This is a genomic window from Streptomyces sp. SM18, assembly GCF_002910775.2.
GTDB lineage: Bacteria > Actinomycetota > Actinomycetes > Streptomycetales > Streptomycetaceae > Streptomyces > Streptomyces halstedii.
On sequence record NZ_CP029342.1, the window covers coordinates 7438770 to 7496440 of the forward strand.

Annotated in this window: 49 protein-coding genes and 1 pseudogene (2 of these 50 cut by a window edge); 23 read left to right on the forward strand and 27 right to left on the reverse strand. The window is 72.7% G+C overall.

Going from position 1 to position 57671, the window contains the following annotated elements:
- A protein-coding gene (locus tag B9S64_RS32890; protein WP_103493351.1) for an NAD(P)/FAD-dependent oxidoreductase crosses the window boundary here: on the reverse strand, positions 1-283 show its 5' end (the start). The gene continues 878 nt to the left of window position 1, outside the view; 283 of the gene's 1161 nt are visible here — the first part of the coding sequence; its start codon is at positions 281-283; its stop codon lies off the left edge, out of view.
- Positions 284-508: 225 nt separating this feature from the next.
- Between B9S64_RS32890 and B9S64_RS32895 the strand changes: the two genes are divergently transcribed.
- Positions 509-943 carry a hypothetical protein gene (locus B9S64_RS32895; protein ID WP_103493350.1) on the forward strand — a complete coding sequence of 145 codons (435 nt, stop codon included), beginning with the start codon at positions 509-511 and terminating at the stop codon, positions 941-943.
- Between the two features lie 352 nt (positions 944-1295).
- On the opposite strand, the gene B9S64_RS32900 is transcribed toward B9S64_RS32895, so the two are convergent.
- Together B9S64_RS32900 and B9S64_RS32905 are read right to left on the reverse strand one after the other, a co-directional pair.
- Complete coding sequence (locus tag B9S64_RS32900; RefSeq protein ID WP_103493349.1) at positions 1296-2393, reverse strand: hypothetical protein; 1098 nt, start codon at positions 2391-2393, stop codon at positions 1296-1298.
- A 305-nt stretch (positions 2394-2698) separates the two neighbouring features.
- A complete protein-coding gene (locus B9S64_RS32905; protein WP_103493348.1) occupies positions 2699-3934 on the reverse strand; it encodes an epoxide hydrolase family protein in 1236 nt (411 codons plus the stop codon).
- 456 nt (positions 3935-4390) lie between these two features.
- Between B9S64_RS32905 and B9S64_RS32910 the strand changes: the two genes are divergently transcribed.
- A complete protein-coding gene (locus tag B9S64_RS32910; RefSeq protein WP_103493347.1) occupies positions 4391-4600 on the forward strand; it encodes a hypothetical protein in 210 nt (69 codons plus the stop codon).
- 121 nt (positions 4601-4721) lie between these two features.
- Here the strand turns inward: B9S64_RS32910 and B9S64_RS32915 are convergent, their stop codons facing one another.
- Positions 4722-5933: a carboxylesterase family protein gene (locus B9S64_RS32915; protein ID WP_103493346.1), complete on the reverse strand. Its 1212-nt coding sequence runs from the start codon at positions 5931-5933 to the stop codon at positions 4722-4724.
- Between the two features lie 163 nt (positions 5934-6096).
- The gene (locus B9S64_RS32920; protein WP_103493345.1) at positions 6097-7440 is read right to left on the reverse strand and encodes an MFS transporter; all 1344 of its coding nucleotides are present in this window, start codon (positions 7438-7440) and stop codon (positions 6097-6099) included.
- Positions 7441-7786: 346 nt separating this feature from the next.
- Between B9S64_RS32920 and B9S64_RS32925 the strand changes: the two genes are divergently transcribed.
- The 8 genes from B9S64_RS32925 (at position 7787) to B9S64_RS32960 (ending at position 14826) form a co-directional block, all read left to right on the forward strand.
- Entirely contained in the window at positions 7787-9262 is a 1476-nt protein-coding gene (locus B9S64_RS32925) for a 2-hydroxymuconic semialdehyde dehydrogenase (RefSeq protein ID WP_103493344.1), read from the forward strand.
- A 62-nt stretch (positions 9263-9324) separates the two neighbouring features.
- Complete coding sequence (locus B9S64_RS32930) at positions 9325-10086, forward strand: 2-keto-4-pentenoate hydratase (protein ID WP_374936098.1); 762 nt, start codon at positions 9325-9327, stop codon at positions 10084-10086.
- Positions 10083-11039 (forward strand): acetaldehyde dehydrogenase (acetylating), encoded by a 957-nt coding sequence (locus B9S64_RS32935; RefSeq protein WP_103493342.1) that lies wholly within the window; start codon positions 10083-10085, stop codon positions 11037-11039. Before B9S64_RS32930 ends, B9S64_RS32935 begins: the two co-directional genes overlap by 4 nt.
- Entirely contained in the window at positions 11036-12067 is a 1032-nt protein-coding gene (gene dmpG / locus B9S64_RS32940; protein WP_103493341.1) for a 4-hydroxy-2-oxovalerate aldolase, read from the forward strand. The genes B9S64_RS32935 and dmpG overlap by 4 nt, the downstream gene beginning before the upstream one ends.
- Entirely contained in the window at positions 12064-12831 is a 768-nt protein-coding gene (locus B9S64_RS32945; RefSeq protein WP_103493340.1) for a 2-keto-4-pentenoate hydratase, read from the forward strand. Before dmpG ends, B9S64_RS32945 begins: the two co-directional genes overlap by 4 nt.
- On the forward strand, positions 12828-13295 hold the full coding sequence (locus B9S64_RS32950; protein ID WP_103493339.1) for a RidA family protein: 468 nt from the start codon (positions 12828-12830) through the stop codon (positions 13293-13295). The genes B9S64_RS32945 and B9S64_RS32950 overlap by 4 nt, the downstream gene beginning before the upstream one ends.
- Positions 13292-13813 (forward strand): 3-hydroxyanthranilate 3,4-dioxygenase, encoded by a 522-nt coding sequence (locus B9S64_RS32955; protein WP_103493338.1) that lies wholly within the window; start codon positions 13292-13294, stop codon positions 13811-13813. Before B9S64_RS32950 ends, B9S64_RS32955 begins: the two co-directional genes overlap by 4 nt.
- 2 nt (positions 13814-13815) lie before the next feature.
- Positions 13816-14826, forward strand: coding sequence for an amidohydrolase family protein (locus B9S64_RS32960; protein WP_103493337.1), 1011 nt, complete (start codon positions 13816-13818; stop codon positions 14824-14826).
- Here B9S64_RS32960 and B9S64_RS32965 read toward each other — a convergent pair.
- On the reverse strand, positions 14820-15833 hold the full coding sequence (locus tag B9S64_RS32965; protein WP_103505273.1) for a LysR substrate-binding domain-containing protein: 1014 nt from the start codon (positions 15831-15833) through the stop codon (positions 14820-14822). The genes B9S64_RS32960 and B9S64_RS32965 overlap by 7 nt on opposite strands.
- A 334-nt stretch (positions 15834-16167) precedes the next feature.
- The gene (locus tag B9S64_RS32970; protein WP_103493335.1) at positions 16168-16419 is read right to left on the reverse strand and encodes a hypothetical protein; all 252 of its coding nucleotides are present in this window, start codon (positions 16417-16419) and stop codon (positions 16168-16170) included.
- A gap of 251 nt (positions 16420-16670) precedes the next feature.
- On the opposite strand from B9S64_RS32970, the gene B9S64_RS32975 reads away from it, so the two are divergent.
- Together B9S64_RS32975 and B9S64_RS32980 are read left to right on the forward strand one after the other, a co-directional pair.
- A complete protein-coding gene (locus B9S64_RS32975) occupies positions 16671-17186 on the forward strand; it encodes a GNAT family N-acetyltransferase (RefSeq protein ID WP_103493334.1) in 516 nt (171 codons plus the stop codon).
- Between the two features lie 106 nt (positions 17187-17292).
- Positions 17293-18189 carry a TIGR03619 family F420-dependent LLM class oxidoreductase gene (locus B9S64_RS32980; RefSeq protein ID WP_103493333.1) on the forward strand — a complete coding sequence of 299 codons (897 nt, stop codon included), beginning with the start codon at positions 17293-17295 and terminating at the stop codon, positions 18187-18189.
- Between the two features lie 59 nt (positions 18190-18248).
- Here the strand turns inward: B9S64_RS32980 and B9S64_RS32985 are convergent, their stop codons facing one another.
- The 9 genes from B9S64_RS32985 to B9S64_RS33025 all read right to left on the reverse strand — a co-directional run bounded on the left by B9S64_RS32985 (position 18249) and on the right by B9S64_RS33025 (position 31710).
- Entirely contained in the window at positions 18249-20090 is a 1842-nt protein-coding gene (locus B9S64_RS32985) for an AfsR/SARP family transcriptional regulator (protein ID WP_228871929.1), read from the reverse strand.
- 415 nt (positions 20091-20505) lie between these two features.
- A complete protein-coding gene (locus B9S64_RS32990) occupies positions 20506-22458 on the reverse strand; it encodes an anthranilate synthase family protein (RefSeq protein ID WP_103493332.1) in 1953 nt (650 codons plus the stop codon).
- The gene (locus tag B9S64_RS32995) at positions 22455-23078 is read right to left on the reverse strand and encodes an isochorismatase family protein (protein WP_103493331.1); all 624 of its coding nucleotides are present in this window, start codon (positions 23076-23078) and stop codon (positions 22455-22457) included. The genes B9S64_RS32990 and B9S64_RS32995 overlap by 4 nt, the downstream gene beginning before the upstream one ends.
- Before the next feature lie 40 nt (positions 23079-23118).
- Positions 23119-23889: a 2,3-dihydro-2,3-dihydroxybenzoate dehydrogenase gene (locus B9S64_RS33000; protein ID WP_103493330.1), complete on the reverse strand. Its 771-nt coding sequence runs from the start codon at positions 23887-23889 to the stop codon at positions 23119-23121.
- 69 nt (positions 23890-23958) lie between these two features.
- Entirely contained in the window at positions 23959-25140 is a 1182-nt protein-coding gene (locus tag B9S64_RS33005) for a 3-deoxy-7-phosphoheptulonate synthase (RefSeq protein WP_103493329.1), read from the reverse strand.
- A gap of 458 nt (positions 25141-25598) precedes the next feature.
- Positions 25599-26771 carry a transposase gene (locus tag B9S64_RS33010; protein ID WP_258038023.1) on the reverse strand — a complete coding sequence of 391 codons (1173 nt, stop codon included), beginning with the start codon at positions 26769-26771 and terminating at the stop codon, positions 25599-25601.
- 441 nt (positions 26772-27212) lie between these two features.
- Positions 27213-28646 carry a 3-carboxy-cis,cis-muconate cycloisomerase gene (pcaB, locus tag B9S64_RS33015; protein ID WP_103505207.1) on the reverse strand — a complete coding sequence of 478 codons (1434 nt, stop codon included), beginning with the start codon at positions 28644-28646 and terminating at the stop codon, positions 27213-27215.
- Positions 28643-30622 (reverse strand): FAD/NAD(P)-binding domain-containing protein, encoded by a 1980-nt coding sequence (locus B9S64_RS33020; protein WP_103492731.1) that lies wholly within the window; start codon positions 30620-30622, stop codon positions 28643-28645. Before B9S64_RS33020 ends, pcaB begins: the two co-directional genes overlap by 4 nt.
- An 83-nt stretch (positions 30623-30705) precedes the next feature.
- A complete protein-coding gene (locus B9S64_RS33025; RefSeq protein WP_103492732.1) occupies positions 30706-31710 on the reverse strand; it encodes an NADPH:quinone reductase in 1005 nt (334 codons plus the stop codon).
- 284 nt (positions 31711-31994) lie between these two features.
- On the opposite strand from B9S64_RS33025, the gene B9S64_RS33030 reads away from it, so the two are divergent.
- The 3 genes and pseudogenes from B9S64_RS33030 to B9S64_RS33040 all read left to right on the forward strand — a co-directional run bounded on the left by B9S64_RS33030 (position 31995) and on the right by B9S64_RS33040 (position 35923).
- A complete protein-coding gene (locus tag B9S64_RS33030) occupies positions 31995-32480 on the forward strand; it encodes an Rrf2 family transcriptional regulator (protein WP_103492733.1) in 486 nt (161 codons plus the stop codon).
- A gap of 94 nt (positions 32481-32574) precedes the next feature.
- Complete coding sequence (locus tag B9S64_RS33035) at positions 32575-33795, forward strand: MFS transporter (protein WP_103492734.1); 1221 nt, start codon at positions 32575-32577, stop codon at positions 33793-33795.
- A 278-nt stretch (positions 33796-34073) separates the two neighbouring features.
- Positions 34074-35923 (forward strand): annotated as a pseudogene (locus B9S64_RS33040) (acetolactate synthase large subunit).
- A 62-nt stretch (positions 35924-35985) separates the two neighbouring features.
- Here the strand turns inward: B9S64_RS33040 and B9S64_RS33045 are convergent.
- The 3 genes from B9S64_RS33045 to B9S64_RS33055 form a co-directional block, all read right to left on the reverse strand.
- Positions 35986-37560 (reverse strand): class I adenylate-forming enzyme family protein, encoded by a 1575-nt coding sequence (locus B9S64_RS33045; RefSeq protein WP_103492736.1) that lies wholly within the window; start codon positions 37558-37560, stop codon positions 35986-35988.
- A 117-nt stretch (positions 37561-37677) separates the two neighbouring features.
- A complete protein-coding gene (locus B9S64_RS33050; protein ID WP_103492737.1) occupies positions 37678-39261 on the reverse strand; it encodes a class I adenylate-forming enzyme family protein in 1584 nt (527 codons plus the stop codon).
- Positions 39262-39369: 108 nt separating this feature from the next.
- Complete coding sequence (locus tag B9S64_RS33055) at positions 39370-39912, reverse strand: SRPBCC family protein (RefSeq protein WP_103492738.1); 543 nt, start codon at positions 39910-39912, stop codon at positions 39370-39372.
- A gap of 345 nt (positions 39913-40257) precedes the next feature.
- Between B9S64_RS33055 and B9S64_RS33060 the strand changes: the two genes are divergently transcribed.
- Together B9S64_RS33060 and thpR are read left to right on the forward strand one after the other, a co-directional pair.
- Positions 40258-40638 carry a VOC family protein gene (locus tag B9S64_RS33060; RefSeq protein WP_103492739.1) on the forward strand — a complete coding sequence of 127 codons (381 nt, stop codon included), beginning with the start codon at positions 40258-40260 and terminating at the stop codon, positions 40636-40638.
- Positions 40639-40774: 136 nt separating this feature from the next.
- Entirely contained in the window at positions 40775-41371 is a 597-nt protein-coding gene (thpR, locus tag B9S64_RS33065) for an RNA 2',3'-cyclic phosphodiesterase (RefSeq protein WP_103492750.1), read from the forward strand.
- Positions 41372-41442: 71 nt separating this feature from the next.
- On the opposite strand, the gene B9S64_RS33070 is transcribed toward thpR, so the two are convergent.
- From B9S64_RS33070 to B9S64_RS33085, 4 genes are all read right to left on the reverse strand, one after another.
- A complete protein-coding gene (locus B9S64_RS33070) occupies positions 41443-41715 on the reverse strand; it encodes an HPr family phosphocarrier protein (RefSeq protein ID WP_103492740.1) in 273 nt (90 codons plus the stop codon).
- A gap of 109 nt (positions 41716-41824) precedes the next feature.
- Positions 41825-43831 (reverse strand): fructose-specific PTS transporter subunit EIIC, encoded by a 2007-nt coding sequence (locus B9S64_RS33075; RefSeq protein WP_103492741.1) that lies wholly within the window; start codon positions 43829-43831, stop codon positions 41825-41827.
- Between the two features lie 91 nt (positions 43832-43922).
- On the reverse strand, positions 43923-44870 hold the full coding sequence (gene pfkB, locus B9S64_RS33080; protein ID WP_103492742.1) for a 1-phosphofructokinase: 948 nt from the start codon (positions 44868-44870) through the stop codon (positions 43923-43925).
- A complete protein-coding gene (locus B9S64_RS33085) occupies positions 44867-45628 on the reverse strand; it encodes a DeoR/GlpR family DNA-binding transcription regulator (RefSeq protein ID WP_103492743.1) in 762 nt (253 codons plus the stop codon). Before B9S64_RS33085 ends, pfkB begins: the two co-directional genes overlap by 4 nt.
- A gap of 349 nt (positions 45629-45977) precedes the next feature.
- Between B9S64_RS33085 and B9S64_RS33090 the strand changes: the two genes are divergently transcribed.
- From B9S64_RS33090 to B9S64_RS33115, 6 genes are all read left to right on the forward strand, one after another.
- Positions 45978-46736 carry a (5-formylfuran-3-yl)methyl phosphate synthase gene (locus tag B9S64_RS33090; RefSeq protein WP_030628317.1) on the forward strand — a complete coding sequence of 253 codons (759 nt, stop codon included), beginning with the start codon at positions 45978-45980 and terminating at the stop codon, positions 46734-46736.
- 14 nt (positions 46737-46750) lie between these two features.
- The gene (locus tag B9S64_RS33095; protein WP_258037976.1) at positions 46751-48148 is read left to right on the forward strand and encodes an aldehyde dehydrogenase family protein; all 1398 of its coding nucleotides are present in this window, start codon (positions 46751-46753) and stop codon (positions 48146-48148) included.
- Between the two features lie 2 nt (positions 48149-48150).
- Positions 48151-49239, forward strand: a complete 1089-nt coding sequence (locus tag B9S64_RS33100; protein WP_103492745.1) for an NAD(P)-dependent alcohol dehydrogenase — start codon at positions 48151-48153, stop codon at positions 49237-49239.
- A gap of 201 nt (positions 49240-49440) precedes the next feature.
- Positions 49441-50340 (forward strand): class I SAM-dependent methyltransferase, encoded by a 900-nt coding sequence (locus B9S64_RS33105; protein ID WP_103492746.1) that lies wholly within the window; start codon positions 49441-49443, stop codon positions 50338-50340.
- A gap of 641 nt (positions 50341-50981) precedes the next feature.
- Entirely contained in the window at positions 50982-51317 is a 336-nt protein-coding gene (locus tag B9S64_RS33110; RefSeq protein WP_028443609.1) for a MerR family transcriptional regulator, read from the forward strand.
- Positions 51318-51520: 203 nt separating this feature from the next.
- Positions 51521-52579 (forward strand): hypothetical protein, encoded by a 1059-nt coding sequence (locus B9S64_RS33115; RefSeq protein WP_103492747.1) that lies wholly within the window; start codon positions 51521-51523, stop codon positions 52577-52579.
- 135 nt (positions 52580-52714) lie between these two features.
- Here the strand turns inward: B9S64_RS33115 and B9S64_RS33120 are convergent, their stop codons facing one another.
- The 4 genes in view from B9S64_RS33120 to B9S64_RS33135 are tightly spaced (each overlapping or abutting the next) and all read right to left on the reverse strand, a layout consistent with a single transcriptional unit that may run on beyond the window.
- Entirely contained in the window at positions 52715-53608 is an 894-nt protein-coding gene (locus tag B9S64_RS33120) for a siderophore-interacting protein (RefSeq protein WP_103492748.1), read from the reverse strand.
- A complete protein-coding gene (locus B9S64_RS33125; RefSeq protein WP_109492191.1) occupies positions 53605-55440 on the reverse strand; it encodes an ABC transporter ATP-binding protein in 1836 nt (611 codons plus the stop codon). Before B9S64_RS33125 ends, B9S64_RS33120 begins: the two co-directional genes overlap by 4 nt.
- Positions 55437-57116 (reverse strand): ABC transporter ATP-binding protein, encoded by a 1680-nt coding sequence (locus B9S64_RS33130; protein WP_103489797.1) that lies wholly within the window; start codon positions 57114-57116, stop codon positions 55437-55439. Before B9S64_RS33130 ends, B9S64_RS33125 begins: the two co-directional genes overlap by 4 nt.
- Positions 57113-57671 carry the 3' portion of an ABC transporter ATP-binding protein gene (locus tag B9S64_RS33135; RefSeq protein ID WP_103489798.1) on the reverse strand. The gene runs 269 nt beyond the window's last position, so only the last 559 of its 828 coding nucleotides appear in the window; its start codon lies off the right edge, out of view — the gene reads right to left on this strand; the stop codon is at positions 57113-57115. Before B9S64_RS33135 ends, B9S64_RS33130 begins: the two co-directional genes overlap by 4 nt.

Sequence of the window (57671 nt, forward strand, 5' to 3'; positions counted from 1 at the left end):
CGGGACGGGGCCGCCAGTCGCGGAGGACGGTCCCGTCCGTGTCGAGGATGCGCATGGCCTGCCCCTCGGGACGGGACAGCGCCTGGAACTCCGCCAGCACCCCCGCCTTCTCCAACGCCCGCTGGCCCAGCCCCTCCTGCAGGTCCAGCGTGCCGCCCGCGGGACGGGCGTCGCGGGCGGAATCGCGTTCGAGGACGGTGACAGGGTGCCCCTGACGGTGCAGGACACGGGCGAAGGTAAGGCCGGCGGGGCCGCTGCCGATCACAGCGATACGGGGTCTCATGCCGCTACAACGTATGGCTTCTCATCAGTGTGCCCCGGGCCGTCACCGAAACGAAACGAGGCGTGAGCGGATGATCCTCGGCGTGCTCACTGGCCGGCGGCCTGATTCGAAACACTCCGGAGCTGCGCGGCGGAATGGAACCGGAGGCCGCCGAGCCGCGTGTCAGGACATGTTCACATGGGTGTGACAGGAGGGGCTTGACTGATGTCCGCACCAGGTCGGCGCATGGCGAATTGGCTCGTGATCCCTCTGGGCGCCGCCGGGTTGGCATTCGGTGCCTGGTATGGACTTCACATGCTGTCCGCCGTCAACGGCACCTTGGGCGCGTCCTGCGACGAGGCTGCGCGGTTCGTCCGGGCTGCGGAACTACCCGCCGGAACACACGAGCGGCGGTGCACCAGAGGCCAATGGATGAGCATCTCGTACGAGTTGGACTTTCACGCGCCCCGGGAAGCGACGGACGCATGGCTGCGGACCTCGTACCCGGATATGGAGCTCACGCACGATTGCGAGGCGGCTGACGCGTGTGCCACCCCCCGGCCGAGCCCCGTGCCGTATACGGACAAGGACGGCCACCGACTCGCAGACGTGGTGGATGTCGAACTCAGCTACGAGGGCGAGGGCGTCACGCGTGTGCGCATCTCCGGAGCGACCATGTGACGGCTCATCCATCCTTCCCGCATGAGGCTCAGGGGATGTGGTTCTCCACAGCGACTTCGAGGCCGACCCCCCTGGACCGGGTCATCGACCCGGCCTCCGACGCACCATGGCCTCGACCCGCACCGACGTACGCGAACAGCACACAGGCCACTCACCGTTCGTGCGGCGGTGCGCCTGATCGACCTTGTCGGGGACAGGCGGCGGATCATGCGACGACGTGGGCAGGCGCGGTTCTTGCGGAAGGTGTACGCCTTGTCCGCGCGGCCTTCAACCGCCGCTCACCGCTCGTCCGTGAGATCTCCGCCCCGTGAACGGTGACCATGTACAGGGCAAGGCCTGCTTCCGGTACACGCTAGGACCGCGTCGCCCTGTCGCACCCGTCCTCGGAGGACCCGCCCTGCCTCACCGGCGCGCTGCGGTCGTACGGGTCGATCTCCGTGCCGGCCTCGACCGCCCCGCGGTCCGTGCCGAAAGGCGGATCGAAGTAGCCCGTGGGGGCGCCGCAGCCACCGTTGGTCATGTCGTATGCGTACGAGACGATCGAGAAGGTGCCCGGCTCGGTGAGCACCTTGTCAGGGTCGTCCCAGCTCAGGACCAACTCGCGCCGGACGATCGTGCGCACGATCTCGTCGTCGCCCGCGTCCGCGCGGGTGACCGGGTAGACGAAGGTGACGTCGGCGGTCACCTGGAGAGCGCCCTGCTCGCCTTCCCGGTAGGTGAGCAGCCCCCGGGTCTTCACGATGTCGCCGACCAGATGGATGCGGGAGGGTTGGAAGCGGCTGAAGAGGAGGAGGGGGTCGTTCTTCTCGCTCGGAGTTCGGAAAGCGGATTTCAGAAGTTCTTGGACGTCCTTCTGGTGCGGGTTGATCAGTGCGATCGCCTTCTCGGGGCGCTCGCCTCGCAGCACCCCGCGGTCCAGGCCGGACGCGACGAGAAAGTCCCGACTGAGAACCAGGGCCCGTTCGACCTCGGCCGCGCTCATCCAGCCGACGGCCGCGGCGTCCGGAACGGTGATCCCCGCCGCTCCGTCGGCCCACTTCTCCGCCGGTGAGCCTCGGAACGGCTTGTTCATGGTGGGGCGTTGGGCCGACTCCGCCGGAGGTGCCGCGGCCGGGCGCGCGGTCTCACCGGCCAGCGGTGGGGAGTCGGTGGCGTCGCCGGTGAACAGGTCCACGATCCGCCCAGGCACGAGCGCCACCACCAACAGCACCAGCGAGGCCAGCAGCCCGACCACGTACCAGCCCGTGCGCCGATTGGGTTGTGCGGGCGTATAGGTGCGCCAGCCCTGCTGGCCGCGGTCCGGCTCCGCGCGCAGCCGCTTCGCCACGTCGCGGGCCCGCGCCGACGGCTCCTTGGGCGCGTCGGCGGCACCTGCCACCGACTCGCGCAGAAACCGCTCCCACTCCTCGTCGGACCTGGACGATCCGTCCGGCTCCGTACCCGCGCCCATCCCCAACCCCCTGGCAATCAGTGAACCGCGGCCCGCTCCCCAGGGCGCGTCCGCATCATGGCACAGAGCGCTGACAGGGAGACCCGCCGGGCAGTGTGGGCGCACTCCTCTTCCCAAGACGTGTCCCATGTGCTCTCCGGACCGCTTCCGGGCGAAGTCGAACGCCTCGGGCACGGAGAGCCCGGACCCGGTCATCCGGAGAGACCGCGCCCGGTATGGGCCCCCGCTGACGACGCCCCGCTCCCGGCCGGCAACCGCCGGGCATCGCTCGCCTGGACGGTCGCCGGACGGGGGCGTGGTGTCGTTCAGGGCCTGCGGTCGCGGAACGTGCGGCGGAGATCGCTCACCCAGGCGTCGGGGTTCTCCCAGGGGATGAAGTGCCCGCCGTGGTCATGGGCGTTGACGTTGACATGGTTGAACCAGTCGGCCTGCGGGCCGCTCTTGAACGCCTGGACCCGCTCGTCGGCGGTGTGGATGCCGGGCGGGTTCTCGTACGTGACGAGCGTGAGGCCGACCGGGGTCTGTACGACCGGGACGCGGTCGTGGGCGGGGAGCCAGGGGTAGCGGTTGGCGTTGGCGTAGTAACGCATCGACGTGGCGATGGAGTTGTTCACCCAGTAGATCGTGGCGTGGGTGAGCAGGTCGTCCTTGCTGAAGACGGACTCGACGTCACCGCCGTTGTCGCTCCAGGCGTTCCAGCGCTCCAGCAGCCAGGCGAGCAGTCCGGCGGGTGAGTCGCTCAGCCCGTGGGCCAGGGTGGCGCCGTCGAGCATGTGTACGGCGAGGTGGGATGCCAGACGGTGGTCCAGCTCGACCACGCGGGCGCGGACGTCGGCGGGCTGGTCGTCGGTGAGGGGCCGGTTCCGGGCGAAGTCCCAGGCGCGCGGGCCGTTGAAGAAGTCGAGCGGCAGTCCGGAGCCGATGTGGATGCCGTACAGCTCGTCGGCGTACCTGTGGCCGAGCTGGCTGGAGACGATTCCGCCGATGTCGCAGCCCCCGGCGGCGTATTTCTCGTATCCCAGGGTCTCGGTCATGAGGGTGTGCCAGAGGTCGGAGACCTTCCAGAAGTTGATGTCCGGGAAACCGGTGAGCGGGCCGGGGAAGCCGAAGCCGGGCAGGGACGGCACGATGACGTCGAACGCGTCGGCGGGGTCCCCGCCGTAGGCGGCCGGGTCGGCGAGCGGGCCGATCACCTTCGACCAGTGCCAGAACGTCCACGGCCAGCCGTGGGTGAGGATCAACGGGACCGGGCGGGGGCCTCGGCCGGGCTTGCGCATGAAGTGCACCGGGACACCGGCGACGTCCACCTGGTAGTGCTCGTGGGCGTTGATGGCAGCTTCGGCCTCGCGCCAGTCGTAGCCGTCCCGCCAGTAGGCGACCAGCTCACGGAGGTAGCTGTCCGGGACGCCGTAGGACCAGTCCTCGTTCCCCTCGTCCAGCGGCGGGCGGGTCGAGGTGAGACGGGCACGCAGGTCGTCGAGGACCTGGTCGGCCACGTGGATCGGGGTGGGCTCCAGGGGAAAGGAGTGAGGGGCGGTCATGGCTGGGTCCTTACCGGGTGGAGGAAGCGGTGTCGTCGGCCGGCGGGGAGACCGGGCGGGCGATGGGCTCCTTTCGCCGCGACTCCCGTATCCGGGCACCGGCGTGGACAGTGAACGGCTCTGACGACAGAACGACTCCATCTTCGCCCGGAGCGGCGCTCCCAGGTGGGCGCTTGTGAAACCCGGGGTCGCCTGTCGCCACCCGCGGCGTCGTCGTGGCCGCCGCGCCGGCCGTCCCAGCGGTTCTCCTGGTCGGCCCCCTTGCCCGTAGGAACCGTCCGGCGTCACGATGCTGCCGGCAGGCTGGTGCGTGGCGAGGGGGAGCCGTGAACTGTCCCAGGTGCGGAGCGGGAGCGTCACAGGGAGCCGGTGGGTCCTGGACGTGCAGTAACCAGTGCGGCTGGTCATCCGGGATTACCGGGGTTGCGCGGCCGCCCGTGGCGGTAGCCTCCGAGCATGGCAACGACCCAGGAACCGGGACCGCAGACCCGGTCCGAGACGCCCCAGTCCTCCCCGCACCCCATGATCACCTACATAGGGTGCGCTCAGTGCGGGACCGAGATCGCGGGGCTTGACGGCCGGTATTCCTGCTCCGGCTGCGGCTGGGTCAACGAATGGTCCGACGGCCACCGACCACTCCCCGAGGCGCCTACCCACTCCGGCTGACCTCCCCGGGCCGCGACGTCTAGGCCCGAGCGTGCCGGTGCCGTCGGCGACGCGGCCGGGCCGGAGGTGAGGGACCGGGCGCTGCCCCAGGGAGCGCCGCGGTGAAGGGGCCTCCGGCTCGTTACGCCTCGGGGCCCCGGGCGCAGTGCAGCGGCGCGAGGACGGTGCCGGGCGCGCCCGTGCGGGCGAAGCCGGTCCAGGCGGTGCGCAGGGTCGCGCCGATCGTCTCGACGTCCTCCCAGGCGGTGTCCCCGAGCATCGGTGAACCGCGCCAGGCGTCCCGGGTGCCCAGGAGCAGCGGCAGTTCGACGCAGTGGGTGGCGCCGAAGGGGGATCCGGCGGGCCGCCAGTCGAGGTGGTACGTGTGGACCCGGGCCCCGGCCCGCGCCAGCCGTGCCCCGAGCCTGCCGAGCGGTTCCTCGTACGTCCGGCGGGTCAGCTCCTGGGTGTCGTCGCCCTCACCGGGGAACGCGGTCATGTCGTCGGCGTTCCAGCCGTACATGACGTCCAGGCCGCGTACGTTCTCCTCGAAGGAGGGGCCGGGGGAGTGGACGGGGCCGCTGTACTCGACCGGGTTGAACGGTGGTTCCATCGTGCTGCCGGTCCGTCGCCGGTGCTCCACCGCCGTCTCCCGCTGGGCTTCCAGGATCGCGGGGAGGGGGGCCGTGCGCGGGTCGTCCGCGAGGAAGCCGGTGAAGGTCCGGCCGAGGGCGAGGGCTTCGGAGCGGGGACGGGCGGTCATCGGGAGAGGGGCACTCTGGAGGATCGCGCGGTGGAAGAGGCCCCGGGCCTCCTCCATCTCCATCAGCAGCCGGATCGACAGGGCGCCGGCGGACTGTCCGAAGACCGTGACGTTGCCGGGGTCGCCCCCGTACGCGGCGATGTGGGTGCTGACCCAGCGGAGCGCTTCGAGCTGGTCGTACAGGCCGAGGTTGCCCTCGCTGACTCCGTCGAGGCAGAGGTACCCGAGCGCCCCGAGGCGGTAGTTGACGGCGACGACCACCACGTCGCCCTGGGCGGCGAGCGCTCCGCCGTCGTACCAGTCCCTGATGCCGGCGCCGCTGCTGAACCCGCCGCCGTGGAACCAGACCATGACCGGCCGGGCCCGGGAGTCCCGGGCCGGTGTGGTGACCGACAGGTTCAGGCAGTCCTCGCCCTGGGGGTGGCCGTCGAGGGGCGGGCCCATCACCGCGTCGAGGCGGGAGGGCAGTTGTGGGCAGATCTCACCGCTCGACGGGCGCGCGTCCTGGGCCGCCACGGGGCGGGGGCGCGCGAAGCGCTCCGCGGTGGCGTAGCGGATGGGTCCGGTCCGGACACTCGCCGGTGCGGTCATGGGTTACCTCCACAATCGGCCGGTCCGGCCCCTGCGGGAAGGGGCGGACCGGCGGGACCTGGGCGCCGCGCGGCGGGCCCGGAACGAACCGTACGCGCGACGGGTACGGGGCGGCGGTGCCGGGGCCCGCGCGGATGCGAACGGTGGGCCCCGGGTGGCCGGATCAGACCTGCGTGAGGGTCCTGGCGGGCGGCTCGTTCCCGGCGGCCGGCCCGCCGGGCACCGTGCGGAACAGGGCGACCGCTCCACCGAGGCTGATGGCGCACATCGTGACGAGGTACCAGGTGACACCGGTCGAGGAACCGCCGTCGCCCAGCAGCGCGGTGGAGATCATCGGGGCGAGGCCGCCGCCGAGGATGGCGCCGGTCTGGAGGATCAGGGAGGACCCCGAATACCGCACGTGGGCGGGGAAGGTGTCGGCGATGATCGCGCCTTGCACACAGTGCGTCACCGGGATGATGAGGCCCATTCCGGCGAGTGCCACGACGGCGAGGACACCGTTGCCCGTGTCGAACAGCGGGAAGAAGACGGCGCACCAGGCCAGGATCGCGGCCGAGCCGCCGACGAACATCGCCCGCCGGCCGTAGCGGTCGGCGATTTTCGTCCACACCGGAATGGTCGCGAACCACAGCACGGCGGCCGCGGTCACGCTCAGAATGAGGAACTGCCGGTCGTACCCGAGGTTCTTGGTGCCGTAGGACAGGGTGAACACCATGAACACGTAGGCGACGGCGGAGTTCGCGACCACCGCGAGCAGAGTCAGGCCGAGGCGGGGGAATCCGACCTTGAAGGATTCCGCGAGCGGGAACCTGACGACGTCGTCCTGTTCGAGGACGCGGTTGAAGGACGGGGACTCGGTGACGCGGAGCCGGATGACCAGACCCACCGCGACGAGGACGAAGCTCAGCAGGAAGGGTATCCGCCAGCCCCATGCGGTGAACGCGTTGTCGCCCATGAGCGAGTTGGTGACGAGGAAGATGATGTTGGCCAGGACCAGTCCCGCGGGGGTGCCCATCTGGGGGAACCCCGCGTAGAGGTTCCGCTTGCCCTTCGGGGCGTGCTCCATCGACATCAGCGTCGCGCCCGCGCCCTCACCACCGAGGCCGATGCCCTGGACGATGCGCAGGAGAACCAGCAGGACCGGCGCCCAGAATCCGATCGAGTCGTAGTTCGGAATGGCACCGATGAGGGTGGAGCCGACTCCCATCATCACGAGGGAGACCACCAGGGTCGCCTTTCGCCCGATGCGGTCCCCGAAATGCCCGAAGACCAGACCGCCGAGCGGCCGGGCGACGAAACCGACGGCAAGCGTGCTGAACGCCGCCAGGGTTCCCGCGGTCGGGCTCAGCGAGGGAAAGAACTGCTTGTCGAAGATGAGGGCGGCGGCCGTGCCGTAGAGGAAGAAGTCGTACCACTCAAGTGTGGTGCCGGCCAGCGTCGCGACCGCCGTTCTTCCCGGAGCGGTTGCGGCACCGCCCGCATGTTCTTCTGGAGAGGGATTACTCATGGGGTGACCTATCGCTTGGGTGACTCGCGGTCTCCTGCCCGGCGGAGCCGCTTCGGCGGCCGGCGGGTGTGACGCGTTATCGGTGGATACTCACCCCGTGAGACATGACGCACAAATGCCGAAGCGGGAGTTTGATATATCGGTTCCGGTATGTCTCGGTCATGCTGTCGTGGTTGCGTCACGCCGGGCCGCCGGTTCGGCGAGCGAGCCGGCGTGGCGGCTCGGTTCGCCCCGGGGGCGTCCCGTCCGCGACGGCGACTACGATGAGGTGACATACCAACTCTGATATGTCAGGTCACGAAAAGTTCATTTGTTTGCTATGGCTGCACCTCCCAGAGTGAGGGGCATGACGGCAGATACTGGGCGGTGGATCCGCAATTTCGTTGACGGACGGTTCGTCGACCCCGACGAGCGCAGCAGCTTCACCAAGGTGGATCCGGCCACCGGGGCGGTCCACGCCCGCGTCCACGAGGCGGACGAACCCCTCGTGGACCGCGCCGTGGCCGCGGCCCGGCGGGCCCTGGACGACGGGTGGGCGAGTACACCGGTACGCGAGAGGGCCGCACTGCTGCGCCGTGCCGCGGACCGGATCGAGGAACGCTTCGAGGAGTTCGTCGCCGCGGAGATCGCCGACACCGGCAAACCGGTCACGCAGGCACGCGAACTGGACGTGGCACGGGCCGTCGCGAACTTCCGCACCTTCGCGGACGTGGTCGCCGCCGCGGGCCAGGAGTCGTTCCTCACCGACCTCGCGGGCGGCAGGCAGGCCCTCAACTACGCGGTCCGCAAGCCGCTCGGCGTCGTCGCGGTCATCGTGCCGTGGAACCTGCCGCTCCTCCTGCTGACCTGGAAGATCGCCCCCGCCCTCGCCTGCGGCAACGCCGTCGTCGTCAAGCCCAGCGAGGAGACGCCCTCCACGGCCACCCTGCTGGCCGAGGTCCTGGCCGAGGCCGGCCTCCCCGCCGGTGTGTACAACGTCGTCCACGGATTCGGCGGCGGATCGGCCGGCGAGTACGTGACGTCCCACCCCGGGATCGACGGCGTGACCTTCACCGGTTCCTCGGCGACCGGCTCGCACGTGATGAAGACGGTCGCGCCCCGGGTCCGCCCGGTGTCCTTCGAACTCGGCGGCAAGAACGCCGCCGTCGTCTTCGACGACGTCGACATCGACGAGGCCCTGGACGGACTCACCAGGTCGGTGTTCACCAACACCGGTCAGGTCTGCCTGTGCACCGAGCGGGTGTACGTACAGCGGTCCGTGTTCGACGAGATCGCGGGCGGGCTCGTGGAGCGGGCCCGGGGCCTGCGGCTGGGGCGTCCGCTGGACGAGGCCACCACCACGGGCCCGTTGATCTCGCAGACCCACCGGGACAAGGTCCTCCACTACTTCGACCTGGCCGAACAGGCCGGCGCCGAGGTGATCACCGGCGGCGGGGTCCCCCGGCTGGGGGAGGACCTGGACGGCGGTTCGTGGATCGAGCCGACGCTGTGGACCGGCCTGACCAACGCCGACCGGGTCGTACGCGAGGAGATCTTCGGCCCGGTGGCCGCGCTCATCCCCTTCGACACCGAGGCCGAGGCGATCGCCCTGGCCAACGACACCGACTACGGCCTCGCCGCGTCGGTGTGGACCAACGACCTGCGCCGCGGACACCGTGTCGCGCGGTCGATGAACGTGGGCATGGCCTGGGTCAACACCTGGTTCCTGCGCGACCTGCGCTCGCCCTTCGGCGGAGTCGGGCTCTCCGGCATCGGCCGCGAGGGCGGCGAATCCTCCCTGCACTTCTACACCGAGCCGACGAATGTGTGCGTACAGCTGTGACTCCACTCCCAGGCACCCACGAAGACACCGCCACCGACGAGCGCATCGCCGCCGCCGCGGCGATGCTCACCACCGCCGCGCTCACCCGCACCCCCTGCGCACCGGTCCGCCGGCACCTGGGCCCGACCGACATCGACGCCGCCTACGAGGTCCAGCGCCGTGTCGCCGCCGCCAGAGCCGCCTCCGGGGCGCGCCGGGTGGGCGCCAAGATCGGGCTCACCGCCCCCGCCGTACAGCAGCAGTTCGGCGTGTACCAGCCGGACTTCGGGGTCCTCTTCGACGACATGACGTACGCCTACGGCGAGCCGCTGCCGCTCGGCGGGTTCCTCCAGCCGCGCGCGGAGGGCGAGATCGCCTTCGTGCTCGGCCGTGACCTCGACCTGCCCGGCGCCGGTGTCGCGGACGTCCTGCGCGCCACCGAGTTCGTGCTCCCCGCCGTCGAGATCGTCGACTCCCGGATCGCGGACTGGGACCTGACCATCACCGACACCGTCGCGGACAACGCCTCCAGCGGTGCGGTCGTCCTCGGGACCACCCCGTACACGCTCGACGCCCGGGACCTCTCCCGGGTCGGGATGACGCTCCACCGCGACGGCGAACCCGTCTCCTTCGGCGCGGGCCACGCCTGTCTCGGTTCGCCGGTCGCCGCCGTGGTCTGGCTGGCGCGCGAGATGGCCCGGCGCGGACAGCCGCTGCGGGCCGGTGACGTCGTGATGTCCGGCGCGCTCGGGCCGATGGTGCCGATCAGCGGGCCGGGGCGGTTCCGGCTGGAACTGGACGGGCTGGGCGAGGTCGAGGCAGTCATCGAGGAGGAGACCAAGTGAGTACACCAGCCACCGGAACCGTTCCGGTCGCCGTCATCGGTTCCGGCAACATCGGGACCGACCTCATGATCAAGGTCATGCGGCTCTCGAAGACGCTCCGCATGGGCGCCATGGTGGGCATCGACCCGGAGTCCGACGGGCTCGCCCGCGCCGGACGGCTGGGGGTCGCCACCACCCACCAGGGCGTCGAAGGCCTGATCGGCATGGACGGGTTCGAGGACATCAAGGTGATCTTCGACGCCACCTCCGCCAAGGCGCACGTGCGCAACGCGGAGACGGCACGCCGGTACGGGAAGCTGATGATCGACCTGACACCTGCGGCCCTCGGGCCGTTCGTGGTGCCGTCGGTCAACCTGGACGAGCACCTGGACGCCCCGGACGTCAACATGGTCACGTGCGGGGGACAGGCCACCATCCCCGTCGTCGCCGCGGTCTCCCGGGTCGCCCCGGTCGTGTACGGGGAGATCGTCGCCTCCATCTCCTCCAGGTCGGCCGGCCCGGGTACCCGGGCCAACATCGACGAGTTCACCGAGACGACCAGCGAGGCCATCCGCGTCGTCGGCGGCGCCTCGGTGGGCAAGGCGATCATCGTGCTCAACCCGGCCGATCCGCCCCTCGTCATGCGCGACACCGTGTACTGCCTCGTCGAGGGCGCCGTGGACGCCGGGGCACGGGAGCGGATCGCCGCCTCCGTACGGGAGATGACCGGGGCCGTCCAGGAGTACGTGCCGGGCTACCGGCTCAAGCAGGACGTGCAGTTCGACCCGGTCGAGGACGCCATGGTCCCGGCGCTCGGCCGACGGGTCACCGGGGTCAGGGTCTCGGTCTTCCTGGAGGTGCTGGGCGCGGGCCACTACCTGCCCGACTACGCCGGGAACCTCGACATCATGACCTCCGCCGCGGTCCGGACCGCCGAGAAGATCGCCGCACTCCGAGGATGGGTGAACGCATGAAGCTCTATGTACAGGACGTCACCCTGAGGGACGGCATGCACGCCATGGGGCACATGTACACCGTCGACCAGGTCCGTACCATCGTGTCCGCCCTGGACAAGGCCGGGGTCGCGGCCGTCGAGGTCGCGCACGGCGACGGCCTCGGCGGATCGAGCGCCACCTACGGTTTCGGCGCCCACACCGACGAGGAGTGGATCGAGGCCGCCGCGGACGTACTCGAACACGCGAAGCTGACGACGCTGCTCCTCCCCGGCATCGGCACCATCGAGCACCTGCGCCGGGCGTACGACCTGGGCGTGCGCAGCGTCCGGGTCGCCACCCACTGCACCGAGGCGGACGTCGCCGCGCAGCACATCAGCTGGGCCCGTGAGCACGGCATGGACGTGTCCGGCTTCCTGATGATGAGCCACCTCAACTCTCCCGAGGGCCTGGCCCGGCAGGCGGCCCTCATGGAGTCCTACGGCGCCCACTGCGTCTACGTCACCGACTCCGGCGGCCGCCTGACCATGCGGGACGTCGCGGAACGGATCGACGCCTACCGCCGGGTGCTGGACGAGAGCACCGAGATCGGCATCCACGCCCACGAGAACCTCTCGCTGTCGGTCGCCAACAGCGTGACCGCCGTCGAGCACGGCGCGTACCGCGTCGACGTGGCACTGGCGGGGCAGGGCGCCGGGGCGGGCAACTGCCCGGCCGAACCCTTCGTCGCCGTCGCGGACCTGATGGGCTGGGAGCACGGCTGCGACCTGTTCGCGCTCCAGGACGCCGCCGACGACATCGTCCGGCCGATGCGGGACCGGCCGGTCCAGGTGGACCGCGAGACGCTGACACTCGGGTACGCCGGGGTCTACTCCAGCTTCCTGCTGCACGCCGAACGGGCCTCGCGGCGTTACGGGGTCGACACCAGGGACATCCTGCTGGAGGCCGGCCGGCGTCAGATGGTCGGCGGCCAGGAGGACATGATCGTGGACATCGCACTGGACCTGGCCGCGCGGCGCGGGGCCCTGACGGACGGGAGCGCCGCATGATTCCGGCGGAGACCATCGACGCCCTGGCCGAACGGCTCGACACCGCGCAGACGTCCCGGACCGACACCCCGAGCCTCGCCGACACCCACGAGTTCGGCACCGACGACGCCTACGCGATCCAGGCGGCGCTGCTGTCCCGGCGCACGGCGCGCGGCGAGCGGTTCACCGGCGTCAAGCTGGGCTTCACCAGCAAGGCGAAGATGGCGCAGATGGGCGTCTCCGACGTGATCGTCGGACGGCTCACCGACGCGATGCGGGTCACCGACGGCGGCGACGTCGATCTCGGCCGCTTCATCCATCCCAAGGTCGAGCCCGAGGTCGCCTACCGGATCGGCCGCGACGTGGACCTGGACGACCCCGCGACGGACATCGAGTCCTGTGTGGACGCGGTCGCCCCGGCCCTGGAAATCATCGACTCGCGGTACCGGGACTTCCGCTTCACCTACGGCGACGTCGTCGCGGACAACACCTCGGCCGCCGCGTACGTGGTCGGCCCCTGGCGCCCGGTCCAAAGCGTCTCCAACCGCGCGGTGCGGCTGTCCGCCGGGACGACGGTGGTGACCGGCTCTACCGCCGCGATCCTCGGCGACCCGGTGCGCGCGCTGCACGCGCTGCTGGACATGTGCCGGCGCCGGAACATCCCGCTGCGGGCCGGTCAGGTGGTGCTCGCCGGTGCGGCGACGGCGGCCGTGCCGCTGACGCCGGGCGTCACCGCCTGTGATGTCGCGGGCCTCGGCGCCGTCTCGGTGAGGGGGGTCCGATGAGCGGGGCACACATCATGCGGGGGAAGGCCACCCCGCGCGGGCGCTTCCCGCACGTGAAGGTCGTCGGCGACCTGGTCTTCGTCTCGGGGACGAGTTCGCGCCGGCCCGACAACACCTTCGTGGGCGTCGAGGCCGACGCGATGGGCACCACGAACCTCGACATCCGGGCGCAGACGCGGGCGGTGATCGAGAACATCCGCGACATGCTCGCCGAGCTGGGCGCGGAGCTCTCCGACGTCGCCCAGGTCACCACGTACCTGGTGTCCATGAACGACTTCGGCGGATACAACGAGGTCTACGGCGAGTTCTTCGACGAGCGGGGCCCGACGCGGACGACCGTGGCGGTCCACCAGCTGCCGCACCCGCACCTGCTGATCGAGATCCAGGCCATCGCCCATCTGCCGCGGAACAGCCAGAGCACCCAGTCACCTTTCACATCGCACAGCACGGAGGCGGTCTCATGACCGAGATCCCGCAGGTCATCGATTTCCAGGGATGGATCACCGAGCACGAGCACCTGCTCAAGCCGCCGGTGAACAACCGGACCATGTCCCTGGGCCAGGACTTCATCGTCCAGGTCGTCGGCGGCCCCAACCAACGGACGGACTACCACCTCGACCCGTACGAGGAGTGGTTCTACCAGGTCAGGGGTGACATGCACGTCAACGTCATGACCGAGGACGGGCCGCGGACCGTGCACATCAAGGAGGGGCAGGCGTGGTTGCTCCCCGGCAACCTCCCGCACTCCCCGCAGCGGCCCGACCCCGACTCGATCGGTCTGGTCATCGAGCGCGTCCGTGAGGAGGGCACCCTGGAGCGGTTCCAGTGGTACTGCCTCGACTGCTCCCAGCTGATCCATGAGACCGAACTCCAGGTGCGGGACATCGTCGAGGACCTGCCGCCGGTCTTCAGCGAGTTCTACGCGGACGAGAAGGCACGGGTCTGCCCCAGGTGCGGGGCACTGCATCCCGGGAAGGGCTGACCGTGGACCGGATGATCGACGTCCACACCCATTACGTCCCCCGGGGCTGGCCGGACCTGACGTCCGAGATCGGACCGGACGCGCCGTGGCTGCGGATCGAGTCCGAGTCGGACGCGATGATCATGATGGGCACGAAGGAGTTCCGCCGGATCCAGGCCGACTGCTGGGACGCGGAGACCCGTCTGCGCGACATGGACGCGGACGGCGTCCAGACGCAGGTCGTCTCCCCGACCCCGGCCTTCTTCAGCTACGGGAGCGACGGCAGGGAAGCGGCCAAGGTCGCCCGTGTCTTCAACGACCTGGCGCTGGAGATCGTCGCCCCGGCGCCGGACCGGCTCATCCCCTTCTGCCAGGTGCCGTTGCAGGATCCGGACGCCGCCTGCCGTGAGCTGGAACGCAGTGTCGCCAACGGCCACCGGGGGGTGGAGATAGGCAACCACGTCGGCGACCTGGACCTCGACAGCGAGGGCGTCGTCACCTTCCTCCAGCACTGCGCGTCGCTGGACGTCCCGGTGTTCGTCCACCCGTGGGACATGGCCAGCTCCCCCCGGCTCGACCGGTGGATGGCCCAGTGGCTCACCGCGATGCCCGCGGAGACGCATCTGTCGATCCTCGCCCTCATCCTGGGCGGCGTGTTCGACCGTATCGACGACCGCCTGAAGATCTGCTTCGCCCACGGCGGCGGCTCGTTCGCCTTCTGGCTCGGCCGGATGGAGAACGCGTGGCACGGACGCAACGACGTCATCGGTACGTCGCGGTTCCCGCCCTCGCACTACCTCGGCCGCTTCTACGTCGACTCGGTCGTCTTCGACGACCGCGCGCTGCGGCTGCTGGTCGACACGGTGGGCGCGGACCGGGTGATGGTGGGCAGCGACTACCCGTATCCGCTGGGAGAACGCCCGGTCGGTGAGGTCGTCCGCAGGAGCGCGTTCCTCGACGAGACGAGCCGCCGGCTGGTGACCCGGGGCAACGCCGAGCGCTTCCTCGGCCTTGGGGGCGACGCCGGCTACTGATCCCCGCCGGATCCGGGGGCGTGCCCGGGGACGCCTTCCGGCGTCTCCCCGGGCACGCCCCCGGAGTGCTCCCCGGGTGCGCCCTGGGGAACCATGTCCGAGGCGATGTCCTCCAGGCTCTTGATCAGGACCTCGGCGGACGGGCTCAGCGTACGGGTGGCCGACAGGGTCAGCCCGACGCTGTGCCCGATCGGGTCCAGCGGCACGGGCAGCCGCACGATCCGGGGGTCGTCCCGGATGATCAGGCTGGGCAGTACGGCGACGACGTTCGTCTCCAGCAGAAGCTGACGTACCGTCAGGAACGAGGTGGTCTCGACCCGGTTGAGCGGGAGGGCGAAGCCGTTCCGGGTGAAGAACTCCTCGATCTCCCGCCGCAGCGCGGTCTCCCCGCCCGGCAGGATCCACGGGTAGTCCACCAGTTCGGCCAGCTCGACGTGCGGCCGCCCCACGAGGACGTGCCCGGCCCGGACGACCAGGTCCACCGACTCGTCGTAGAGCTTGCGGCGCACCATCCGCTCGTCGGACGGCGCGGTCAGCCGGCCCACGACGAAGTCCACGCGCCCGGCCTCCAGGTCCAGCAGCAGCGCCTCGGGCGACGCCTCCCGCACGATCACCGTCAGATACGGGCGTTCCTTCTTGATCCCGGTGATGGCCCGCGGCAGGAGCACGTTGGATCCGGCCAGATGTGTGCCGACGATCACCGTCCCCCGGTCCGCGTCGGCGAGTTCCACCACATGACGTCCCGCCTGCGCCAGTTGTGCGAGCACGGCCCGCGCGTGCTGGGTGAACGCCTCGCCGAAGACCGTGGCGGTGACGCCCCGGGGCCTGCGCTCGAAGAGCGCCACTCCGAGGATGTCCTCCAGTTCGTGCAGGCTCCGGGTGGCCGCGGGCTGTGTCACGTGCAGTTCCGCCGCGGCACCGACGACGCTCCCCTGCCGGGAGAGGGCGTCCACGAGGATCAGGTGCCGGAACTTCAGCCGGCCGTCGAGCAGGCGGGGGATGTCCACTCCACGACTCTATCCGGAGCGGCCGCGCGGCCGGCCGCACCCCGGCCCTCACGCCACCGCGACCCGTGCGAAGCACCCCGCCGTGTGCGGCCCGGCCTCGATCCCTCCAGCCGTGGCGCGGAGTTGGGGGAGGGCCCGTCGCGTGCCTTCCCCGGCGCCCGGGAGGCCCGTCGCGCGCACGGACCGGTGGTACCGCAAGTAAGGCTCCGGCGCACCGCGTTCGACCGCGCCGGGTGGGCGGACCGCCCGCGCTCCGGGGCGTCGCGGCCCTTGGGGAGTACACAGCGAGACCCCGGTCCCTCGCGGGTCCGGGGTCTCGGCGCTACGTCAGCGCTCAGTGGCCGTGCGCGTACTCGGCCCAGAGGTAGGCGTCCACGGACTCGAAGTGCGCCTTGTTCTCCTTGGCGAAGGTGATCCCGTACGGGCCGCCCAGGTTGACGAACCCTCCGGCCTGGCGGGACCCCTCGACCGACTGGTAGGCGGCGCCCAGCTGGCCGCCCTCCCAGTCTCCGGCGGCGGCCGGTGCGGCGGCGACGAAACCGGCAGCGGCGACGGTGGCCAGAGTGATCGCGATACGACGAACCATAGTGCTTCCCCTCAGGAACGCGTGGTTGATGTGTCGCCCCAACCATCCACGCCGACGGGGCGATTGCGGGGAGTACGCGCGGACACGCGGAACAACCAACCTGATCGGGTGTAATCCGTCCCGCGGTCCGGCGCCAAGACGTCGGCCTCGTCGGGGAGTCAGGGACAACGGTGGCGCCGCCCGCTCCCCGAAGCCGTCCGGATCACGAGCAACCCTTTGCGGCGCCGGCGCCGGGGGCCCAGACTGAGCCGATGCTGATCCGCCGCGAAACGCCCGCCGACGTCCCCGCCGTACGCGCCGTCACCGCGGCGGCGTTCGCCGAGCCGGAGACACCGGTTCCGGTGGAGGTGACCCTCCTCGACGAGCTGCGCACCTGTGACGGCTGGCTGCCGGAACTGTCGCTCGTGGCACTCGGCGGCAAGGACGAGGTGGTGGGCCACGTGGTCTGCACCCGGGGCCATGTCGGCACGGTCCCGGCCGTGGGCCTCGGCCCGCTCGGCGTGCATCCCGGCCACCGGCGCCGCGGCGTCGGCCTCGCCCTCGTCCACACGGTGCTCGGGGCGGCGGACGCCCTGGGCGAGCCCCTCGTCGCACTCCTCGGCAGCCCCGCGTACTACGGCCGCTTCGGGTTCCGCGCCGGCACGGACCACGGCATCGCCGCACCGGACCCCGCGTGGGGCGAGTACTTCCAGGTCCGCACCCTGACCGCCCACGACCCGGCGCTGCGGGGCACCTTCTGGTACGCGGAGCCGTTCGAGCGGGTCTGACACCGGTGCGGGACCGGCCCTCACGTCCCCTGGGCGATCCCGGCGGTGCGGGCGCCCAGGACCCCGTTCCCCGTCCTTCTTCGACCGACTCTTCTCCGGAGGCAGCATGCGTATCGGATTCACCATCCCGCAGATGGGCCCGTTGGCCCGCCAAGCCGTCGAGGCCGGCCGCTTCGCCACGGAGGCCGAGGCGCTGGGGGCGGACAGCCTCTGGGTCGGCGACCGGCTTCTGGCCCCCGTCGAGCCCACCGTCGGATACGGAGGCGGTGACACGATCCCGGAGGCGTTCCGGACCGTCCTCGACCCGTTCGCCATGATGGCCGTGGCCGCCGCCGCCACGGAACGGGCCGAGATCGGGTCCAACATCCTTCAGGCGCCCTGGTACGCGCCCGCCCTGCTCGCCCGCTCGCTGACGACCATCGACCTGATCAGCGGGGGCCGTCTGCTGCCCGGCTTCGGCACGGGCTGGTCCCCCGAGGAGTACGAGGCCGTCGGTGTGCCGATGAAGGAGCGGGGTGTCCGGCTGGACGAGGCCCTGGACGCGCTGGAGGCGTGGTGGACCACCGATCCGGTGGAGTTCGAGGGCGAGTACACGCGGATCCCGGCCACCCATGTGGGCCTCAAGCCCGCCCGCCGACCGCGTCCCCCCGTCCATCTCGCGGGTTTCGCCCCGGCCGCGATGCGCCGTGTCGCCCGCAGGGCCGACGGCTGGCTCCCCGTCGCCAAGCCGGGCTCCGGCCCCTTCGCCCCGGAGTCCGTCAACGTCCCCATGGCGGAGATCCGGCGGCTGGCCGCCGAGGCCGGCCGGGACCCCTCCGAGGTCGGCGTGATCCTTCGGGTGAACCCCGCTCCGGACACCCCTCTCGACGAGATCGTCGAAGCGATCGCGGGCGCCGGACGGGAGACCGACGTCGATCACTGCTTCGTGGAGCTGATGAACATCGCGCACGACGTCGACCATGCGCTCGAACTGGTCCGGAGCCTGCTCGACACGGCCCGGTAGAGCGCGATGGGGGGCGGGAGGCAGCGGCCCGACCGGACGGCGCCGGACGGGACCCGCCCTCACCGCGCCGCGAGTTCGGGAGCGGGGGCGGTGTGGCCTCCGCCCGCGAAGGCGAGCCGGATCAGCGGCGCGAGCCGCAGGACGTAACCGCCGTCACGGACGACCGGCCTGACCACGTGGAAGGCCGCCAGCAGCTCCACCGAACGTTCGATGGACGACGTGGAGCGGCACAGGCCCAGCGCGAGGTCCGCGACCGTGACCTCGGCCGTCGCCGCCCGGCCCAGCTCGGCCAGCACGTCCCTCGCGCTGCGCGGCAGCCGGTCGGCGGACTCGACGAGGTAGCGCCGCATGTCCAGGTGCGGACTGCTCAGCTCCTCCAGGCGCTGCCCGTCGTCCTCGAGACGTACCGCGAAGTCCGCGAGGCTGCGGTGCGGCCAGGTGGCGATCCGGCCGCCCACCGCCCGGACGGCGGCGGGCATGCCCTCGCACTTGGCCACGATGGCCGACACCGCGGCGGGTTCCCGCCGCGCCCGGCTGGGGCCGATCACCTGGGTCAGCAGCTGTCTGCTCACGGCCCCGGGCAGCGGCCCCAGTTCGACGTCCGTCACCGAACCGGGAAGTCCCGACAGCCGGCAGCGGGACGTGACGATCACCGTGTTGTCCGTCCCGGCGGGCAGCAACGGCACGACCTGGTCCCGGCTCACCGCGTCGTCGAGCACGAGCAGGAAGCGCCGGCCGGCCGCCCACCCGCGGAACATCCGGGCGAGGTCGTCCACCCGCTCCGGCAGTACCGCGCGGTCGTACCCCACGGCGGCGAGCAACTCGCCCAGCACCTCGCCCGGATCGCGCGGCGTCCGGTCCTTCCGGCACAGCAGCCCCCTGAGCTGCCCGTCCGGGAACCGGCCCCGCAGGCGGTGTGCCACCTGGAGCGCCGCCTCCGTCTTCCCCACCCCCGGGCCGCCGGTCACCGTCACCACCCGTACCTCCGGGGCGCGGCCCTCGCCGCTCACGGCCCGCTCGATCCGCTCCAGTTCGTCCTGCCGTCCGACGAAGTCGCCGATGGCCGCGGGCAGATGGAAGGGGGCGCCCGGTTCCCCGCTCCGCCCCGGACCCCGGGCCGCCGTGCGCGCGGACGGCGACTCACCCTGGCCCGTCAGGATGTCGCGTTGCAGCTCTCGCAGCCGTTCGGAGGGCTCCAGCCCCAGCTGCTCGGCCATGGCCCGGCGCATCCGGGCATAGGCGCCGAGCGCCTCACCGCGCTGCCCGCAGGCACTCGCCGCCGTCATCAGCTGGGCGCAGAACTCCTCGTTCAGCGGATGCTGGGACGCCAGATCCCGGATCTCCTCCAGCAGCGAGTGGTGCCTGCCCAGGGCGAGTTCGCCCGCCACGCGCTGCTCCAGCGCCCGCATCCTGAGCTCTTCGAGCCGGGTGGCCTGCGCCCCCAGGACCGTACCCGTCTCCACGCCCTCCAGGGCGGCGCCCCGCCACAGCTCCAGCCCGCGCCGCAGCGTCGCGACGCCCTCGCTCGCCTCGCCCCGGGCCAGCGCCTCGCGCCCCGCGCGCACCCGCTCCTGGAACAGCCACAGGTCCGACCGGCATCCCTGGAGCCGCAGCCGGTAGCCGTACGGATGGGTCTCCACGGGATCACCTCCCCCCGGCCCGGAACTCCCGTCACCGCCGAGGGCCTTGCGTAAGTGGCAGATGTACGTCTGGACGGTCTTCCGTGCCCGCTTGGGGGGATGCTCGCCCCACAACTCGTCGATCAGCAGTTCCGTGGGCACCACACGGTCCGCGTGGGTCAGCAGCACCGCGAGGACCCGGCGGGCCATGGGCGGGCTCGGGGTGCGGACCTCCCCGTCCACGCGGATCTCCATCGGTCCCAGCAGAGCGAAGTGCAACATCACCAGGTCCTCACCGTTCGTCGACTCGGGTTCGGCCCATGGACCGGCCCGTCGCGGCAGGGTCTTCCGCGGCGGGCCGGTCCGTCCCGGGCCACAGGCGTCACGCCGGCCGGAGCGCACGCGCGCTCCTACGGATCACCGCACGGGCGGCAACACCGCTCCGGCCGTCTCGCACGACGGCACAAGGGGCGCGCCCGCGCCGGTCGCGTACCGAGGGGCCCGTGCACGGCCCCGTCGTTCGAAGAGGAAACGCGGATCACTTGCCATCCCCGGGTGCAAGGCTGCCTGGTGTCACCTGTCAACGGCGCGTCGATGGTCGTCCGTGCTCAGCGGTGCCTCCAATGATCGTGGATGCGCGGGGCGCGGGGTAGTGACTTTTCCGCCTACCCCCACGTGCCACGATGTGAGACGCCGGTCAGGATCCGGACGGCGCCGCCGTCCCGCCGCCCGGCGGTCCCCCTCCCGTGGGACCGCCCTCCGGCAACCCGGTGAGCAGCGCCCCGACGATGCGCACCCCGTCCCGTGTGAGGACCGATTCCGGATGGAACTGCACCGACGCGAAGTGCGGACCCCGCAGGGCGTGCACCTCACCGGTGTCCGGGTCGCGGCTCACCTCCACGGCCCCGACCCCGCCGCAGTCCCGCTTGTCCTCGCCGCCGCGGGCGGCGAACGTGTTGTAGAAGCCGACCTGTTCGATGCGGCCGAACAGGTCGATCTCCCGCCGCGTGCCCTGGTTGGGCACCGGCCGGCGCACCAGGGCGAAGCCCAGCTCGGCGGCGAGCACCTGATGGCTGAGACAGACGGCGAGGAAGGGCTGCCGCCGCTCGTCCAGGAGCCTGCGGACCGTGCCGCGCAGATGACCGATCTTGGGATGCGCGGCATCGCGCGGGTCACCGGGCCCCGGCCCCAGGACGACCAGGTCGTGTCCCTCCAGCGCGTACGGCTCGTCGAAGCGGCGCACCGTCACCGCGAGCCCCAGGGCGCGCAGTTGATGCCCGAGCATCGAGGTGAAGGTGTCCTCGGCGTCCACGACCAGCACCCGCCGCCCGGTGAGCGCCGGGTCGCACCGGTCCGGGTCCGTGCCCCCGGCCAGCCAGAACGCGGCCATGTCCTCGTTGCGGCGGGCCAGCGCCGACCGCACCTCCGGGTGGTCCGCGAAGCGGGCGGACGGCCCCGCGTGCAGGGCGGAGATCAGCGCCTCGGCCTTCGCCCGGGTCTCGGCGACCTCGGAGGCGGGGTCGGAGTGGCGCACCAGCGTCGCCCCCACAGCGATCCGCAGCGCGCCGTCGGCCGCGATGTCGGCGGTCCGGATGAGGATCGCGGAGTCCAGCTCCGCCGCCCCCCGCGCGTCCCGCCCGACGAGCGCGACGACCCCGCTGTAGTAGCCGCGCCCCTCGGGTTCGTACCGGCTGATGACCCGGGCGGCGCTCTCCAGCGGACTGCCCGTCACCGTGGGGGCGAACATGGTCTCGCGCAGGATCTCCCGGGGGTCGCGCGTGGTGCGGCCCTCGATGAAGTACTCGGTGTGGGCGAGCCGGGCCATCTCCTTCAGGTGCGGGCCGGTGACCCGGCCGCCGCCGTCGCAGATGCGGGCCATCATCTTCAGCTCTTCGTCGACCACCATGGTGAGTTCCTCGGCCTCCTTGGCGTCCGCGAGGAAGGCCATCACCTCCGGCAGGGTGGGCCCCGACGGCGGATAGCGGTACGTGCCGCTGACGGGGTTCATCACCGCCGTGCCGCCGCGCACGCTGATGTGCCGCTCCGGAGTGGCCCCGACGAACGTACGGGCACCCGTGTGGACGACGAACGTCCAGTAGGAGCCCGTCTCCCGCTCCAGCAGCCGCCGGAAGAGCGTGAGGGCGCTGCGCGGGCCGTAGGAGGCGATCTCGGCGGTGAAGGTGCGCTTGAGGACGAAGTTGGAGCCGACGCCCTGGCCGATCTCGTCGGTGACGACCCGGCGCACCAGGTCCGCGTACGGCTCGTCACCGATGTCGAAACGGCCGCCGTCCACCCGGATCGGCCGGTCGCCGATCCGCGCCACCGCCTTGGCGAGCGGCACGGTCTCCTGTCCGGTCACCGTCAGCGCGAGCAGCGGCGCCCCGTCGTCGGGCGCCGCGAACCCCCGCTCGGCGATCTGGCGGTACGGCATGACGACGACGGTGTCGTACCCGCCCGGAGCGCCCGCGCCCGCCGCCCGCAGAGGCAGATCCGCGAGTGACGCGTGCTCGGACACCTCACCGACCAGGACCTCCAGCACGCCGGGGCCGGTGGTCTCGGGGCGGTGCAGCACGGCGAACGGCGGCGGATCGCCGCCGAGGATCCGTCCGAGCGGCCCGGACGGCCCCGCCGGCCCGGCCGACGGCGTCACGCGAACGCCTCCTTGACCGTGGTGACGACGGCACAGCGCCGGGCGGCGTACTCCACCGCCATGCGGTGGTCCTCCCGGCGGAAGTCGGCCACGGCGTCCGCCACCAGGAAGGTCTCGATGTCGTGGCTGAAGGACTCCACGGCCGTGGCGAGCACGCCGATGTGCGCGTACACCCCGCAGACGATCAGCTGGTCGCGCCCGTGGCCGCGCATCCGGTCGAGCAGGTCGGTACGGAAGAAGGCGCTGTACCGCCACTTGGTGAGCAGCCAGTCCCCGGGGCGCGGGGCGAGCGGCTCGACGACCTCGCGGTCGGCGGGGGAGGGGCGCATGCCCGCGCCCCAGAAGTCCTTCAGCAGGCCCCGCTGCCGCTCCGTCATACCGCCCGGCTGCGCCGTGTAGGCGACCGGGACGCCGAGTCCGGCACACTGCCGGCGCAACAGGGCCGCGTTCTCGACCAGTGGGGAACGCAGGGCTTCGGGCAGCGCGGCCAGGAAGTAGCGCTGCATGTCGTGGACGAGCAGCACGGCGCGCGAGGGGTCGATGGTCCAGGGGGCCGTGTTGCGGGGCAGCTCCCCGGCCGTGGGCAGGGCGTAGGGCTCGATGGTCGGGATGCCGGCCATGACGTCCTCTCGTTGTCTCGTGGGTCCGGCGGGCTCGTGGTCAGTTACCCAGGGAGGCGCCGCCGTCCACGAGGAGGCTGTGCAGGGTGATGTGGGACGCCCGGTCCGAGAGCAGGAACACCACGGCGTCCGCGATGTCGTCGGGCCGGGCGAGCTTCCCGAGCGGGATGCCGACCTTGAAGCTCTCGGGGATGCCCTCGATCGTCCTGCGGGGACCCGAGGCGTCCTCCCACATCGAGCTGAGCATGGGGGTGTCCGTGGACCCCGGCGCGACGACGTTGCATCGGACGCCGTACCGGGCGACCTCCAGACCGAGGCACTTGGTGAACATGGCGGCCGCCGCCTTGGACGCCGCGTACGCGGCCATCCCCGTGCGGGGTGTCCCGGCCGCGTTGGACGCCACCGTGACCACGCTGCCGTGCCCGCGTCGCGTCATGCGGCCCACCACGGCGCGCGAGACGTGGAAGACACCGGCGGTGTTGACCGCGAAGGTGTCGTTCCAGTCGTCGTCGGTGAGCGCGACCGCTTCGCCCGTCCGCAGCACGCCCGCCGCGTTGACGAGGTGGTCCACCGGGCCGAGGTGCCGCTCGACCGCCGCCACCGCGCGCTCCACGTCCTCGGCGCGGGTGACGTCCGCCGGGAACGCCGCGACGTCCAGCCCCTTCGCGGCGAAGGCGCCGGTGACCTGTTCGAGCTGTTCCGCGTCGCGGTCGACGGCGGCCACGGCCGTCCCCCGCTCCGCCAGGGCGCGGGTGACGGCGCTGCCGATGCCTCCTGCCGCCCCTGTGACGAGGGCGATGGTCTTCCTCACTTCTACGGACCTCCATCCGAGTGGTGCGGACAGTGCGGTGCGGTACGTGCGGTCTTCGCCGGGGCGGGGTCACCCGCCCCAGGCGGAGATCACCGAGAGCGCCTGCTCCGGGGTGAGCCGTGGGTCGCAGAAGGTCGTGTACGCCCCTCCTCCGACCCGGTGGACGGCCGACGCGTCCTCGACGCACTCGGTGACCGCGTCGGGCGTGGTCTCCAGATGGAGCCCCCCGGCGACGCCACCCGCGTCCTCCACCGCCCGGCGGAAGGCGGCGGCCTCGCGCCCGACGGTCCCGACGAACCGGGTCTTGAGGCCGCCGGGCGCGGTGACGGTGTTGCCGTGCAGCGGATCGGTCAGCCAGATCACCGGGTGCCCTGCCCCGTGGACCGCCGCCACCAGCGGCGGCAGCGCGTCGGCGACGGTGTCGGCGCCCATGCGCGCGATCAGGGTGAGCCGCCCCGGCTCACGCTCCGGGTCGAGCCGGGAGCACAGCGCCAGCAGGTCCCCCGCCGTCATGCGCGGCCCCACCTTGCAGGCGACCGGGTTGGCCACCTCGGCGAGGAGCGCGACGTGCGCGCCGTCCACCTGCCGGGTCCGCTCGCCGATCCACGGCCAGTGGGTGGACGCCAGCAGCAGCCGGCCGTCGTCGTCACGGCGCAGCATCGGCACCTCGTAGTCGAGGAGCAACGCCTCGTGACTCGTCCACACCCGGGCGCCGATCCCGCGCTCGCGGGCCCCGGCGGAAGGGGGCCACCCGAGGTGCCGCAGCACGTCCCGGGCGGCCATGTAGCCGGTGAGGAGCCGCAGCGGATCCGGGCGTCTGGCGTCCGGGTCCGGCTCCGGGCTGTTGACCATGTGGCCCCGGAACACGGGCAGTTCGACCCCGCCGACCGTCTCGACCGGACGGGAGCGCGGCTTCGCGTACTGGCCGGCGATCCGGCCCGCCCGCAGCACCGGCCGCTGCGTCAGCAGACCCAGGGCGCCGGCCATCAGATCCAGCAGGGCGGCCTTGCGCGCGACATGCCCGGCCGTGCACTCGTCGGGGTCCTCGGCGCAGTCGCCCGCCTGGATCACCTGGGCCTCACCGGCGGCCACCCGGGCCAGCTGTGACCGCAGAAGGTGGACGTCACCGCCGGACACCAGCGGTGGCCGGGCGGCCAGTTCCGTCCTGACCCGCGCGACCTGTGCGGCGTCCTCCCAGGCGGGCTGGTGCGGGGCGGGTGCGAGCCGGATGCCGAGCAGGGTGTTCTCCACGGTTGCCTCCGACGGGACGGGCACACGGCCGGCCGTACGGGACCGGCGTCGTGCGGGAAGGGGAAGGGACCTGCGCCAGGGCGGCAGGGCTGCGCACATGCGGTTCACCGGGCCCGCCGGGAGAGGACTTCCCCGGACGGACGGCTCGGTGCGGGGGCGGCGGTCAGGTCCGGGGATCTCCTCGGGCGATCGGCCCGACGCCCGATCCTGTGCGGGAGCCGGGGCCCCGGCCAACGCCCGCCGCCACCATCCGTCAACTGGCCCGGCCGGTCCGTCAGGTCGCCTCCAGGGTCCGTCAGGTCCCACCGGCACCGGTCACACCGACCTGACGGACCCGCTCCCGGCACCGCCCGCACGGCCGCGTGGCGCGGTAGCGTCCGCCGGCCGGAGCCGGGACCGTACGGGGAGACCGGGCCGCCGTCACCGGACCCGGCGGGAGCGGCGGCGCTCTCCGCCGCTCAGCCCGATCCGGCCGGCAGCAGCGATCCCGCCAGCCGGTGCTGCACCCTGACCGTGTGGGCGGCCGAGGCGAGGGTGATGTGGCGGTGCCACCCGGTGAACAGCCGCCCCGAGAAGTCCCTGAATCCCACCTCACCGCCGATGTCCGCCAGGTCCCGCTCCACCCGGAGGGTCAGCCGGGTCAGCCGGAGCAGCTCGCCGGGGCTCAGGGCGGTCAGGTCGGTGAGCCACAGTTGCGCGGGCCACTGCCCCCGCTCCGCGACCCCGATCAGCAGCATGTCGTTCCTGTCCGCCGGCCGGCCCGCGTCGGCGGCCGTCGTGGCCGCGACGGTGACCACCCCGCCGACGGCCCCCACCGGGTCGGGGGCCGGCGTGCGCGGGCCCGCCCGCCGCCCCGGGCGCCGCATGTGCCACACGGTCGACATGATCTGCTGCGCCGTCATGCCGACGCCCCTCCGGGGGAACCCGGGCTCCTCGACGATCAGCCGCAGGGCACCGTCGATCCGCAGCAGCATCGGGGTGTCCGCGTCACGCAGCCGCCCGATGGTCGTGGCCACGTCCGTCTCGCGGGCGTCCATCACCACCGGTCTGACCGGCAGACGGTACTTCCTGATCAGCTCCAGACAGGCCGTGACGGAGCACTGGCCCAGACTCTCCGCCACCTCGGCCTCGGGTATGGCGGCCTGACGGCGCGTGCGCTGGTCCGCCAGCCACCTCCGGGGCAGCTGGAGCCTCCAGTTCAGCGGGGCACTCCAGTACGGGGCCGCGGCCCACACCCCCACCGCCTGCTGGGAGTTGACCACCTGGCCCAGCGCGGGCACATAGCGCCGCTCGACCCCCACCGACGTCGCCCCCGCCCTGGGGATGATCAACGGGTGGACCACGTACGCCTGCGGTGGAGCCACCCGCTCCACGTACTGCGCCAGCGCACGCCGCACCGGCACCCAGTCCCAGGTGGAACTGGTGATGAAGTGGTGCAGGCTCTGCTCCGTCGCGTCGCCGCCGAAGAGCGTCGCGATGTTGCGGATGGACTTGCGCCCCTCGGCCTCCAGCAGACCACGCAGGTAGTGCATGCCCTTGGCGCGCTGGTCGCTGCGCGGCATGGAGGAGAACAGCCGGGGCCCCAGCTCCGACAGCGCGGCGATGTACGCGGTGGACTCCGCCGGGTCCACGGGCCCAGCCGGCCGGAGCCGCCCGACGTGCTCCGACGGCCACAAGGGTCCGACCCCCTCGAACGGCCCCGCGCGTTCGACCGGTTCCGGGCCGGGCCGGCCCGGACCGTCGTGCTGCGACGGCACGCTACCTCTCACGATTACCTCCCTCGGCCGGCCGAGGCCCTCGCGGGACCGGCCGGCGCGGATCCGTGCGGTGCACGACGGCCGATGGTCAACGATCCGGACGTCACGATTCGGTGTCGGAGCGTCACACAGGGCAGCTGAGAGACGGGAGAGGATCGGCAAACGCGCAGGTCAGTTCCGTGTGAGCGGTGAACCGCCGGAACCGCTGCCTCCGCCGGGAGTCCGGCCGGGAACGGCTGGCAAAAGCCGGGAAGGGCCGGGGAGGGCCGGGACAGGCCGGGGCGTGCCGGGGGCGCCCCGGCACGCCCCTCGGAGTCAGGGGCGCAGGGCCCGGTCCACCAACTGTGGTGCGGCACCGGTGTACCGTGCCGGGTCGCACAGCTCGGCCAGCCGGGCCGCGCTCAGGTGCTCCGACACCTCCTTCATGTCCGCCAGTACGCCGGCCAGGTCCCGCCCGGTGCGCACGGCGGTGGTGGCGGCCTCGTCCAGCAGCCGCTTGGCCGCCGCCTTGCCGACGTGAGGGGCCAGGACGGCCGCGATCCGCTCGGACGTCACCAGGCCCCCGGTGAGGTCCAGGTTCTCGCGCATACGACGCGGATCGGCCTCCAGGCCCCGCACCAGGGCCGCGCAGGTGTGCGCGGCCCCGCCGACCAGGCGCAGGCACTCACGCGACAGCAGCCACTCGGCGTGCCAGGCACCGGCCGAGCGTTCGTCCTCCGAGACGAGGCTCTGCGTCAGGGCCGCCGCCAGCGCGGGTACCTGGAGGGCGGCGCAGCGCACCAGGGTGGACAGCACGGGATTGCGTTTGTGCGGCATCGCGGAGGACCGGCCGTGCCCGGGGCCGCCGGGTTCCCGCACCTCGGCGACCTCGGTCCTCGCCATCCCCTGCACATCGACGGCGATCTTCCCGAGCGCCCCGGCCGTGAACGCGAGCGCGGAGGCCAGGTCCGCGATCGGCGTCCGCAGCGTGTGCCAGGGCAGTACGGGCGCGACGAGACCCGTCTCCCGCGCGTAGGCCTCCGTGAGCCGGTCCGCGAACACCCCGGCGTCCACGCCGGGATCCGGGCCGTCGAGCCGGGCGTACTCGACGTATCCGGCGAGGGTCCCGGCCGCGCCGCCGAGCGAGACGGGCAGCCCGTGCTCACGCACCCGCGCCAGTCGCGCGTCGGCGTCCCGCACCAGCCGCAGCCAGCCCGCCGCCTTGAGGCCGAAGGTGGTGGGCACCGCGTGCAGCGCCAGGGTCCGCCCCGCGACCGGGGTGTCGCGGTACCGCCCGGCGAGCCGGGCCACCGCCTCCTCGGTGGCGGCCAGGTCGGCCCGTATGACGGCCAGCGCCCGGTGCGCCACCAGCATGGCGGCGGTGTCCAGGACGTCCTGGCTGGTGGAGCCGCGGTGCACGTACTCCGCGGCGCCCGGGTCGGTGCGGGCGACCTCCCGGGCGAGTGCCTGGACGAGCGGGACGACGGGATTGGCGGTCTCCCGTGCGGCGAGCGCGAGGGCACGCAGGTCCAGCCGCTCGGCGCGGGCGGCGGCGGTGACGGCCTCGGCGGCCCGCTCGGGGACGGTTCCCAGGCGGGCCTGGGCGCGGGTCAGCGCCGCCTCGGCGTCGAGCATGGCCTGCAGCCACGCCGTGTCGCCGACGACGGGTTCCACCGGGGTGCCGGCGCGGACCGGCGACAGCAGCCCCGCGTCCACGAGGGCCGCGTCGGCCCCGGACGTGCCGGGCGCCCGCTCGGACGCGGAGGTCATACGACCACCTCGGTGAGGCCGGTCCCGGCCTCCATGGCCCCCACGGCGGCGGGCGTCCGGGCGACCGGGGGCAGCGCCAGCACGGTGCGCGCGATGGCGTCGGAGTCGCCGAGCGTCACCGAGTCCACGCCCGGCCGGATGCCCGCGGCCGTCACCCAGTGCACGGCCTCCGTGGGCACCCCGTAGGCGAACCGGCGCGGATGGGCCCGGCCCCGGCCGTCCAGGAGGTGGTACGGCCGCTCGGTGACGGCGAGGCCCCCGGTCTCGTAGGCCGTGCCCGGGGGACCGTCGATCCGGTACGCGGACACCTGGTCGGTGTCGAGCAGATGGCGCAGCAGCGGATCGGCGGTGCACCTGAGGTCCGGCTCGGGCAGCCGGGCCTCGATCAGTGTGGTCGCCCGCACCGGCTCACCCGGTACCGCCTCCGAACGCGCCACGAACAACTGGGCGTTGGTGTCGAGCCGCACCTGCACCCCGGGGCCGAGCACCGTGAGCACCCCCGCCTCGATCAGGGCCGTCATCTCCTCGATCCGCGACACCGGCGGCCCGATGGACAAGAACGCGTTCAGCGGCGTGTACCAGCCCTCCAGGTCGTCACGGTGGGAGTCGCCCGCCAGACCGCCGTGGTCGACGACGAGCCGGATCTCGTTGCGCAGGTCGCGCAGCACGTCCAGCGCGGCCTTCAGCGGACCGCTGACGTTGCCCTCGCGCGCCGCCACGACGTCCCGGGCCAGGTGGTCCAGCAGCCACGCCCGGAAGTCGGCCCGGCCGGTGAACGTACGGCCCCTGAGCGGATGGGCCAGCCGGTCCCAGTCCCAGCGCTCGGCCTCGGTGATCCCGGACTCGGCCAGCAGCGGTGCCGGGTCCGCGTCCGGCCCGAGGGCGGCCCAGCGCTCGGTGAAGCGTGCGCGTTCCGCCTCCTGTCCGCGCGCGGCGAGCAGGGCGCCGTAGTGGACGCCTTCCACCTCGCGGGAGATCAGCGGCCACACGTCGGCGCGGAAGTCGACCCGTTCACCCCGTGCGGCGCGGCGGCGCAGCGCGGCGACGCGGTCGGCGTCGAGGAACCGGGGGAGGTGGCGTCCGTGCGCGCCCTTCTCGTTCTCGCCGCGGGCGTGGTAGGGCACACCGCGGCGGGAGAACGCGTACAGCCGCGGCTCCTGCCCCGAAGGCCGGTACACGAGACGGCCGTCCCCCTGTACGAAGGTTCCGCCCCGGCCCGCGGTCAGCAGCGTCATGTGGTCGAAGAAGTTCAGGCCCAGCCCCCGCAGCAGCACGTTGCGCCCCGGGCGTACACCGCTCAGGTCCACGTCGGCGGGGTTGGCCGGGGCGAAGTAGGCGAGGTGGTGGATCCGGGCCAGGCTCGCGGTACGCGCGTCGCGCCGGGTGAGCCGGGACGGCAGATGCCCCTGCGCCAGCACGACCGCGTCCAGACGGTTGAGCCGGACCCCGTTCTCCAGCCGGACGCCCTGCGGGCCCGAGGGCGAGCCGTGGGTGTCGGCCATGGCGACCGCCCGCGAGCGGTGCGCCACCACCCTGATGTGTCCGGGCGCGTCGGCGACGACCCGCCGGAAGCAGTCGTCGAGGTAGTGGCCGTAGAAGGCGCGGCTGGGGTAGGCGTCGGGGCCGAGGGCGCGGGCCTCGGCGATGGTCTCGGGCCCGTACCGCTCGACGTCGCCCAGCAGCGCGAGGCCGCGGGCCCACTCGTACAGCGAGGGGCCGGGCTCGACGGGGCCGTCGATGCCCACGCTGTCGTCCGTGAACACAGTGATCTGGGACGTCACGGTGTTCATCAGCAGATGGCGGGACTGCGCGGTGCGCCAGACAGCCCCCGCCCCGGGAGGCGACGGGTCGATCATGTGCACCACGAGGACGTCGTGGGAGGGCGCGTGGCGCTCGTTCGCGCAGAGCCGTTCCAGGACCGACAGTCCGCGTGGTCCGGCACCGACGACGGCGATCTCCAGCCGGCGTTTCGTCATGGGGACTCTCCTTCTCTCAGAGGGGGGCGGCACGTCGTCGTGCGGGCGGGGGGAATGTGCGGGGGCTCGTGTGAGGAGGCGCGTCAGGCCGCCGTACCGCCGACGGGGCAGCCCTCGGCGACGCGCAGTACCAGTTTTCCGGCGACCTTGCCCGCCTCCAGCCTCCGGTGGGCCTCGGCGGCCTCGCCCAGCGGCAGCACCTCCGTGGCCCGGGGACGCAGCGTCCCGTCGGCCACCAGGGTGTTGATGTGCGCGGCCGCGTCGGCGAGTTCGTCGGGCCGGGCGTTGGAGATGGCGAAGCCGTGCACCGACCGGTCGTGGAGGTACAGCGCCCCGGTCGGCAGCACCGGCCGGGTCCGCAGACCGGCGAGGACGACGGCGCGCCCGCGCGGGGCGAGGAGGTCCACCGCCGTCTCCAGGTCGTTGCTGCCGGAGGTGTCGATGTGCAGGTCAACACCTCCCGGGGCGTACGCGCGGATCGACCGCGGCGCCCCGGGGTCCCGGTAGTCCACGACATGGTTGGCGCCGAGCCCCCGGCAGTGGTCCGCGTCCTCGGCGGAGGCGACGGCCACCACGCGCGCACCGGCCTGAGCGGCCATCACCACCGCGGCGCCGCCGACGTTTCCCGCGCCCCCGAGGACGACGACCGTCTCGCCCGCGCGCATCCGCCCGTGGGTGAAGAGCGCGAGGTAGGCGGTCGAGGCCGGGTGGGACAGCGCCACCGCGTCCACCGCGTCGGCGCCCTCCGGCAGCCGGTACAGCCGGTCGGCGGGCACCGCCACCCGCTCGGCGGCCGCGCCCTGACGGCCCGCGTGCCCCAGGCTGCTGCACCACACCCGGTCTCCGGCGGCGAAGCCCGGTGCTCCGGGCCCGGCCCGGGAGACCGTGCCCACCACGTCCCGTCCGATGACGAAGGGGAAGGGCACGGGCGTGCGCCACGCGCCCGACCGCACGAAGGTGTCGACGTGGTTGACGGCGGTCACCTCGACGTCCACGAGCACGTCGTCGGGACCTGGCCGGGGCGGGGGCACCTCACCGACCTGGATGAGGTCAGGGGAACCGAGCTCTTCGACGTAGGCGGCACGCATGGTGCTGGATTCTCGTCGCGCCCGGCCCCTCCGACCGGTTGAGGGCGCGGTACCGTCCAGGACCCGTCACCTCCGTGTCCTGGGTCCGTCACCTCGGCCACCGATCCGTCAGGTCGCCGCCACCGATCCGTCGGGCCGGCGCCGCCGGGTACGCGTACGGACCCGGACAGTCCCAGGGCGCTTCCAGGCCCGGAGCCGTTCCGTACACATGGCGACGCGTCAACTTTGGCGCATTCCCGTCGAGTCCGCGCGGAACAGGAACCTGGACATCTATCATCCTGGTTATGCGGATGGGTGAGGGAGTCGAGTGGGGCCTGCACTGCTGTCTGGCGCTGGCCTGGCTCGAAGACGACGAACCGGTGCCGACGGCGACACTCGCGGCCTGGTTCGGGCTGCCGCCCGCGTACCTGAACAAGCGTCTGCAAGCCCTGGTCCGGGCGGGCATCCTCAGCTCCACGGCCGGGGCCCGGGGCGGCTTCCGGCTGGCCCGCCCCCCGGAGCGGATCACCCTCATGGACGTGGTCACCGCCATCGAGGGACGGGACGACGTCTTCCGCTGCACCGAGATCCGGCAGCGGGCGGAAGAGGAGGAGACCGCCGAGCTCATCCAGGAGTTCCAGCGGCCCTGCGGAGTCGCCTCCGCGATGCGCCGGGCCGAACTGGCCTGGCGCCGTGAGCTCGCCGGACAGAGCGTGGCGGACCTGATGGCGGCCGCGCCCCCTGGGGCGGCCGACCGCAACCGGCGCCGCTACACCCGGACGAGCCGCTGACCGCACGCCCGCACGAGGCGCCGACCGTACCCGCCGTGCCGAGCCGCCCGCCACGCGGCTCCCACCCCCGCGCACACCTGTAAGGAGAATCTGGATGTCTGATGTCTCTGTTTCGTCCGACCGCCCGGCCGTCGGCCGGGAGTCGAAGACCGAGCCGGGGGGACTCTCCTCCACCCTGGTCCTGGCCTTAGGCACGTTCGCCGTCGGCACGGACGCCTTCGTGGTGGCCGGGTTCCTGCCCTCCATGGCCGACTCCCTGCACGTGTCGGCGGCGCGGGCCGGCCAGTCCGTCACCGTGTTCGCGGGCGCCTACGCCGTCCTCTCACCGGTGCTCGCCACCGCCACCGCGCGCCTGCCGCGCCGGACCCTGCTGGTGCTCGCCCTGCTCACCCTCGGCGTGGCCAACCTCGGCTCGGCGCTGGCACCGAACTTCGCCGTACTGATCGCCAGCCGGGTCCTGGCAGCCGCGGGCGCCGCCGCCTACACACCCTGCGCCGGTGCGGTGAGCGCCGCGCTCGTCCGCCCCGAACTCCGGGCCCGCGCCCTGGCCGTGGTCGTCGGGGGCCTCACCGTCGCCACCGCGCTCGGGGTACCCCTCGGCAACCTGGCGAGCCACTGGCTGGGATGGCGGACCGCCCTCGGCCTGGTGGCCGCGCTGTGCCTGCTCGTCGCCGCCTGGCTGCGGGTGATCATGCCCGCGCTGCCCGGCAACGCGCGCGTGCCCCTGCGCACCCGGCTCGCGGTGCTGCGCCGTCCGGCCGTACTCGCCGTACTGCCCCTCACCGTGCTCGGCATGGGAGCGTGCTACACCGCCTACGCCTACAGCGTCCCCGCCCTCGCCGCGGTGGACATCCCGGAGAGCGCGCTGCTCTGGATGCTCTTCCTCTACGGCCTGGGCGCCGTCATCGGCAACCTCGCCGCCGGCTACGCGACCGACCGCTGGGGCTCCGTCCGGGTCCTGACCACCGGATACGTCTGCATGGTGCTCGCCCTCGGCCTGCTGGCCTGGCTCGCCGCCGCCGATGTCTCGCTGCGCGTGGCGGTCGGCCTGCTGGTCCTGCTCTGGGGAGCGAGCAGCTGGTGCCAGACGCCCCCGCAGCAGCACCGGCTCATCGAGGTCGCGCCCCAGGAGGCCCCTCTGGTGGTCTCCCTGAACTCCTCCTCGATCTACCTCGGCATCGGCCTCGGCACCGTGCTCGGCGGGCTCACGCTCCCGGCCGGAATGGCGACCGTGTACGGACTCGGCGCCGCCCTGGCGTTCGTGGCCCTGCTCTTCCTGCGCGTCACGGCACGCTCGGCCGCCCGCGCGGACTGAGCCGTACCCGATGTCCGCAGCGGCCCGGACGACCAGAGTCCCGGCCGCCGTTCCACGTCGTGGCGCCGCACACCCGCCGGACCACCCCGGCACGCGGCCCCGGACGACCGGCGCGGAGGCGACCCTGCTGCCCCGGTTCTCACGACGACGGCCCGGCCCCCGACGCGCCCGCGCACCTCGGCGGACGCGGGGCCCGGCCAGAACCCGCCCCCGCCCCAGGGGGACCCACGTCGAAGAAACCGAGAGGCTGGAGAGAAAGATGACCGAGTACGCGACAGCTGACCGCGCGGAGCAGACGGAGACCGCCGCCCCGCCCACCGTCCTGGAGCCCGGGACCGGCGACACCGCGCCCCGCCTGACCGGCGCCCAGGCCCTCATCCGCGCGCTGGAGGAAGCCGGGGCCGACACCGTCTTCGGCATCCCGGGCGGTGCGGTCCTGCCCGCCTACGACCCGCTGATGGACTCCGTCAAGCTCCGGCACATCCTGGTCCGCCACGAGCAGGGCGCCGGCCACGCGGCCACCGGATACGCCCAGGCCACCGGCAAGGTCGGCGTCTGCATGGCCACGTCCGGGCCGGGCGCCACCAACCTGGTCACGGCCATCGCCGACGCCTACATGGACTCGGTGCCGATCGTCGCCGTCACGGGGCAGGTGCCCTCCTCGTCGATCGGCACCGACTCCTTCCAGGAGGCGGACATCTGCGGCATCACCGTGCCGATCACCAAACACAACTACCTGGTCACCGATCCGGCCGACATCCCGCGCGTGATCGCGGAGGCGTTTCACGTCGCCTCCACCGGCCGCCCCGGTCCGGTCCTGGTCGACATCACCAAGGACGCCCTCCAGCGACCGGCCGCGTACTGCCCGCCGCAGCGGACCGAACTGCCCGGCTACCAGCGCGTCGGCAGGCCGCACGAACGGCAGATCCGCCAGGCCGCCGAGCTGCTCCTGGCGGCCGAACGCCCGGTCCTCTACGTCGGCGGAGGCGTCGTCAAGGCCGGGGCCGCCGACGAGCTGAGGTCCCTCGTGGAGCTGACCGGGGTCCCCGTCGTCACCACCCTGATGGCACTGGGCACCATCCCGGCGGGCCATCCCCGCTGCCTGGGCATGCCCGGCATGCACGGCACGGTGGCCGCGGTGACCGCCCTCCAGAAGGCGGACCTGATCTTCGCCCTCGGCGCGCGCTTCGACGACCGGGTGACCGGCAAACTGGACAGCTTCGCCCCGCACGCCGGAATCGTGCACGCGGACGTCGATCCGGCCGAGATCGGCAAGAACCGCGCCGCCGACGTGCCGATCGTCGGCGACGCCCGCGAGGTGCTGGAGGCCCTGCTCCACGTCGTCCGCTCCGAGCGCGAGGCGGGCAACCACGGCGACTACACCGCCTGGTGGGAACGGCTCGACGACTGGCGGACCCGCTACCCGCTCGGCTACGAACCCGCCCCCGAGGGCCGCCTGTCACCCCAGCAGGTCATCGAACGGATCGGCCGGCTCGCCCCCGAGGGGACCGTCTTCGCGGCGGGCGTCGGCCAGCACCAGATGTGGGCCTCGCAGTTCCTCCGCTTCGAGGAGCCCCGCCACTGGCTGAACTCCGGGGGAGCGGGCACCATGGGCTACGCCGTCCCGGCCGCGATGGGCGCCAAGGCCGGCCGCCCGGACGCCACCGTGTGGGCCGTCGACGGCGACGGCTGCTTCCAGATGACCAACCAGGAGCTCACCACCTGCGCGCTCAACAACATCCCGATCAAGGTCGCCGTCATCAACAACGGCGCCCTCGGAATGGTCCGCCAGTGGCAGACCCTCTTCTACGACCAGCGCTACTCCCACACCGCGCTGCACCGGCCTCCGGCCGCGTCCGGCGCCGCCGCGCCCGTGCACGGCACCCGTGTGCCCGACTTCGTGAAGCTGGCCGAGGCGATGGGCTGTGTCGGCCTGCGCTGCGAGGACCCGTCCGACCTCGACGCCGTCATCCGGAAAGCCAACGCCGTCGACGACCGGCCCGTCGTCGTGGACTTCATCGTCCACCAGGACGCCATGGTCTGGCCGATGGTCGCCGCCGGCACCAGCAACGACGAGATCCGGTCCGCGCTGGGCGTGCGCCCCGACTTCGGTGACGTGGCCGACTGAACACCTCGTACGAGGGCCCGGCGGCCGGCCCGTGAAAGGGCCGGCCGCCGGGCCCCGCCCGCTCAGCCGGCGGCGCCCTCGGGCCCGGCCAGCAGCCGGGCCAGCTCCAGTCGCTTGACCTTGGTGGTGGCGGTGTGCGGCAGCTCCTCCAGCCGCCGCTGCACCGGCTCCGCCAGCTCCGGCAGATCCACCACCGCGCTCCGCCACCGGGCACGGTCGAGCGGCGCGTCCCCGCGGGTGCACACCACGGGGACCGGCGCCCCGCCGCCGCCCGGGACGATGATCACCTCCAGCAGCTCCGGAAGCCGCGTGAACAGCTTGTCCTCCAGTTCCAGCGTGCTGCTGATGCCCGGGATCTCGTCCACCTCCCGGTCCAGCAGGTGCACGCACCCCCACCGGGTGCGGTAACCGAGGTCCCCCATCCGCCACCAGCCGTCCGCCGAGAACTGCCCGTCGAACCGCTCCTGTTCGCCGAGGTAGGTGACGATCTGCCCGCCGCTGCGCGCCTCGATGTGACCGGGGGAGTCCTTGGTGGGCGTGCGCCCGTCCCGGCTCACCACCCGCACCTCGGTCAGCCCGGAGAAGTTCCGGCCCACGCACCTGCCGTCGGCGCCCACTCGGTGGCGCCGGGTGTAGGTCCGCGCGCAGACGGCCCCGGTCTCGCTCTGCCCGTACGTCTGCGCGAAGAACGGCATGCGCCGCTCCGAGGCACCCAGCAGCGTGTCCACCGTACGGGGGTGGATGGCGTCGAAGGTGTTGCTGAAGCAGCGCACCCGGGCCAGCGGCCTGGCGGGATGGTCAGCCAGCACCTCCCAGTGCAGCAGCGTGTTGGGGTGCGACTCGACCATGCCCGGAGGGATCCGGGAGAAGAGCTGGGCCACCCGCTCCGGATCGTCGTCCCGCAGCACGATGAGCGGATGACCACGCGACGCGAACAGCGCCGCCCCGCTGATCATCCTCGAATGCGCGAACGAGACGTGGACGGCGATGGGTTCGCGGCGGCTCACCGGCGCGAGCAGGACCGACTGAGGGCGGCAGCGGGCCTGGATCGTGTGCCCGGTCTGGACGGCCAGTTTCGGCAGCCCGGTGGTGCCCGAGGTGTGCGTGATCAGCGCCGGGAGGTGCTGCGGCCGGGTCACCGGGCGGACGCGCGCGACCCCGGCGAGCGCGTCCAGCGAGACCGCCTCCGGGAAGCTCCCGGCCGCCAGCAGCACCCGTTCCGTCAACTCGAACACGTCGGACGGCAGTTCCTTTTCCAGCTTCGCCTGGTCGGTCACCAGGGTCGGCCGGCGCAGCCGCCCCAGCAGCCGGGCGACGGTCTCGCCGTCCAGCTTCGGCGACAGCAGGACCGGCACAGCCCCGACACGCGCCACGCTGTAGGCGAGCAGGGAGATGTCGAAGTTGTCCGACTTGTGGACGACCACATGGTCCCCGGGGCGCACCCGGGAGGCCCACAGCCGGGAGGCGAGGTCGTCGACCAGATCCGCGATCTCGGTCAGAGTCACCCGGTGTCCCAGCTCCGGCGCGATGTCGAGCGTGTGGTCCAGGTAGACGGGGTTCGCGGGATGACGCGCGGCCGCCCGGTCGAAGACCGTGCCGAGCCGGATGCCCTTGTTGCCGATGCGTTGCAGGAACATGCTTCTCTTCCCGTTCGGTTGGTCTCGGAACGACACGCACCCGGACGTGGCCACGGGCGGTCGGCGGGCCGGTCTGTGTACGGGGTGCCGGTCGGCAGACGGGTGGCGGGGGCGTCGCTACCGCCGGGGCGGCGTCCCGCTGCCGTCGGCCAGCAGACGGGCGAGCTCCAGGCGCTTGATCTTCGTCGTGGCGGTCTGCGGCAGATCCCCGAGCCGCCACTGCACGGGCTCCGCCATCGGCGGCAGGGCGGCCGCCGCGCGCTTCCAGGCCACCGGGTCGAGGGGCTTGTCGTCCCTGGTGCACACCACGGGTACGGCCCTGCCGTCCGGTCCGGGGATGATGATGGCCTCGGTGAGCTCCGGCAGCTTCCCGAAGAGCGTGTCCTCGGCGGCGAGCGTGCTGCCGAACCCCTCGATGAGGTCGACCTCGCGGTCCAGCAGGTGCACGCAGCCCCACCGGGTCCGGTAGCCGACGTCGCCCATGCGCCACCAGCCGCCGTCGGACACCTGGGCGTCGTACCGTGCCCGCTCCCCGAGGTAGGTGACGATCCGTCCGTCGCTGCGGACCTCGATGTAGCCGGGGTTCCGCGCGGAGGACGGGTTCCCGTCGCGGCTGACCACCCGTACGTCCGTCATCCCGGGGAACGGCATGCCGACGCACCGGCCGTCGTCGTCCAGGGTGCGGCGCCGGGTGAATCCCCGTACCACCGCCGGGCCCACCTCGCTCTGCCCGTACAGCTGCCCGAACATCGGAGCCCGGCGCCTGCTCGCCCGCAGCAGCCGGTGCACGGTGCGCGGGTGGATGGCGTCGAAGGTGCTGCTGAACAGCTTGACGTTGGACAGCGGTCCGCGCGGGTCGTCCGCCAGCTCCTCCCACTCCATGAACGAGTTGGGGTGCGCCTCCAGGATGCCCGGCTTCAGCCGGGCGAACAGATCACCCACCCGCTTGGGGTCCGGATCGCGGAGCACCACGAGGGGGAAGCCCCGGCGCAGCGCCACGGCGAGCGCGGTCACGAGCCGCGAGTGCACGAAGGAGACATGGATCGCGATGGTCTCCCGGCCCGGTATCAGCGGCCGGGTGACGGAGGCCTGGGGGCGGTAGCGCGACTGGAGACTGAACCCGGTGTGCACGGCCAGTTTGGGCGTACCCGTGGTGCCCGAGGTGTGGGTGATCAGCACCGGGTGCCGGGCGGGCATGACGACCGGGGCGACACGCTCCACGCCCGCCAGCGCGGCCAGCTCCAGACAGCCCGGGTGGCTGCCGGAGGTGAGGATCACCCGCTCGGCGAGACCGGCCACCTCCGCCGGCAGCTCGTTCTCCAGCTTCTCCTGATCGGTGATCAGGTACGGCCGGTCCGTCCGGCGGACCAGCTCGGCGACCGTCTCGCCGTCGAGCGCCGGTGAGAGCAGCACCGGCACGGCGCCGATGCGCGCCGCCGCGCAGGCCAGCAGCATGATGTCGAAACCGTCGGACTTGTGGACGACGACACGCTCGCCCGGACGGACCCTCGCTGCCCACAGCCGGGACGCGATGTCGTCCACCACGTCCGCCACCTCGGCGACGGTCGCCCGGCGGCCCAGCTCCGGTGCGATGTCGAGGTCGTGGTCCAGGACGAGGACGTTCGCTCCGTGCCGGGAGGCGGCCCGTTCGAAGAGCCGCCCGAGTTGAATACCCTGATTTCCGATACGCTGAAGAAGCATCTGCGTCCTTCTCTGCCACGGCTTTTCTGTGTGCCTTCGACCGACAGGTGGCAGTCCGCGGAAATGGACGTCCTGGAAACAAGCGGACCGCACGGAACGGAAATCAGATCACCGTTTCTCGATGACATCCTTGATACGCCGAAGGGTGGCGGCGAGATCGCCGTCGATCTTCTCCCCCCACTCCGCGAAGAATCGCCTTTTCCCGTTCTCGTCCATCTCCGCGGTGATCCCGACGACGCCCTCGGTGGCCGTGCCCATCCGGAAGTGGTGGGTCAGCACGCTCCCCTCGCCGTCCTCCTCGACGTCGAAGCCCCACACGCTGTCCTGCGTGACCCCGGCCGCGTTGTGCATGGCCCAGCGGAAGGAACGCCCCGGCTCGGCGGCCACCACCTCCGCCCTGGTGGTCCACCCCCCGCGCACCACCGGGGCCCAGGGGACGACCCCCGGACCGCGTACGTTCTCCCCCTGGAACACGGCACCCACGGCACCGGGTTCCCCGAGGACCCAGGACCCGCCCCGGCATTCCGGACTCCACTCACCGCTGCGCGGCAGATCGCTGATCACCGAATAGACCTCATGAGGTGCGGCCGCAATACGAATTGCGGCCCGCGACCGAAACAGAGGCGTCTTTTCGTCGTTGATCTCACTCATGCCGAGGATACTGACAGAGCCTTCGGGGGGCGGGTCAAGGTAAGGGCCACGGGTACGTCAAGTCGAATTGCGTGCGCGAAGCCGGACACGGAGGGCGTGCGCGGCACGGCCGCCGCCCGCCGCTGACCCGCCGCCGTCCTGGACGACCCACGGCCCCGCCCGTCCACCCCTCGCACGGGGGTGGACGGGCGGGGCGCGTCCACCCGCGCGCCCCGGTCAGCCGCCCCCGAAATCGGGTCGCCCGTGCTCGCCGCGTCCGGTACGGTCGCGGCGTCGTCTCCCCGCCGGGAGCCCACGAGTCCGGTGCGGCCCCGGCGATTCCCACGTAGAGAGCAGGTTCGGTCCATGGCATGTCGTATCAGTGAACTCGTGCTCGGCTGCCGTGACCCCGAGGTGCTGGCGCGGTTCTGGTGCGAGGTCCTGGACTTCGTCGTACTCGACCGCGAGGACGACGGCACGTTGGAGATCGGACCGCGCGAGGGGTTCGGCGGTCCGCAGCCGACGATCATCCTCAGCCGCAGGGACGAGCCGGAGGAGGGGAAGCCCCGGCTGCACATCGATGTCAACGCCACCGACCGCGACCAGGACGCCGAACTCGCACGCCTTCTGGCACTCGGCGCGCGCCCTGCCGACATCGGCCAGACGGGGGAGGAGCAGTGGCACGTCCTGGCCGACCCCGAGGGCAACGAGTTCTGCCTGCTGAAGGCCCGCATCAACCCGCTCTGACGCTCATCGGTCACGCCCCGCGCGGGCCGGCGAAGGCGGGGTGGCCGAGGACGACGAGCGCCGGTTCGTCGTCCCGGTCCCCTTTCCCCGTGGGCGGCCGTTCGCCTCGGACACCCGATGCGGTACGAAGTGCGGTGTGAACGAACAGACCCGGCCCGCGACCCACCGCGTGTTCATCGCCCTCGCCCCGCCCGACCACGCCAAGGAAGAACTCGCCCGGCTGCTGCGCCCCGCCTACGGCACCCACCCTCACCTGCGGTGGAACCGCGTCGAGGACTGGCACATCACCCTGGCGTTCCTCGGGGAACTGCCGGCCGAGACGGTGCCGCTCCTGCGCCGGCCGCTCGCCGGCCTCGCGGCGGCCCACCGACCGCCCCGGCTGTCCCTGCGCGGCAGCGGGAACTTCGACGACCGGGTGCTGTGGACCGGGATCGACGGTGACCTCGACGCGCTGCACACGCTCGCCACCGATGTGCGTACCGTCGTCAAGGACTGCGGTGTCGCCTTCGAGGGCCGCCCCCTGTGGCCCCATCTGACCTTGGCCCGCGCCCGCCGGGGAGACAGGACCTCGGCGGCGGAGATCGCCGAGGGGCTCGCCGGATTCACCGGCCGACGGTGGCCAGCCGAACGCCTGCACCTGGTCGGCAGCAACGTGGGCCGCAGTCATGGGCCGATCCACTACCGCGACATCGCGGCGTGGCCTCTGGGCGACGGCGAGCACACCGGGTCCTGATTCGGATCCGGTGTGCTCGCCGAGACGAGACGATCGCCGCACATGACGTCGTGTCATAGGGCGTGCCGGGGTCAGCCCGTGGCGTCGAGGTCCTGGGAGAGAAGAGCCGCCAGCTCCTCGACGGCCTCCTGCCCCCCGTCACCGACGGCGGTCAGGACCACGGAGTCGCCGTGCCGCGCGGCCAGGGCGAGGACCGAGAGCATGCTCCGGGCGTCGACCGGCTCGCCTCCGTCCCGCGCGATCGTCACCTTGACGGGCTGGCGGGTGGCGGCCTGGACGAACACCGAGGCGGGGCGGGCGTGCAGGCCCCTGGGGGAGCCGACGGTGACGGTGCGCTGGTACATGGATCACTCCTGTGGGACGGACATGCGACCGCGTGCCCCGGAGCCGGCTCCGCCTCCGTTCCAAGACGGAGCCGGCAACCCGGGGTGGCGCGGATGAGACGGACGGAGGTCAGGCGGCGACGGACGCCTTGGGCTTCCCGGGCGCCGCGGCGGCCTCCGGCGAGGTCCGGCGCGTTCCCTTGAGTACGACCACGAGAGCGGCCGACACCGCCGTACCCACGGCGATGGCCAGCAGGTAGAGGAACGGTTCCCCGATCAGCGGCACGACGAAGATTCCGCCGTGCGGCGCGCGGAGCGTGCAGCCGAAGGCCATCGACAGGGCACCGGTGACCGCTCCGCCCGCCATGACCGAGGGGATCACCCGCAGCGGGTCGGCCGCGGCGAACGGGATCGCGCCCTCCGTGATGAACGAGGCGCCCAGCACCCAGGCCGCCCTGCCGTTCTCCCGCTCGGTGTGGGTGAACAGCCTGCCGCGTACGGTCGTGGCGAGTGCCAGAGCGAGCGGCGGGACCATGCCCGCCGCCATGACGGCCGCCATGACCTTGAGGCTGCCGGGCGTCGGGTCGGCCAGGCCGCCGACGGCGAAGGCGTAGGCGACCTTGTTGAGCGGGCCGCCCATGTCGAAGCACATCATCAGGCCGAGGACGACGCCCAGGATGACCGCGTTGGAGCCGGACAGACCGTTCAGCCAGTCGGTGAGCGCGTTCTGGAGCGAGGCGATCGGCTTGCCGACCACGATGAACATCAGGAAGCCGACGGCTATGGACGCGAGCAAGGGGATCACGAGCACCGGCATGATGCCGCGCAGCGTGGGGTGCACCTTCACCCGCTGGATCGCCATCACCACGGCACCGGCCAGGAGCCCGGCGACCAGACCGCCCAGGAAGCCCGCGTCGATGGTCAGCGCGATCGCGCCGCCCACGAAGCCGGGGACGAGGGCGGGCCGGTCCGCCATGCCGTACGCGATGTAACCCGCCAGCACCGGGACGAGGAAGCCGAACGCGGCGCTGCCGATCTGGTTGAGCAGGGCGGCCCAGCTGTCGGCCTCGCCCCAGACGAAGTGGTCGGCCACCGACTTGGCACCGGCGATCTCGTAGCCGCCGATAGCGAAGGACAGGGCGATCAGGAGCCCGCCCGCCGCGACGAACGGCACCATGTAGCTGACGCCGGACATCAGGTAGGTCCGCAGCCGGACACCGATGTGCGTACGGTCGCCACCGGCCGCGCCACCACCGCTTCCGTCCGGGGTGGGACCCTCGGCGAGGGCGGTGATCTCGCCGCGCTCGGCCTTGCCACGGGCCTCGGCGATCAGCTCGCCGGGCCGGCTGATCCCGGCCTTCACCCCGACGTCGACGACCGGCTTTCCGGCGAACCGTGCCTTCTCGCGCACCTCGACGTCATGGGCCCAGATCACGGCGTCCGCCGAGGCGATGACGGCGGGATCCAGCCGGTCGAACCCGGCCGAGCCCTGTGTCTCGACGCTGATCTCGACGCCTTCGGACCGGGCGGCGCTCTCCAGCGCCTCGGCGGCCATGTAGGTGTGGGCGATACCGGTGGGACAGGACGTGACGGCGACGATACGGAACGGCTCGTCCGGCGCCGTGTCGGAGACATCGGAGGACGGCACGCCGGAGGCGGCGGACGGAGCCGCGTCGGAGACCACGGAGGCGGGGTCCCGCTCACCACGGATGAGCGCCGCGGCACCGGCGCTGTCCCGCTCGGCACGCAGCGCGGCGGTGAACTCGGGGTCCGTCAGCCGCCGGGCCAGCCCCGACAGGATGGTGAGATGGGCGTCGTCCGCTCCGGCCGGTGCGGCGATCAGGAAGATCAGGTCGGCCGGGCCGTCCGCGGCGCCGAAGTCGATGCCCCGGCCACTGCGGCCGAAGGCGAGTGTCGGGACGGCGACGTGCTCGCTGCGGCAGTGCGGAATGCCGATCCCGCCGTCCAGACCGGTCGGCATCTGGGCCTCCCGGGCCGCCACGTCGGCGAGGAAGCCGTCGAGGTCGGTGACGCGGCCGGCCGCGACCATCCGTTCTGCCAGGGACCTGGCGGCATCGTTCTTCGTCTCGGCGGACAGATCGAGATCGACCAGTTCCGCGGTGATCAGCTCACTCATCGCGGGGCTCCTTGCTCGTGGACCGCCGGGCGGGCGGCTCGGGGGACGGTGGGGACGTGGAGGCGGTTGCGTCTACGCGGGGGACGAGCGGTCATGGAGCCGGCTCCGTCAGAGCGCGGTCCATGGGGATGTCCGTGGTCGTGGTGACCGAGGACAGATCGAGGTCCGCCGGGGTGGGCATGACGCTCCCCGGCAGCTGGACGGCAGCGGCCCCGTGGGCCACCGCGGCGGCGAGGGCGGCCGGGCCGGTGCCGCCGGCGGCGAGGAACCCCGCCAGGGAGGCGTCCCCGGCGCCGACGTTGCTGCGGACGGCGTCCACCCGCGCACGGCCGAAGTGCGCTCCGGAGCCGTCGACCAGCAGTTGCCCGTCGGCCCCGAGGCTGGCCAGGACGCACCGCGCACCACGCGCGCGCAACTCCTCGGCGGCCTTGACGGCCTCCCCGACCGTGGCAAGCGGGCGGCCGACGGCCTCGGCGAGCTCCTCGGCGTTCGGTTTGATCACGTCCGGCCGCTCCCGCAGTGCCGCGACGAGGGCGGCACCCGAGGTGTCCAGGGCGATCCGGGCACCGGCGCGATGGCTGCGCGCGACCAGTTCGGCGTACCACTCGGGGGGCAGCCCGCGGGGCAGGCTGCCGCAGCAGGCGATCCAGTCCGTGGCCGCCGAGCGCGCCCGTACGGCATCCAGCAGGCCCTCGGCCTCCTCCGCCGTGATCTCCGGTCCGGCCGCGTTGACCTTGGTGAGCGTGCCGTCCGGCTCGACGAGCGTGACGTTGATACGGGTGCTGCCGGCGATCGGCACCCCGGCGGCCTCGATGCCGTGCTCGCCCAGCAGCCGGGCGAGCAGGGCGCCTTCCGGCCCGCCGAGCGGTGCGACCGCGACCGTACGGTGGCCGGCCGCCGCGACCGCGCGCGAGACGTTGATGCCCTTGCCGCCGGGATCGACACGGTCGGCGGTGGCCCGCAGGACGGCGCCACGGGTGAGGGCGGGCAGCTCGTAGGTGCGGTCCAGGCTGGGATTGGGTGTGACGGTGAGGATCATGCGCGTACTACTTCCGTGCCCCGGCTCTCGATGGAGAGGGCGTTCTCGGGGCTGAGCCCGGTGTCCGTGATGAGCAGGTCGATGCCGTCCAGGTCGCCGAAGCGGGCGAAGTGCTCCTGGCCGAACTTGGCCGAGTCGGCGAGGAGCACCACCCGGCGCGCCGCGGAGATCACGGCACGTTTCACCGCCGCCTCGGCGAGGTCCGGAGTCGTCAGGCCCCCGTGGAGGGAGAAGCCGTTGGTGGCGAGGAAGACGACGTCCGCGTTGATCTGGCTGTAGGCGCTCAGGGCCCAGGCGTCCACCGCCGCCCGGGTCCGGTGGCGGACGCGGCCACCGACCAGATGCAGTGAGATGCCCGGATGGTCGGCGAGACGGGCCGCCACCGGCAGGGCGTGGGTCACCACGGTGAGGACGGAACCGAGGGGGAGGGCGGCGGCCAGTCTGGCCGTCGTCGTCCCGGCGTCGATGATCACGTTGCCCTCGGCGGGCAGTTCACCCAGTGCGGCGGCCGCGATGCGGTCCTTCTCGTCGGCGGCCACCGTGTCGCGCTCCGCGAGGTCGGGCTCGAAACCGAGGCGACCGGCCGGAATGGCTCCCCCGTGCACCCTGCGCAGGAGCCCGGCGCGGTCGAGCGCCTTCAGGTCGCGCCGGATCGTCTCGGCGGTCACCTGGAACTCCTCGGCGAGAGACAACACGTCCACCCGGCCGCTGTCATGGGCCAGGCGGAGGATCTCTTGCTGCCGCTCCGGTGCGTACATGTGGTTTCGTATCCGTTCCATGCCCGACTGTGTGGTTTGACGCCGAGATTACGCGCATGAGGCAAGGAAGTAAACATGTCCGGGCTTCGTGTGGGCGCAATCGGGCATCTATGGCCGGCCGGCCATGCATGACGGTCGGCGCACGACCTGGTGCGGACGTGCCCCCGCACCGCCGGGTGTGCGGCGCGCGGGAGGGCGTGGGCTCCTCGCGCAATGACCCTTTCGGCACTCCGCGCGCCCTGTCGAGGGCTCCGTGGACGCGGCGATGATGAGCCGCGATCGCACGTGATCCCAAGGCTCCGACCACCTGACTTCCCGTCAGGTGGACATGCGGTGGAAGGAATCCACGTTGTTGCTTCTCGTCTCTCCGGACAGCGTCGCCGAGGCTCTCGACTGCGCGAAAGCGGCGGAGCACCTGGACATCGTCGATGTGAAGAAGCCCGATGAGGGCTCCCTCGGCGCGAACTACCCGTGGGTCATCAGGGAGATCCGCGACTCGGTCCCCGCGGACAAGCCGGTGTCGGCCACGGTGGGAGACGTACCGTACAAGCCCGGCACGGTGGCCCAGGCGGCGCTCGGCGCGGCGGTCTCCGGCGCCACGTACATCAAGGTCGGCCTGTACGGATGCACGACCCCCGACCAGGCCGTCGAGGTCATGCGAGGGGTCGTCCGGGCGGTGAAGGACTACCGGCCCGACGCGTTCGTCGTCGCCTCGGGCTACGCCGACGCCCACCGGATCGGCTGCGTCAACCCCCTCGCGCTGCCCGACATCGCCCGTCGCTCCGGCTCCGACGCGGCCATGCTGGACACCGCCGTCAAGGACGGAACCCGGTTGTTCGACCACGTTCCGCCCGACGTCTGCGGGGAGTTCGTCCGGCTGGCCCATGAGGCCGGGTTGCTCGCGGCCCTCGCCGGCAGCGTCACGGTGGGAGACCTCGGCGCGCTGACCCGTATCGGCACGGACATCGTGGGGGTGCGCGGAGCGGTCTGCGAGGGGGGCGACCGGAACACCGGAAGCATCCAGCCGCACCTCGTGGCCGCCTTCCGCGCGGAGATGGACCGGCATGCCCGGGACCACGCGGCGGCCGCCGTCGCCGCCGCGAGCTGACCCCCGCGGTGGAGGTGACTCGGCCCCGTCGCGCGGCGGCGGGCAGCGGAGCGCGATTCGCCGTCCTCGACCCGGCGACGGGCGAGACCTTCGACGAGGCCCCCGACCAGCGTCCGGAGGAGCTGGACGCCGTCGTCGACCGGGCCCACGAGGCATGGCGCGGCTGGCGGACCGACTCCGTCGCACGGGCCACGGCCCTGTCGGCGGCGGCCGACGCCGTGGAGGCGGCCGGGGCCGACCTCGCCCGGCTGCTCACCCGCGAGCAGGGCAAGCCGCTGTCCGAGTCGTACGCGGAGGTCGCCCGCACGGCGGCCCGCCTGCGCTACTTCGCCGAGCTGGCCCCCCGGGTCCAGCCGATCACGGACGGACGGCCGGTACGCAGCGAGATCCGCTGGCGTCCCCTCGGTCCCGTCGCCGCGATCGTCCCGTGGAACTTCCCGCTCCAGCTCGCGTCGGCGAAGATCGCGCCCGCCCTCGCCGCGGGCAACACGGTGGTGGTCAAGCCCTCACCCTTCACACCCCTCGCCACACGGATGCTGGGGTCCGTCATGTCCACGGCCCTCCCCGAGGACGTACTGATGATCGTCACCGGTCGTGAACCCCTCGGTGCCGCTCTCGCGTCGCACCCGGGAATCCGGCACGTGACCTTCACCGGTTCGGTTCCCACCGGCCGGGCCGTCGCCCGGAGCGCGGCGGCCTCGCTCGCCCGGGTCACCCTGGAGCTGGGAGGCAACGACGCCGCCGTCCTGCTGGACGACGTGGACGTGGAGCGGATCGCGGACCGGCTCTTCTGGGCGGCGTTCCGCAACTGCGGGCAGGTCTGCATGGCGGTCAAGCGCGTCTACGCCCCCGCCCGGCTGTACGCCCAGGTGGTCGAGGCCCTCGCGCACCGCGCGAAGACCACCGTCGTCGGGGCCGGGCTCGCCCCGGGCTCGCGGCTGGGGCCGGTCAACAACGCCCCGCAACTGGCCCGGGTCGAACGCCGCACCGCACAGGCCCTGGCGGCCGGGGCGCGGGCGGTGACCGGCGGCGGCCGGCTGGACCGGCCCGGATACTTCTTCGCCCCGACGATCCTGGCCGACGTCCCACCGGACAGCCCGGTGGTGACCGAGGAGCAGTTCGGCCCGGTCCTGCCGGTGCTGCCGTACCGGAGCGTCGACGAGGCCGTGGAGGCGGCCAACGGCACCCGCTTCGGGCTGGGCGGCTCGGTGTGGGGCACCGACCTCGACGCGGCCGAGGCGGTGGCCGGCCGGCTGGAGTGCGGGACGGCCTGGGTCAACCACCACGCCGAACTGTCCCTCGCCCAGCCCTTCGCGGGCATCAAGGAAAGCGGTGTCGGGGTCGCGGGCGGACCGTGGGGGTTCCACGGGAACCTCAGACCCTTCGTCGTGCACCGCCCGGAGGAGGCATGACGATGAGGTTCGGCGCGGCCGTACTGCGTGCGTACGACAGCGCGTTCACCCTGGAAGAGGTGGTCCTGAACGCGGGACCGGCCGACGGTGAGGTCCTGGTCAGGATCGCGGGCTGCGGGATGTGCCGGACCGATCTCGCGGTCCGGCGTTCGGCGGGCCGCTCGCCGCTGCCCGTGGTCCTCGGCCACGAGGGGTCCGGGACCGTGGCGGAGACGGGCGGAGGGGACACCGGCCTGAGCGTCGGCGACCACGTCGTCCTGAGCTTCGACTCCTGCGGACGCTGCCGGACCTGCATGGGCGCGGCGCCCGCCTACTGCGACTCCTTCGCCTCACTCAACCTCTACGGAGGGCGCGAGGAGGGCGCGGGCAGATTCGCCGACGCGGCCGGGGGCGAGCTGGCTCCCCGGTGGTTCGGGCAGTCGTCGTTCGCCGAGTACGCGATCGTCCCGGCCCGCAACGCCGTCCGGGTCGATCCCTCGCTTCCCGTCGAACTGCTCGGGCCGCTCGGCTGCGGCTTCCTCACCGGTGCCGGGGCGGTCCTCAACTCCTTCGGTGCCGGCCCCGGCGACACCGTCGCGGTCTTCGGCGCGGGAGCGGTGGGCCTGGCCGCGGTGATGGCGGCCACCGCGTCCGGGGCGGCCACTGTGGCCGTCGACCGGCACCCCGGACGGCTGGCTCTCGCCGAGCGGCTCGGAGCGGTCCCGCTGTCCGCCGCGTCGCCCGGCCTCCCCGGCCGCCTTCGGCAACTGACCGACGGGGGCGCGCGGTACGCGCTGGACACGACGGGTTCCGCCCGGCTGATCAACGACGCGCTCCTGGGCCTGCGTCCGACCGGCCACCTCGGCCTGGTGGCCCGGCTCCACACCGCGCTGCCGATCGAACCAGGGGCACTGGACCGGGGCCGGAAGATCTCCCACATCTGCGAGGGGGACGCGGTGCCGGGACTGTTGATTCCACGCTTGACCGGGCTGTGGCAGGCCGGCCGGTTCCCCTTCGACCAACTGATCCGCACGTATCCGCTCGCCGGCGTCAACGAGGCCGAACGGGACTGCGAAGCGGGCCGGGTGGTCAAACCCGTACTGCTTCCCTAAGGGCTGTCCCGTCATCCCTGGCGGGCGCGCGACGACAGCTACGGCACCTCGCCGCGTTGTCGGAACGCCCGAATACATCCCGTACGCGGACGCCCCTCCGCCTTGCGACGCACCGCATCTGACGCCGCGCGCTGATCCGCCACGGATCACGGGACAGCCTCCACTCGACCCACACGACCCACTCGTCACAAGGGAGAACACATGGCGGACACAGCGCATCGGAAGACCGGCGTGGAAGGAGGCGTCGGCCTGACCGCTCTCATGGTCGCCGCGGCACGGGCGATCGAGACCCACCGGCACGACAGCCTGGCCCAGGACGCCTTCGCGGAGCACTTCGTGCGCGCCGCCCCGGCGTCCGCCCACTGGCCGGTGCGCATACAGCAGGTCCCGGACGGGGACGCGAACCCGCTCTGGGGGCGTTTCGCGAGGTACTTCGGTCTGCGGACGCGGGTCCTCGACGACTTCCTCCTGCGGGCGGCGCACACGGGCGGCGCACGCCAGGTGGTCCTGCTCGGCGCGGGGCTGGATTCGCGCGCCTTCCGGCTCGACTGGCCTCCCGGCTGTGCGGTCTTCGAGATCGACAGGGAAGGCGTGCTCGCGTTCAAGCACCAGGTGCTCGGCGGGCTGGCGGCCACCCCGAAGGCGGCGCGCGTACCGATCCCGATCGATCTGCGTGCCGACTGGGCCGACGCGCTGACCGACGCCGGTTTCGACCCCGGCGCGCCCAGCGTCTGGCTGGCCGAGGGGCTGCTGTTCTACCTGCCCGTCACCGCCGAGACGTACCTCATCCACACCGTGGACCGGCTGAGTGCCGGGGGCAGCGCTCTGGCGTACGAGGTCAAGCTCGAAAAGGACCTGATGGAGTACCGCGACAGCTCGCTCTACACGTCCACGAGACACCACATCGGTATCGACCTGCTCACCCTCTTCGACGGCGAACCCCGGCCCGACTCCGCCGGTGAGCTGTCCGGCAAGGGCTGGTCGACCTCGGTCCACACCCCCTTCGAGTTCACCCGTCGGCACGGGCGCGGCCCGCTGCCCGAGGAGAACGACGCGTTGGCGGGCAACCGGTGGGTGTTCGCGAACAAGCCGCCCGCGTAGAGACGCGTCACGAGGAGAGGCCCGGTCCACGAGTGCGAGGAAGGATCCCGAGATCCGTCAGGGCCGCTGCCGCCCACTCGTGCGGCACAGATTTCCGGCGGCTGTGAAGAGAGAAGACCGCCGTCACGGCACGCAGAAAATCTATCTCGGCGAGAGTAGACATGCGGGGGCGCGGAGGCTAATGTCGTGCCCGTAGCCAAGAAGTCGGGAAGGCGCGACAGACACGAACTGCCGCGCACGCAGGACCAGCAGTCAGTGGCACGGCAGTGGAGCGGCGGGGCCGGACGGATCTCGGGGTCCCCTCGCTGGCGGCCGGGCCGGGCGGCTCACCGGAGCCGCCACGCAGTACGCGGGACTCGCAGGTGCAAGCAGCTGGATCAGCAAGAGGAGAAGGAGGCAGACGCCATCAGGATCGCCCGGGGCGAGGACGTAGTCCGCCCGGGTACCGCAGGCCCCGGAACGGAAGGTGGTCCCACGGTCACGCATTCGCGATCCCCGCACGCATCCCCCTCTCCCGGGAGAGCGAGCGGTACGAGAAGCCCGGCAGCGGAATAGGCCGGGAGATGGTGTTCAAATCCCTCGGGGCCCTGGTGCCGTACGGCACCAGGGCCCCCCGACGCGTTCCCCCGACGGAGGTGCGAATGACCGCAGACCACTCCCTGAGCCGTCTTGACGACGACGACTACCCCGCCTACACCATGGGACGGGCCGCCGACATGCTGGGCACCACCCCCGCTTTCCTGCGGGCCATCGGTGAAGCCGGCCTGATCGCCCCCCTGCGCTCGGTGGGCGGCCACCGCCGCTACTCCCGCTACCAGTTGAGGATCGCCGCCCGCGCCCGCGAGCTCGTCGACCAGGGCACCCCGGTCGGCGCGGCCTGCCGCATCGTCATCCTCGAAGACCAGCTCGAAGAAGCCCAGCGCATCAACGAAGAACACCGCGACCGTGTCAGGCCGCGCGGCACGGCGGACGCCTGACCCTCCGGCCACCACGGTTTTCTCCGCGTTTCCCGACCGGAACCGGTCACGCGGCCCTACCTTCTTCGGTGAGACAGGCCCGGCGGTGCGGACGGCGCCGGTCATCGGGGAAGCGGCGGACGAGAGGATCGGCGCCGCCCGTCCGTGCCCGCCCGGCCTGTCGGGCCGAGCGGCACCCGCCGCTCACGGAGGAAGGACGCGCCATGCCCACGATCTACCGCGAACCGGACTACGTCTACGAGGACTTGGTCGACCTCGTGGAAGGTCAGCTCCGGGTCGTGGAGCTGACCGCCATCAACGCGGAGATCGGCGGTCCGGGCGAGCGGCTGTGGATGACCGAACCCGGACTCGCGGTGTCAGAGGTCTACCGGCTGTGGCACAAGGGCAAGGGCAAGGGCACGGACAAGGCCCCGGCCGAGGGAAGGTACTGGGCCGTGGACCGGGACGACGCGTGGGACGCGATGCCCCGGCTGCGCGAGGCCTTGGCCGGTGTCCTGGCCCGGCTGACCCGTCCGGGATCGGCGAGCGAGTACGCCCTGGAGCCGGGCCGCGAAGAACGGGACCTGGCGGTGCTGGCCGAGCTGGAAGCCGTCTGGCTGTCCGGCCTTTCACTCCTGGGCGAGGCATACGGCCCCCGCGCGGTGGAACGGGAGCTGAACCATGAGCTGTTCATCCCGATACAGGCGGAACTCGCCCGAGCCGGCGCACTGCGCTCCCGCATGCTCCAGGAACGGTACGGCACCGGCCCGGACGCCGCGGCGAGGGCCGCGACCGAGCTGGGCTGGGACATCGGCAAGGCCCGCAGAGCACTGGCCGCGGGCGACGAGTACCGGCAGTGGGTGCGTGACGGGGCCGCCCACGCCCGTGACCGCATCGCGGTGCGCCGTCCTCCGGGCGAGACCGGTCTGCCCGATGCGCTGGCGGCCACCCTGATGACAGCGGCGTGCGCGTACGAGGACGTGGTCCCCGGACGGCCCAGCCCCCTCCCGCTGCCGGACGAGCTGGCCCGTTGGTACGTGTTCGTCCAAGGACTCGGCGCGTGCGTCGCCGTCGCGGTGGACGACGCCTACACCCCCGACGGCAGCCCCCGGGACTACATGCGCGTCGCCCCGGTGGCCATGGTCGTCCAAGCGGGCTGGACCGTGCGCGACGGCGTGATCTTCTCACCCCTGCCCTACGCGGAGTACCCCGGCGGCATCGAGTACGACGAAGAGGCCGTTCGTGCCAGTGGCGGCACACCGCTCTCCCACGAGTCACCGTAGGCCACCGATCCGGCCAAGGGTGAGGCCGGGCCGGACGGGCGGGGCGGAGGACGCCGTGCCAGGGTCCCGCCCCGGCACCGCGTCAACGGGTGGACCGCACAGCCCGCCCCCTCCAGGGGCCGCGGGCTCACAGACTCACAGGCCGAGCTTGCTGAGGCGGTCCTCGTACCGGATGGCCAGGTCCTCGGGCTCGTCGGCCGGGTCGGCCCACATGCTCTCCAGTTCGGACCGTACGGCGGCGGGCAGCGCCTCGTAGCGCCGGGTCCAGGAGGTGCCGTCCGGCATCCAGTAGCCGACGACCTTGAAGCGCTCGGCGGGAAGCTTCAACTCCCGGCGCAGATACCGGCGTACGGCGCGCAGGGCGTCCGTCTGGCCGGCGACCCACACATAGCCGCCGGTCAGGTCCGTACCGGGCGGGACCGCGGCGCCCACCAGTTCGGCCAGGCGGCTGGGGCCGTGGCCGTTGCCGCCGTAGGTCCAGGCCGCCCGGACGCCGGGCCGGTCCGGGAGCGGCTGGACGCAGGACGGGCCGGGAACTTCGAGGACGACCCGGGTCGTGACGTGGTCCGGGGTGTTCTCGACGAGGCGTCCGACGGCGGGCAGACCGCTCAGGTCGGAGACCAGGACCTGCCAGGTGAGGTCGGCCGGGGGACTGTAGAGGCCGGTGGGGGAGTTGAGGCCGATCACGTCGCCCGGCCGGGCCGCGGCGGCCCAGCCGGAGGCCGTCCCGTGGCCGTGCAGCACGAAGTCGATGTCGATCTCACCGGTCTCCGGGCGGGCGGACCGGACGGTGTACGTGCGTACGGGGGCTTCGGGCCGCCCCTCAGGGGTTCGCCATCCGCCGTTGTCCGTCGCGTCGGGCAGGGAGACGTCGGTGCGGTCGGGGCCGTGCGGGAGGAACAGCCGGACGTATTCGTCGCCGACGCCCGTGGACGTGAACGAGGCCAGGCCCTCGCCGTGGAACGTGATGCGGACCATGGTCGTGGTGAGCGGCCGGACGCGGGCCACCACGGCGCGGTGAATGGTCATGGGTGCTGCTCCTTGGTGTGCGGGTCGGTGTGTGGATCCGTGCGCGGGCGGGAGGAGGGCCCGGTGCCGGTGTACGCGTGCCAGAGGGCGGCGTACTCGCCCGCGGAGGCCAGCAGTTCGTCGTGGGTGCCCTGCTCGGCGACCTCCCCGCGCCGGAGTATGAGGATGCGGTCCGCGTCGCGCGCCTGTTCCAGGCGGTGCGCCACGATCACGCTGGTGCGTCCCCGGACGACGCGTTCGAGAGCTGTCCGGAGAAGCGTGCGGGTCTGCGGACCGGACTGTGCGGTGGCCTCGTCGAGGACGACGAGATCCGGGTCGGCGAGGAGCGCGCGGGCCAGCGCGAGGTGCTGGACCGACCCGTCGTCGAGGGGGGTGCCGCCGGCGCCGAGGACGGTGCCGAGCCCGGACGGGGTTTCCAGCGCCCAGTCCGCTCCGGCCTCGCGCAGGGCCCGGCGGAGTTCGTCGTCGGTGGCGGTGGGCCGGGCGATCCTCAGGTTGTCCGCCAGGGTGCCGCCGAACAGATGGACCTCCTGGGTGACCAGATACCGGGACGGGGCGCGGGCGGCCTCCGCGTCGGTGGTGGTGATCTCTCCGCGGTCCGGTTCGCCCAGGCCCGCGATCAGATGGGCCAGCGTGCTCTTGCCGGAGCCGCTGGCCCCGACGAGCGCGAGGCTCGTGCCCGCGGGTACGTGGAGCGAGACATCGCGCAGGGCCTGGCGTGTGCCGTCGTACGAGAACGAGACTCCCTTCACGTCGATCGCCGGGCGGTGGCGCGTGTCCGCCGTGGCGGACCGCTCGTGGGCGTCACCTATGCGGTCTCCGGCGTCGCCGTCACGGGTGTCGCGGCCCAGGTCGGTGACACCGACGAGCCGTGACAGTCCCGCCGTCGCCCGCTGGATGTCGTCCAGGCTCCCGAGGAGCGCCCCGACAGGGCCGAAGAGGCGGTGGAAGTAGAGGGCCGCGGCCGTGGCCGTACCCACCGAGACGGCCCCGGAGCCGAGGAGCGCGAAGCCCGTGACGAGCACGGCGGCGAGGCCGAGGAACTCCGCCGCGTTGAGCAGGCCCGTGAACCGGTTGCGCAGCCGTACGCCGTCGCGCTGCCGTGCGACGGCCAGTTCGCTGTGTGCGGCCAGCGCGCCGAGGTGCCGGTCCTGGGTCCGGTACGCGCGGATCGTCTCGGCGCCGTGCACCGCCTCGATGACGGACTGGCCGCGGGCGGACTCCAGCCGGCGGACGTCCCCGTACACGAGGTGCGAGCGGGCGAGGAACCGCCGGGTGGCGAGTACGTGGACGGGCAGGCAGACCAGGCCGGCGAGTGCCAGGCGGAAGTCGAGGACCGCGAGGCCCACGAGGCTCAGCCCGATCGTGAAGCTCGCGGCGGTGACGTCGGGAAGCACGTCGGAGGCCGCGTCGGAGATCGCCTCGACATCGCGGGTCACCCGCGAGACGACATCGGAGCTGTCCGAGGACTCCAGGGTGCTCGCCGGAAGGTGGACCGCGGTCTCGAACACGTCCTCGCGCAGGGCGGCGAGGACACCCTGGACGAGGACGACCAGCATCCGGCCGCCGGCGTACGCGAGAGCGGCCCCGGCGACGGCGACGAGCACGAGGGCGACGCCGAGCACCAGGACGCGGTCCTTCCCGCCCGAGTCCGCGACGGCGTCCACGATGCCGCCGAGGAGCGGGGGAGTGGCGAGGGTGACGGCCGTACCGCCGAGCAGGGTGAGCAGTGAGGCGGCGAGCCGGCCGCGGCGCGCGCCGAGCCGCCGGACGAGCTCCTGGCGGGTGCGGCGGGCGCCGGCGACGGGCAGGGTGCCGTGCGCGGGGGTCACCTGGTGGTTCCGTTCGGTTCGGGGCGGGCGGCGCCGAGGTCGACGACCCGGTCGCAGGCGGAGAGCAGGATCCGGCTGGTGGTGATCAGGAGTGTCGTGGAGGGCAGGCCGCGCAGCCCCGCGGCGATGTGCTGTTCGGTCACCGGGTCGACCGCGGTGGTGGGTTCGTCGAGGACGACGAGGTCCGCGTCGGTGTGGAGCGCGCGGGCGAGCAGGAGGCGCTGACGCTGGCCGCCGGAGAGCCTGCGGCCGTGCTCGCCGACCTCGGCCTGGCCGCCTCCGACCAGTTCGAGCACGTCGTCGAGCATGGCGGCCGCGATGACGGCCGGGTCGCTCTCGCCTCCTGGAGGAGTGAGGTTGGAGCGCAGGGTGCCGGAGAACACCGCGCCGTGGTGGGGCGGGGCCGTGATCCGGGCGCGCACCGGGTCCGGGCCGAGATCGACGGCGTCGACGCCGCCGACCAGGAGTTCGCCGCGGGGGAGCGGGACGCGGTAGCCGAGCCGGTCGCTGAGCTCCCTCGCGTGCCCGGCGTCGCGGGGGACGACGCCGAGGAGTTCACCGGGGAGCGGATCGAGGGGTTCGCCGTGCCCGGGCGGATGCCACCGCAGCGCGGGGCCGGGGGCAGGGGGGGTCTCGGCGGGGCTCTCGGCGGGGGCGATCAGCGGGGGTTCGTCCAGCAGAGCGCCCAGCCGCCGGGCGGAGGCGCGCTTGTGGATCCAGTTGGAGGCGAACGTACCGACATGGGCCAGCGAACCCTGGAGGAACTGGGCGAGTCCGAGGACGGTGACGAGCTGGCCGATGGTCAGGGCGCCGTCGAGGGCGAGATACCCCGACGCCGTCGAGAGCGCTGCGAGGAACATCCCCGACAGCAGCAGGCTGACGCTGCCGTACGCGAGGACCGCGCGCGAGGTGGCCACGGCACCGCGCCTCGACTCCTCACTCGCGGCGCGGTAGCGGCGGGCCGCCTCCGGCCGGGCGTTCATGCCGACGACCACCCGGAGACCGGTGATCATGTCGGTGGCCACCTCGCCGGCCCGTGCCGCCGAACTCTGTTCGGCCAGTCCCCGCGCCTCCAGGGGCATCGAGACCCGGCGCATCACGACGAGCACCAGGACCGTGCTGGCGATGACGCCCAGGCCCAGGGGTACGGAGATCAGGAGCAGCGCCGTCGACGCCGTGAGGATCGCGGTGACGGTCGAGGCCTGCTGCACGACGCTCCAGGAGACCCCGGCGACCCGGTAGGTGTCGGACGAGACCAGGGAGAGCGCCTCTCCGGGGCCTGGTCCGCGCCGCAGGGAGCGCGGGTCGAGCAGACGGGTCATCACACGCTGCCGCAGCTCGTGCTCACCGTAGCCGTAGACGTCCACCATGGCCGCCGACGCCCGCTGGTAGGACAGGGACAGGACGACGAAGACCACGCCGAGCACGCCGAGCCACCAGAACAGGGCGGAGCGGTCCGAGGGGGCCAGTGCCCGGTCGATGACGACGCCGATGAGGACCGGCACCAGCGCCTCGCACAACTGGTGGACCATGAAGGCGAGTGTGACCAGGGTGAGCCGGCGGCCGCGCCCGTCGCGCAGGAGCGCGACCCGGAACAGGGCCGGGACGGAGTTCGGTTCGCGGACGCCTGCGTGCGGTCCGTGCCCGCCGGGGCGGGCGGTGGCGGTCCGGTTCACAGCGCGTCCCGCCGCCGGGCCAGGGGGACGACCATGGGCGTGCCGGTGACCGGGTCGGGGACGACCTGGCAGGGCAGGTCGAACACCTCCTTCACGAGGGCGGCCGTCACGACCTCCTGCGGGGTGCCCTCGGCGACGACCCGGCCGTCGCGCATGGCGATGAGATGGCTCGCGTAGCGGGCCGCGTGGTTCAGGTCGTGGAGTACGGCGACGAGGGTGTGCCCGGCGCGGTGCAGATCGGTGAACAGCTCCAGCAGGTCGATCTGGTGGGCGATGTCGAGGAACGTGGTCGGTTCGTCCAGGAGCAGGACCGGGGGCTGCTGGGCGAGGACCATCGCCACCCACACGCGTTGGCGCTGACCGCCGGAGAGTTCGTCCACCGGCCTGCCGGACAGCTCCGTGACCGAGGTGGCCGCCATGGCGTCCAGGACGGCCTTCTCGTCCTGCCGGGTCCACTGGCGCATCAGCCTCTGGTGCGGGTGGCGCCCCCGGGCGACCAGATCGGCGACGGTGATCCCGTCGGGCGCCTGCGACGTCTGCGGCAGGAGGCCGAGC

Excerpts from the sequence above, each read along its gene's own strand:
- B9S64_RS32895 (WP_103493350.1), top strand. The coding sequence starts at position 509 with ATGGCGAATTGGCTCGTGATCCCTCTGGGCGCCGCCGGGTTGGCATTC.
- B9S64_RS32900 (WP_103493349.1), bottom strand. The coding sequence starts at position 2,393 with ATGGGCGCGGGTACGGAGCCGGACGGATCGTCCAGGTCCGACGAGGAG.
- B9S64_RS32905 (WP_103493348.1), bottom strand. The coding sequence starts at position 3,934 with ATGACCGCCCCTCACTCCTTTCCCCTGGAGCCCACCCCGATCCACGTG.
- B9S64_RS32910 (WP_103493347.1), top strand. The coding sequence starts at position 4,391 with ATGGCAACGACCCAGGAACCGGGACCGCAGACCCGGTCCGAGACGCCC.
- B9S64_RS32915 (WP_103493346.1), bottom strand. The coding sequence starts at position 5,933 with ATGACCGCACCGGCGAGTGTCCGGACCGGACCCATCCGCTACGCCACC.
- B9S64_RS32920 (WP_103493345.1), bottom strand. The coding sequence starts at position 7,440 with ATGAGTAATCCCTCTCCAGAAGAACATGCGGGCGGTGCCGCAACCGCT.
- B9S64_RS32925 (WP_103493344.1), top strand. The coding sequence starts at position 7,787 with ATGACGGCAGATACTGGGCGGTGGATCCGCAATTTCGTTGACGGACGG.
- B9S64_RS32930 (WP_374936098.1), top strand. The coding sequence starts at position 9,325 with ATGCTCACCACCGCCGCGCTCACCCGCACCCCCTGCGCACCGGTCCGC.
- dmpG (WP_103493341.1), top strand. The coding sequence starts at position 11,036 with ATGAAGCTCTATGTACAGGACGTCACCCTGAGGGACGGCATGCACGCC.
- B9S64_RS32945 (WP_103493340.1), top strand. The coding sequence starts at position 12,064 with ATGATTCCGGCGGAGACCATCGACGCCCTGGCCGAACGGCTCGACACC.
- B9S64_RS32950 (WP_103493339.1), top strand. The coding sequence starts at position 12,828 with ATGAGCGGGGCACACATCATGCGGGGGAAGGCCACCCCGCGCGGGCGC.
- B9S64_RS32955 (WP_103493338.1), top strand. The coding sequence starts at position 13,292 with ATGACCGAGATCCCGCAGGTCATCGATTTCCAGGGATGGATCACCGAG.
- B9S64_RS32970 (WP_103493335.1), bottom strand. The coding sequence starts at position 16,419 with ATGGTTCGTCGTATCGCGATCACTCTGGCCACCGTCGCCGCTGCCGGT.
- B9S64_RS32975 (WP_103493334.1), top strand. The coding sequence starts at position 16,671 with ATGCTGATCCGCCGCGAAACGCCCGCCGACGTCCCCGCCGTACGCGCC.
- B9S64_RS32980 (WP_103493333.1), top strand. The coding sequence starts at position 17,293 with ATGCGTATCGGATTCACCATCCCGCAGATGGGCCCGTTGGCCCGCCAA.
- B9S64_RS32985 (WP_228871929.1), bottom strand. The coding sequence starts at position 20,090 with ATGTTGCACTTCGCTCTGCTGGGACCGATGGAGATCCGCGTGGACGGG.
- B9S64_RS32995 (WP_103493331.1), bottom strand. The coding sequence starts at position 23,078 with ATGGCCGGCATCCCGACCATCGAGCCCTACGCCCTGCCCACGGCCGGG.
- pcaB (WP_103505207.1), bottom strand. The coding sequence starts at position 28,646 with ATGACCTCCGCGTCCGAGCGGGCGCCCGGCACGTCCGGGGCCGACGCG.
- B9S64_RS33020 (WP_103492731.1), bottom strand. The coding sequence starts at position 30,622 with ATGACGAAACGCCGGCTGGAGATCGCCGTCGTCGGTGCCGGACCACGC.
- B9S64_RS33025 (WP_103492732.1), bottom strand. The coding sequence starts at position 31,710 with ATGCGTGCCGCCTACGTCGAAGAGCTCGGTTCCCCTGACCTCATCCAG.
- B9S64_RS33030 (WP_103492733.1), top strand. The coding sequence starts at position 31,995 with ATGCGGATGGGTGAGGGAGTCGAGTGGGGCCTGCACTGCTGTCTGGCG.
- B9S64_RS33035 (WP_103492734.1), top strand. The coding sequence starts at position 32,575 with ATGTCTGATGTCTCTGTTTCGTCCGACCGCCCGGCCGTCGGCCGGGAG.
- B9S64_RS33045 (WP_103492736.1), bottom strand. The coding sequence starts at position 37,560 with ATGTTCCTGCAACGCATCGGCAACAAGGGCATCCGGCTCGGCACGGTC.
- B9S64_RS33050 (WP_103492737.1), bottom strand. The coding sequence starts at position 39,261 with ATGCTTCTTCAGCGTATCGGAAATCAGGGTATTCAACTCGGGCGGCTC.
- B9S64_RS33055 (WP_103492738.1), bottom strand. The coding sequence starts at position 39,912 with ATGAGTGAGATCAACGACGAAAAGACGCCTCTGTTTCGGTCGCGGGCC.
- B9S64_RS33060 (WP_103492739.1), top strand. The coding sequence starts at position 40,258 with ATGGCATGTCGTATCAGTGAACTCGTGCTCGGCTGCCGTGACCCCGAG.
- B9S64_RS33070 (WP_103492740.1), bottom strand. The coding sequence starts at position 41,715 with ATGTACCAGCGCACCGTCACCGTCGGCTCCCCCAGGGGCCTGCACGCC.
- B9S64_RS33075 (WP_103492741.1), bottom strand. The coding sequence starts at position 43,831 with ATGAGTGAGCTGATCACCGCGGAACTGGTCGATCTCGATCTGTCCGCC.
- pfkB (WP_103492742.1), bottom strand. The coding sequence starts at position 44,870 with ATGATCCTCACCGTCACACCCAATCCCAGCCTGGACCGCACCTACGAG.
- B9S64_RS33085 (WP_103492743.1), bottom strand. The coding sequence starts at position 45,628 with ATGTACGCACCGGAGCGGCAGCAAGAGATCCTCCGCCTGGCCCATGAC.
- B9S64_RS33100 (WP_103492745.1), top strand. The coding sequence starts at position 48,151 with ATGAGGTTCGGCGCGGCCGTACTGCGTGCGTACGACAGCGCGTTCACC.
- B9S64_RS33105 (WP_103492746.1), top strand. The coding sequence starts at position 49,441 with ATGGCGGACACAGCGCATCGGAAGACCGGCGTGGAAGGAGGCGTCGGC.
- B9S64_RS33110 (WP_028443609.1), top strand. The coding sequence starts at position 50,982 with ATGACCGCAGACCACTCCCTGAGCCGTCTTGACGACGACGACTACCCC.
- B9S64_RS33115 (WP_103492747.1), top strand. The coding sequence starts at position 51,521 with ATGCCCACGATCTACCGCGAACCGGACTACGTCTACGAGGACTTGGTC.
- B9S64_RS33120 (WP_103492748.1), bottom strand. The coding sequence starts at position 53,608 with ATGACCATTCACCGCGCCGTGGTGGCCCGCGTCCGGCCGCTCACCACG.